Origin of the sequence: Marinobacterium mangrovicola (assembly GCF_004339595.1) — a bacterium.
GTDB lineage: Bacteria > Pseudomonadota > Gammaproteobacteria > Pseudomonadales > Balneatricaceae > Marinobacterium_D > Marinobacterium_D mangrovicola.
The window spans coordinates 57,672-115,342 of record NZ_SMFU01000001.1 but is presented as its reverse complement, the minus strand read 5'-3'; the positions used below and the strand labels follow the sequence as shown (position 1 = coordinate 115,342).

At 58.8% G+C, this 57,671-nt stretch carries 54 protein-coding genes (2 of these 54 cut by a window edge); 31 read left to right on the top strand and 23 right to left on the bottom strand.

The annotated features are described in order from the left end of the window. Window positions 1–30: the 3' end of an ATP-dependent RNA helicase DbpA gene (gene dbpA / locus CLV83_RS00520; protein ID WP_132285969.1), read on the top strand. 1,350 nt of this gene lie to the left of the window's left edge; only the last 30 of its 1,380 coding nucleotides appear in the window; its start codon lies off the left edge, out of view; it ends in the stop codon at window positions 28–30. A gap of 174 nt (window positions 31–204) precedes the next feature. Next, window positions 205–867, top strand: coding sequence for an SDR family oxidoreductase (locus CLV83_RS00515; protein ID WP_132285966.1), 663 nt, complete (start codon window positions 205–207; stop codon window positions 865–867). Window positions 868–876: 9 nt separating this feature from the next. Here the strand turns inward: CLV83_RS00515 and CLV83_RS00510 are convergent, their stop codons facing one another. After that, complete coding sequence (locus CLV83_RS00510; RefSeq protein WP_132285963.1) at window positions 877–1,869, bottom strand: serine/threonine protein kinase; 993 nt, start codon at window positions 1,867–1,869, stop codon at window positions 877–879. 319 nt (window positions 1,870–2,188) lie between these two features. On the opposite strand from CLV83_RS00510, the gene CLV83_RS00505 reads away from it, so the two are divergent. From CLV83_RS00505 to CLV83_RS00490, 4 genes are all read left to right on the top strand, one after another. Then, window positions 2,189–3,163, top strand: a complete 975-nt coding sequence (locus CLV83_RS00505; protein ID WP_132285960.1) for a TRAP transporter substrate-binding protein — start codon at window positions 2,189–2,191, stop codon at window positions 3,161–3,163. Window positions 3,164–3,197: 34 nt separating this feature from the next. Continuing rightward, complete coding sequence (locus tag CLV83_RS00500) at window positions 3,198–3,683, top strand: TRAP transporter small permease (protein WP_243642239.1); 486 nt, start codon at window positions 3,198–3,200, stop codon at window positions 3,681–3,683. Continuing rightward, the gene (locus CLV83_RS00495; protein WP_132285954.1) at window positions 3,683–4,984 is read left to right on the top strand and encodes a TRAP transporter large permease; all 1,302 of its coding nucleotides are present in this window, start codon (window positions 3,683–3,685) and stop codon (window positions 4,982–4,984) included. Before CLV83_RS00500 ends, CLV83_RS00495 begins: the two co-directional genes overlap by 1 nt. Window positions 4,985–5,379: 395 nt before the next feature. Continuing rightward, window positions 5,380–6,285 carry a GlxA family transcriptional regulator gene (locus tag CLV83_RS00490; protein WP_165900200.1) on the top strand — a complete coding sequence of 302 codons (906 nt, stop codon included), beginning with the start codon at window positions 5,380–5,382 and terminating at the stop codon, window positions 6,283–6,285. A gap of 79 nt (window positions 6,286–6,364) precedes the next feature. Here CLV83_RS00490 and CLV83_RS00485 read toward each other — a convergent pair whose 3' ends face one another. From CLV83_RS00485 to gcvA, 8 genes are all read right to left on the bottom strand, one after another. Beyond that, entirely contained in the window at window positions 6,365–7,654 is a 1,290-nt protein-coding gene (locus CLV83_RS00485) for a TRAP transporter large permease (RefSeq protein ID WP_132285948.1), read from the bottom strand. Then, window positions 7,651–8,160 (bottom strand): TRAP transporter small permease, encoded by a 510-nt coding sequence (locus CLV83_RS00480; protein WP_243642238.1) that lies wholly within the window; start codon window positions 8,158–8,160, stop codon window positions 7,651–7,653. Before CLV83_RS00480 ends, CLV83_RS00485 begins: the two co-directional genes overlap by 4 nt. Window positions 8,161–8,203: 43 nt before the next feature. Beyond that, entirely contained in the window at window positions 8,204–9,178 is a 975-nt protein-coding gene (locus CLV83_RS00475) for a TRAP transporter substrate-binding protein (RefSeq protein ID WP_243642237.1), read from the bottom strand. Window positions 9,179–9,421: 243 nt separating this feature from the next. After that, window positions 9,422–10,522, bottom strand: coding sequence for a mechanosensitive ion channel family protein (locus tag CLV83_RS00470; protein WP_243642236.1), 1,101 nt, complete (start codon window positions 10,520–10,522; stop codon window positions 9,422–9,424). An 85-nt stretch (window positions 10,523–10,607) separates the two neighbouring features. After that, window positions 10,608–12,056, bottom strand: a complete 1,449-nt coding sequence (locus CLV83_RS00465) for a TrkH family potassium uptake protein (protein ID WP_132285939.1) — start codon at window positions 12,054–12,056, stop codon at window positions 10,608–10,610. A 178-nt stretch (window positions 12,057–12,234) separates the two neighbouring features. Next, the gene (locus tag CLV83_RS00460) at window positions 12,235–12,810 is read right to left on the bottom strand and encodes a DNA-J related domain-containing protein (RefSeq protein WP_132285936.1); all 576 of its coding nucleotides are present in this window, start codon (window positions 12,808–12,810) and stop codon (window positions 12,235–12,237) included. 20 nt (window positions 12,811–12,830) lie between these two features. Continuing rightward, complete coding sequence (locus CLV83_RS00455) at window positions 12,831–15,707, bottom strand: HD domain-containing phosphohydrolase (protein ID WP_207894638.1); 2,877 nt, start codon at window positions 15,705–15,707, stop codon at window positions 12,831–12,833. A gap of 167 nt (window positions 15,708–15,874) precedes the next feature. Further along, window positions 15,875–16,795: a transcriptional regulator GcvA gene (gcvA, locus tag CLV83_RS00450; RefSeq protein ID WP_279387512.1), complete on the bottom strand. Its 921-nt coding sequence runs from the start codon at window positions 16,793–16,795 to the stop codon at window positions 15,875–15,877. Between the two features lie 141 nt (window positions 16,796–16,936). Here gcvA and CLV83_RS00445 point away from each other — a divergent pair, with 141 nt between their 5' ends. Together CLV83_RS00445 and CLV83_RS00440 are read left to right on the top strand one after the other, a co-directional pair. Next, entirely contained in the window at window positions 16,937–17,134 is a 198-nt protein-coding gene (locus CLV83_RS00445) for an RSP_7527 family protein (protein ID WP_132285927.1), read from the top strand. A gap of 462 nt (window positions 17,135–17,596) precedes the next feature. Next, window positions 17,597–20,377, top strand: coding sequence for a bifunctional diguanylate cyclase/phosphodiesterase (locus tag CLV83_RS00440; RefSeq protein ID WP_132285924.1), 2,781 nt, complete (start codon window positions 17,597–17,599; stop codon window positions 20,375–20,377). A gap of 28 nt (window positions 20,378–20,405) precedes the next feature. On the opposite strand, the gene CLV83_RS00435 is transcribed toward CLV83_RS00440, so the two are convergent. From CLV83_RS00435 to tkt, 5 genes are all read right to left on the bottom strand, one after another. Then, window positions 20,406–21,278 (bottom strand): carboxylate/amino acid/amine transporter, encoded by an 873-nt coding sequence (locus CLV83_RS00435; protein ID WP_132285905.1) that lies wholly within the window; start codon window positions 21,276–21,278, stop codon window positions 20,406–20,408. A gap of 82 nt (window positions 21,279–21,360) precedes the next feature. Further along, window positions 21,361–22,425: a class II fructose-bisphosphate aldolase gene (fba, locus tag CLV83_RS00430; protein WP_132285902.1), complete on the bottom strand. Its 1,065-nt coding sequence runs from the start codon at window positions 22,423–22,425 to the stop codon at window positions 21,361–21,363. Window positions 22,426–22,503: 78 nt separating this feature from the next. Then, complete coding sequence (locus CLV83_RS00425; RefSeq protein WP_132285899.1) at window positions 22,504–23,670, bottom strand: phosphoglycerate kinase; 1,167 nt, start codon at window positions 23,668–23,670, stop codon at window positions 22,504–22,506. Between the two features lie 80 nt (window positions 23,671–23,750). Further along, window positions 23,751–24,770 (bottom strand): type I glyceraldehyde-3-phosphate dehydrogenase, encoded by a 1,020-nt coding sequence (locus CLV83_RS00420; RefSeq protein WP_132285896.1) that lies wholly within the window; start codon window positions 24,768–24,770, stop codon window positions 23,751–23,753. An 82-nt stretch (window positions 24,771–24,852) separates the two neighbouring features. Continuing rightward, window positions 24,853–26,847, bottom strand: coding sequence for a transketolase (gene tkt, locus CLV83_RS00415; protein ID WP_132285893.1), 1,995 nt, complete (start codon window positions 26,845–26,847; stop codon window positions 24,853–24,855). A 291-nt stretch (window positions 26,848–27,138) separates the two neighbouring features. On the opposite strand from tkt, the gene metK reads away from it, so the two are divergent. From metK to CLV83_RS00365, 10 genes are all read left to right on the top strand, one after another. After that, window positions 27,139–28,329 (top strand): methionine adenosyltransferase, encoded by a 1,191-nt coding sequence (gene metK, locus CLV83_RS00410; protein WP_104005156.1) that lies wholly within the window; start codon window positions 27,139–27,141, stop codon window positions 28,327–28,329. A 132-nt stretch (window positions 28,330–28,461) separates the two neighbouring features. After that, window positions 28,462–30,624, top strand: a complete 2,163-nt coding sequence (locus CLV83_RS00405; protein ID WP_132285890.1) for a putative bifunctional diguanylate cyclase/phosphodiesterase — start codon at window positions 28,462–28,464, stop codon at window positions 30,622–30,624. A gap of 81 nt (window positions 30,625–30,705) precedes the next feature. After that, a complete protein-coding gene (locus CLV83_RS00400) occupies window positions 30,706–31,434 on the top strand; it encodes a 16S rRNA (uracil(1498)-N(3))-methyltransferase (protein WP_132285887.1) in 729 nt (242 codons plus the stop codon). A gap of 40 nt (window positions 31,435–31,474) precedes the next feature. Further along, window positions 31,475–32,428, top strand: a complete 954-nt coding sequence (gshB, locus tag CLV83_RS00395; protein ID WP_132285884.1) for a glutathione synthase — start codon at window positions 31,475–31,477, stop codon at window positions 32,426–32,428. 4 nt (window positions 32,429–32,432) lie between these two features. Next, entirely contained in the window at window positions 32,433–33,395 is a 963-nt protein-coding gene (locus CLV83_RS00390; RefSeq protein ID WP_132285880.1) for an energy transducer TonB, read from the top strand. A gap of 131 nt (window positions 33,396–33,526) precedes the next feature. Then, a complete protein-coding gene (locus CLV83_RS00385) occupies window positions 33,527–34,093 on the top strand; it encodes a YqgE/AlgH family protein (RefSeq protein ID WP_132285877.1) in 567 nt (188 codons plus the stop codon). A gap of 16 nt (window positions 34,094–34,109) precedes the next feature. After that, window positions 34,110–34,586 (top strand): Holliday junction resolvase RuvX, encoded by a 477-nt coding sequence (gene ruvX / locus CLV83_RS00380; RefSeq protein ID WP_132285874.1) that lies wholly within the window; start codon window positions 34,110–34,112, stop codon window positions 34,584–34,586. Beyond that, window positions 34,567–35,076, top strand: coding sequence for a bifunctional pyr operon transcriptional regulator/uracil phosphoribosyltransferase PyrR (gene pyrR, locus CLV83_RS00375; protein WP_132285871.1), 510 nt, complete (start codon window positions 34,567–34,569; stop codon window positions 35,074–35,076). The genes ruvX and pyrR overlap by 20 nt, the downstream gene beginning before the upstream one ends. 20 nt (window positions 35,077–35,096) lie before the next feature. Next, a complete protein-coding gene (locus CLV83_RS00370) occupies window positions 35,097–36,113 on the top strand; it encodes an aspartate carbamoyltransferase catalytic subunit (RefSeq protein ID WP_132285869.1) in 1,017 nt (338 codons plus the stop codon). Between the two features lie 14 nt (window positions 36,114–36,127). Next, a complete protein-coding gene (locus CLV83_RS00365; RefSeq protein ID WP_132285866.1) occupies window positions 36,128–37,402 on the top strand; it encodes a dihydroorotase in 1,275 nt (424 codons plus the stop codon). A gap of 79 nt (window positions 37,403–37,481) precedes the next feature. Here CLV83_RS00365 and CLV83_RS00360 read toward each other — a convergent pair whose 3' ends face one another. Together CLV83_RS00360 and CLV83_RS00355 are read right to left on the bottom strand one after the other, a co-directional pair. Then, window positions 37,482–38,645 carry a PilT/PilU family type 4a pilus ATPase gene (locus tag CLV83_RS00360; protein ID WP_132285863.1) on the bottom strand — a complete coding sequence of 388 codons (1,164 nt, stop codon included), beginning with the start codon at window positions 38,643–38,645 and terminating at the stop codon, window positions 37,482–37,484. Window positions 38,646–38,666: 21 nt separating this feature from the next. Beyond that, window positions 38,667–39,701, bottom strand: a complete 1,035-nt coding sequence (locus tag CLV83_RS00355) for a type IV pilus twitching motility protein PilT (protein WP_132285860.1) — start codon at window positions 39,699–39,701, stop codon at window positions 38,667–38,669. Window positions 39,702–39,782: 81 nt separating this feature from the next. Between CLV83_RS00355 and CLV83_RS00350 the strand changes: the two genes are divergently transcribed. The 11 genes from CLV83_RS00350 (at window position 39,783) to CLV83_RS00300 (ending at window position 50,542) form a co-directional block, all read left to right on the top strand. Further along, a complete protein-coding gene (locus CLV83_RS00350; RefSeq protein WP_132285857.1) occupies window positions 39,783–40,493 on the top strand; it encodes a YggS family pyridoxal phosphate-dependent enzyme in 711 nt (236 codons plus the stop codon). Window positions 40,494–40,509: 16 nt separating this feature from the next. After that, window positions 40,510–41,337: a pyrroline-5-carboxylate reductase gene (proC, locus tag CLV83_RS00345; protein ID WP_132285854.1), complete on the top strand. Its 828-nt coding sequence runs from the start codon at window positions 40,510–40,512 to the stop codon at window positions 41,335–41,337. A gap of 106 nt (window positions 41,338–41,443) precedes the next feature. Then, the gene (locus CLV83_RS00340; protein ID WP_132285851.1) at window positions 41,444–41,986 is read left to right on the top strand and encodes a YggT family protein; all 543 of its coding nucleotides are present in this window, start codon (window positions 41,444–41,446) and stop codon (window positions 41,984–41,986) included. Window positions 41,987–41,990: 4 nt separating this feature from the next. Beyond that, a complete protein-coding gene (locus tag CLV83_RS00335) occupies window positions 41,991–42,290 on the top strand; it encodes a DUF167 family protein (RefSeq protein ID WP_104005171.1) in 300 nt (99 codons plus the stop codon). A 115-nt stretch (window positions 42,291–42,405) separates the two neighbouring features. Then, entirely contained in the window at window positions 42,406–43,587 is a 1,182-nt protein-coding gene (metX, locus tag CLV83_RS00330; RefSeq protein WP_132285848.1) for a homoserine O-succinyltransferase MetX, read from the top strand. Next, window positions 43,577–44,167, top strand: coding sequence for a methionine biosynthesis protein MetW (gene metW, locus CLV83_RS00325; protein WP_132285845.1), 591 nt, complete (start codon window positions 43,577–43,579; stop codon window positions 44,165–44,167). The genes metX and metW overlap by 11 nt, the downstream gene beginning before the upstream one ends. A gap of 35 nt (window positions 44,168–44,202) precedes the next feature. Then, on the top strand, window positions 44,203–44,655 hold the full coding sequence (locus CLV83_RS00320; RefSeq protein WP_132285842.1) for a DUF4426 domain-containing protein: 453 nt from the start codon (window positions 44,203–44,205) through the stop codon (window positions 44,653–44,655). 6 nt (window positions 44,656–44,661) lie between these two features. Further along, complete coding sequence (rdgB, locus tag CLV83_RS00315; RefSeq protein ID WP_132285839.1) at window positions 44,662–45,270, top strand: RdgB/HAM1 family non-canonical purine NTP pyrophosphatase; 609 nt, start codon at window positions 44,662–44,664, stop codon at window positions 45,268–45,270. An 8-nt stretch (window positions 45,271–45,278) separates the two neighbouring features. Continuing rightward, window positions 45,279–46,421 carry a radical SAM family heme chaperone HemW gene (gene hemW, locus CLV83_RS00310; protein WP_132285836.1) on the top strand — a complete coding sequence of 381 codons (1,143 nt, stop codon included), beginning with the start codon at window positions 45,279–45,281 and terminating at the stop codon, window positions 46,419–46,421. Between the two features lie 65 nt (window positions 46,422–46,486). After that, window positions 46,487–48,352 carry a methyl-accepting chemotaxis protein gene (locus CLV83_RS00305; protein WP_132285833.1) on the top strand — a complete coding sequence of 622 codons (1,866 nt, stop codon included), beginning with the start codon at window positions 46,487–46,489 and terminating at the stop codon, window positions 48,350–48,352. A gap of 324 nt (window positions 48,353–48,676) precedes the next feature. Next, window positions 48,677–50,542 carry a methyl-accepting chemotaxis protein gene (locus tag CLV83_RS00300; protein ID WP_132285830.1) on the top strand — a complete coding sequence of 622 codons (1,866 nt, stop codon included), beginning with the start codon at window positions 48,677–48,679 and terminating at the stop codon, window positions 50,540–50,542. A 336-nt stretch (window positions 50,543–50,878) separates the two neighbouring features. On the opposite strand, the gene CLV83_RS00295 is transcribed toward CLV83_RS00300, so the two are convergent. The 6 genes from CLV83_RS00295 to lptM are packed head-to-tail and all read right to left on the bottom strand — an operon-like array spanning window position 50,879 to window position 55,476. Further along, entirely contained in the window at window positions 50,879–51,613 is a 735-nt protein-coding gene (locus tag CLV83_RS00295; protein WP_132285827.1) for an HAD family hydrolase, read from the bottom strand. Between the two features lie 30 nt (window positions 51,614–51,643). Then, complete coding sequence (gene xerC / locus CLV83_RS00290; protein ID WP_132285824.1) at window positions 51,644–52,552, bottom strand: tyrosine recombinase XerC; 909 nt, start codon at window positions 52,550–52,552, stop codon at window positions 51,644–51,646. A gap of 1 nt (window position 52,553) precedes the next feature. Continuing rightward, window positions 52,554–53,261, bottom strand: coding sequence for a DUF484 family protein (locus CLV83_RS00285; protein ID WP_132285821.1), 708 nt, complete (start codon window positions 53,259–53,261; stop codon window positions 52,554–52,556). After that, a complete protein-coding gene (dapF, locus tag CLV83_RS00280) occupies window positions 53,258–54,088 on the bottom strand; it encodes a diaminopimelate epimerase (RefSeq protein ID WP_132285818.1) in 831 nt (276 codons plus the stop codon). Before dapF ends, CLV83_RS00285 begins: the two co-directional genes overlap by 4 nt. Window positions 54,089–54,090: 2 nt before the next feature. Further along, entirely contained in the window at window positions 54,091–55,347 is a 1,257-nt protein-coding gene (gene lysA, locus CLV83_RS00275; RefSeq protein WP_132285815.1) for a diaminopimelate decarboxylase, read from the bottom strand. Between the two features lie 12 nt (window positions 55,348–55,359). Next, window positions 55,360–55,476 carry an LPS translocon maturation chaperone LptM gene (gene lptM / locus CLV83_RS00270; RefSeq protein ID WP_132285812.1) on the bottom strand — a complete coding sequence of 39 codons (117 nt, stop codon included), beginning with the start codon at window positions 55,474–55,476 and terminating at the stop codon, window positions 55,360–55,362. A gap of 187 nt (window positions 55,477–55,663) precedes the next feature. Between lptM and cyaY the strand changes: the two genes are divergently transcribed. Continuing rightward, entirely contained in the window at window positions 55,664–55,990 is a 327-nt protein-coding gene (gene cyaY, locus CLV83_RS00265) for an iron donor protein CyaY (RefSeq protein WP_132285809.1), read from the top strand. 16 nt (window positions 55,991–56,006) lie between these two features. On the opposite strand, the gene waaA is transcribed toward cyaY, so the two are convergent. Next, window positions 56,007–57,275, bottom strand: coding sequence for a lipid IV(A) 3-deoxy-D-manno-octulosonic acid transferase (waaA, locus tag CLV83_RS00260; protein ID WP_132285806.1), 1,269 nt, complete (start codon window positions 57,273–57,275; stop codon window positions 56,007–56,009). A 123-nt stretch (window positions 57,276–57,398) separates the two neighbouring features. Between waaA and CLV83_RS00255 the strand changes: the two genes are divergently transcribed. Further along, window positions 57,399–57,671, top strand: the 5' end (the start) of a protein-coding gene (locus CLV83_RS00255; protein WP_132285804.1) for a glycosyltransferase family 2 protein. It continues 747 nt past the right edge of the window; 273 of the gene's 1,020 nt are visible here — the first part of the coding sequence; it begins with the start codon at window positions 57,399–57,401; the stop codon falls past the right edge of the window.

Below are 57,671 nucleotides of genomic sequence, written 5' to 3'. Positions count from 1 at the left end.
GGCAAGTCGTTCCGCGTGCGTAAACTCTGAGATCCATATTCCGGCTGAACCTGCGCCGAGAACCGGCGTCTGACATAGCAGAAACACCCAAAAGGTCTGTTTTATCAGGCCTTTTTCGTTAGTGCACCGCGGTTATTAGACAACGTCAGCCCAGCTGACGTAATTGGAGCAACGTAGTTATAGAAACGTAAGCAGGGAGGATCCATGTCTACGATCTTTATTATTGGCGCCACCGGCGGTGTCGGTCACCGTCTCACCCCCATACTGATCAAGGCGGGCTATAAAGTGATCGGCTTGCATCGCAAGCCCGAGCAGGCCGAGGTGCTGCGCGAAGCCGGCGTCACACCGGTCGAAGGCGATTTTATCGATATGAGCGCCGACGACCTGGCCAAGGCGATGGCCGGTGCCGATATCGTCGTGTTTTCGGCAGGAGCCGCCGGCAGCGGCATGGACCGTGCCACCGCCATCGACGGTGAGGGACCGGCCAAGGTGATGCAGGCGATGAAGCAGCAGGATATCCGCCGCTTCTATCTGGTCAGCGCCTTCCCCGAAGCCGGGCGCGGCAAGGAGCCCAAGCCGGGCTTTGAGCACTATATGAAGATGAAAAAACAGGCGGACACCGATGTGGTCGCCTCAGACCTGGACTGGGTGATCCTGCGACCAGGAACCCTGCTGCATGAAGAGAGTGACGGCCAGGTCAATGCGGGTCTGGCGATCCCCTACGGCACGGTTAAACGCGGCAATGTAGCGGCTTTTCTGGCCGAACTGATCGAAGCGCCGGCGATCAATCGCGAGATCATCGAACTGACCGACGGTGAGACCGGCATCGTTGACGCCGTAGCCGGGCTGGTCCGCCGCCCGGCCTGAACGGGCGGGTTAGAGCAGCTCCAGCGGCGCCTCGCGCAGCTTGGCGAACTGCTCTCGTAGCTGCAGCAGATGCTCGCCCCAATAACGCTCGGTATTGAACCAGGAGAAGTTATGGGGAAAGGCCGGGTCGTCCCAGCGACGGCCCAGCCAGGCGCTGTAGTGCAGCATCCGCAGCGTGCGCAGCGCTTCCACCAGATGCAGCTCGCGGGGATCGAAGTCGGCGAATTCGTTATACCCCTCAACCACTTCGTTTAGCTGCAACTGCAGCTCGTTACGGTCATCCCCGGTGAGCAGCATCCACAGATCCTGAATCGCCGGCGCCATACGGGCATCGTCGAAATCGACAAAGTTGGGCGTATCGTCACGCCAGAGGATATTGCCGCCGTGGCAGTCGCCATGGGCCCGGATCAGCTTTACCTGCCCTGCCCGGTCGAAGGCAGACTCCACCTCGTTCAACAGGTCCCGCGTCAGGCTGGTGTAAGCCTCCTTCAGCGTTGCCGGGATAAAAGATTCTCCAATCAGCTCAACACTGTCGTAGCCGTAGCTTTTAATCGTCAGCGCCGGCCGATGCTGAAAATCCCGAGCGGCGCCCACCAGGTGGATGCGCCCCAGTGTCTGTCCCAGGCGATAGAGATGATCAGGGTCCGACAGTTCAGGCGCGCGCCCGCCGCGACGGGGATAGAGCGAAAACCGATAATCGCCGAAGCGAAACAGGCTCTCGCCATTTTCATCGCGTAGCGGCGCCACCACCGGCAGTTCCTGCCCCACCATCTCGAAGCAGAACTCATGTTCCTCGCGGATCTGTTCATCGCTCCAGCGCGCCGGGCGATAGAACTTGGCGATCAGCGGCTCCGCCTCATCGATACCCACCTGGTACACCCGGTTCTCATAACTATTCAACGCGAGGATACGGCCATCGCTGAGATAACCGCGCGACTCCACCGCATCGATCACCGTGTCCGGCATTAGCTGGTAAAAGGGCTGGCTGAGATTGTCTGTCATAGGGCACCGCTATCTGGTTTCAGCGAGCATTGTAGCGCTTGGCATCCCAGGGTAGCGAGAGATACCCGTATTAGCAGCCACGCTGGATAAGAGAGCGCACGGCGGGCAGCGCAAGCCATGCCAACTCGCGGCTTGGCGCCGAGGCTTTTAACCAACTGGACCATTTTTTGCTTCATATCCAAAACCGATCTGCTTGGCGCAAATAGGCAGGTTATAACCGGAGACAGACAGATGTAGCGCGGGTAAATAGTTTTTCCTATACGTATATTCGAAGTTCCAACTAACTTCCATGCTCCGATAACCTGATCAGGAGATCCACATGTCGAACACCTACAAAATTCTGGCTGCCGCTTCACTGGGCGTTTCTATGCTCGGTAACGCTGCAACTCTGGACTTTTCCAACGAGTACAACGACAAATCGATCCATGCTCAGGGTGATGCCTACTTCATCGAGCAGGTCGAAGAGCTGACCGGCGGCAGCGTAGATATTGCGCTGCATACCAGCGGTTCCCTGGGATTCAAGTCCGCCGACCACTTCTACGCGGTGGCTGACAACGCGGTACAGATCGCCGATACACTGGCCGGCACCATCGGCGGCATCGACCCGATCTTCCTGCTCTCGTCACTGCCTTTTGTCGCCGACAGCGTCGATGAAGCACAGAAGCTGTATGAGATCGCGCGACCGCAATATGCGAAGGTGTTTGAAGATAACGACCAGATTCTTCTCTACGCCTCTCCCTGGCCGGCCAGCGGTATCTGGTCCGAAGAGATGGTGAACTCCACCGATGCGCTGACCAACCTGAAGATCCGTACCTACGACAAGAACGGCACCATCGCCTTCAAGGAAGCGGGCGCCGCACCGGTACTGCTCTCTTGGGCGGATGTGGTACCGCAGCTCTCCACCGGCGGCATCTCCGCGGTACTGACCTCGGCCGAATCCGGCGCCAACGGCAGCTTCTGGGAACACCTGAACCACTACACCGAGATCCGCTACGCGGTGCCTCTGAACATGGTGCATATGAACCGCGATGCCTTTGAGGACCTTTCCGACGAGGAACAGGCGGCGATCCTGGAAGCGGCCAAACGTACCGATGCTCACAACTGGGAAACCGTGCGCTCACGCCTGGCTGAAAACTATGCCGAACTGAAAAGCCACGACGTCAACATCTACACCGATGTGGACCCGGGTATGGCCGCCACACTGAAAGCCGCTGCAGAGCCGGCGGTGCAGGAGTGGTTGGAAAATACCGGCAGCACCGGCCAGGAGATTCTCGACGCACTGAAGGCGGAATAAGCCGATGCTCTTCGCCCGTGGATATATTGGGTTAGTGAAACGACTGAATCAGGGGGCCGGCATTCTCTGCGGCACCCTGATCGTCTATATGGCGGCCCATATTCTGCTCGAGATCGTGTTGCGCCTGTTCAACACCTCTACCTACGTTCTCAACGAGTTCATCGGCTACGCCGTGGCTACGATGACGTTCATGGGTTTGGGCTTTGCGCTGGAGCGAGGCGGCCTGATCCGTGTAGGTATGGTTATCAACCGGCTCAGTCCGAATGCGGCGATGATTCTGGACCTGGTGATATCCAGTGTCATGTGCGCAATGTTCGGCTGGCTCAGCTGGTACTGGGGCATCAACGTCAGTCGTAGCTACTCACGCGGCATCACCAGCGAATCCCTGGCCGATACACCGCTGTGGATACCTGAAGGCGCGGTGCTGCTGGGCCTGATTCTGCTTTGCCTGACTCTTTCCTCTCGGGTTTTGAGTCTTATCGTTTTTCGTAAAACCCCGATCGATCTGGAGCCGCGCTGATGGAGATTCTGTTCACCACCCTCGGCGTCATCGCGATGGTGTTTATCGTGCTGGGGCTTGGCACCTGGGTGTTTGCCGGCCTGGTGACCGTATCCGTACTGTCTCTGCTGCTGATGGCGGATTTCAGCCTGCACCGCGTCGGCGTGACCCTGAGTCGCATCCTGTTTCGCGCCGGCAGCTCCTGGGAGCTTTCGGCGATACCGATGTTTATCTTGATGGGGGAGATGATCTTCCGTTCGGATATCTCGGAACGGCTGTTCCGTGGCCTGGAGCCGATCACCGCGCGTATTCCCGGTGGCATCCTGCACACCAATATCTTCGGCTGTACGCTGTTCGCAGCGGTCAGCGGCTCCAGCTCCGCCACCACCGCGACCGTGGGTAAGATTACCACCCGTGAGCTGGAGATCCGTGGCTATGACCGTCGCCTGTCGATCGGCTCCCTGGCCGGTGCCGGCAGTCTTGGCCTGCTGATTCCGCCTTCGATCGTCATGATCGTCTATGGCGTGCAGGCCGAGGTCTCGATCAGCAAGCTGTTCATGGCCGGCGTGCTGCCCGGCCTGTTGATCGCCTGCCTCTATTCCGGCTACCTGTTTTACCAGGCGCTGCGCTTTCCGCAGAAGGCGCCGCGGGAGGTTAACTCCAAGGTAAGCATGAGAGAGAGCGCCGCTCTGCTCGCGCCGGTACTGACGCTGATCTTTATCGTTATCGGCTCGATCTACAGCGGTATCGCCACGCCTTCTGAAGCTGCGGCCGTGGGCGTTGGCGCCGTGGTGCTGATGCTGCTGTTTGAGCGCCAGCTGAGCTGGAAACTGTTTACCGATGCGGTGCAGGCAACCATTCTCAGTAGCGTCATGGTGTGCTCGATCCTGGTCTGTGCAGCGCTGCTTTCCACAGCGGTGGGCTACCTGCATATTCCGCGAGATCTGGCGACCTTCATCGGGTCCCTGGAGCTTTCCGCGCCGGTGCTGCTGCTGATCCTGGCGCTGTTCTACGTGATTCTCGGGCTGTTCCTCGACGGCATCTCCATTACCGTCATGAGCCTGCCGATCACCCTGCCGCTCGTGGTTCAGGCTGGCTTCGATCCACTCTGGTTCGGTGTCTTCCTGGTGATCATGGTAGAGCTTGGCCAGATCACCCCGCCGGTGGGCTTTAACCTGTTTGTCCTGCAGGGGCTGACCGGCGAGAAACTGGGCGCCATTGCGCTGGCGGCTTTCCCATTCTTTATCCTGATGTGTGTCGCAGCACTGCTGATCTCGATTTTCCCGCAGATCGTGCTGGTACTACCCAACCTGGGCGGCTGATTCCCGGCCGCCCGGCCTTTCCAGAGCTCTAAAACCGGGCAACACACGCACCGATTAGGCGCATCATTCTGGGCTCAGATTTTGACATCAGCCCTAAACTCCCATATTAATCAGGTACTAAAAGATGCATAAAAAATATAACTAAAACAAAAAAGGGCCGGATTTCGCCGATTTTCGTGGCATGAATACTGCTTTGTGATCACAAACAATCAGTCGATGCCTCTATCGCGGGATTCAGCGTACCGCCTATGAAAAACATACTCTCCACCAGCCCTGCCTCCGCATTTTCGCCCCACTTTCAAAATGTAAACCGCGCTTTTTTGCAGCAGCAGCCCTCAGCCAGGCTTGAACAGCCACCCAGAAAGGTGGTGTTTCTGCTGCTTGAGCATTTTTCCATGTCGACATTTTCCGTCGCCCTGGACGCCTGTGTGACGGCTAACCTGATCTATTCACGCAAGCTGTATCAGATGCAGACCTGCGGTATCGATCAACCTAAAGCATTGTCAGATCTCGGTATCGCCATACCTACGGACGGTATCCTCGATGATCTGCAGTTGGATGCAGACTCGGTGCTGGTGGTCTGCGGCGGCTATCGCAACGAACTGGGACCGCTGCCGAAACTGACCGCCAAACTCTGTGAGGCCGCCCAACGCGGGGTAACGCTCTGCGGTATCTGGAACGGCAGTTACTATCTAAGCGCCGCCGGCACCGTGGATGAGATGCCGATCGCGATTCACCAGGATAATCGCGCCCTGATGCGTGAGTGCTTTCCCGAACAGGAACTCTCATACGCCGCGTATAGCGCCGGGCCCGGGCGCTATACCTGCGCAGGGCCCAACAGTGTGCTCGATATGATGCTGGACATGATCAGCGATCAGCAGGGTGGGGCCTGCGCGCAATCCATCGAGGAAGTAATAGGACGGGACAGAACCAGCGCTGAGGGCGAGTGTCCCAGCTCGCTGATGCTGTCTGACCCCCAGGCCCCCCAAGCGCTGAAAGACTCGATCATGCTAATGGAAAAGAACATCGATGAGCCTCTGCCGGTGAACGAGATTGCCAAGCTGGTCGGCATCTCCCGACGTCAGATCGAGCGTCTGTTCAACCGCCATGTGGGTTCGTCACCGGCACGCTACTACCTGGAGTGTCGCCTGACCCAGGCCCGCCAGCTACTGCTGCAGTCCAACCTGAGTATCACCGACGTATCGGTGGCCTGTGGCTTCGTCAGCTCCACCCATTTCAGCCGCAGCTACAGACGACTGTTCGGCCACCCGCCCACCGATGTCCGTCGCGGGCGCGAATAAAAGCCCGCCAGCCCACACAGAAGAAACAAAAACGCCCCGGAAGATTACTCGACCGGGGCGTTTCTTTTCTGTTTCAGGTTCAGGAAAACACGTCAGGGAGCCAGAGCGCGATCTGCGGAAACAGGGTCAACAAGCCGACAGATAACAACAGGATGACCCAGTAAGGCATGGCCGCATAGGCTGCGCTGGGCACGCCCACCTCACCCTTGGTGATCGAGCTGAGCACGAATAGATTCAACCCCACCGGCGGCGTAATCATGCCGACCTCCATCAGCAGCGTCACGATGATACCGAACCAGACCGGATCGAAACCCAGACTCACCACCATCGGGAAAGTGATCGGCAGGGTCATCAGCAGCAGTGAGATGCCGTCGAAGAAGCAACCCAGCACCAGGTAGACCAGCACCACCATCAGCAGTACGCCGTAACGTCCCAAGCCTAGGTCAGCGATCATATCCACCGCACCGCGCGGCAGACCCAACAGGCTCACCGCCTGCGCCAGGATCACCGTGCCGACCAGAATCATCGCAATACAGCTGAACATGATGGAGGAGCGCTTGAACGCATTCCACAGCTCACGCCAGGTCAGATCGCCCCAGAGGAAACCGATGATGATCGATACGCCGACACCCATGGCCGCCGCCTCGGTGGGCGTGGCGATCCCCATATAGATGGTACCGAGCACGAAGAAGATCAGAATCGGCAGCGGCCAGATCTGCAGCAGGCCCGCGCCGGTGTCGCGCCAGCTGAAGCCTTCACCGTGCTCGGGGGCGATATGGGAGCCAAAGCGGGAGCGCAGATAGATCCACAACAGGAAGCCGGCAGAGATCATCAGGCCGGGCAACAGACCCGCCAGGAACAGCCGACCAATGGAGACATCCTGGGTCGCGCCGTAGATCAGCAGCGACAGGCTTGGCGGAATCAACAGCCCCAGGGTGCCACCGGCCGCCAGAGAGCCGACCACGGCGGCTGGGTCATAACCGCGTTTCTTCAGCTCCGGATAGCTTACCGAGCCGATAGCAGCCGCGGTGGAGGTGCTCGATCCGCTGACGGCGCCAAACAGTGTGCATACGGCAATATTGGTATGCAGCAGCTGGCCCGGCATGCAGCGGAACAGCGGCGTGAGACCGTTATACACCCGCGTAGATACACCACTGGCGAGGAGAATATCGCCAAGCATAATGAACAGCGGCACCGCGCTCAGGGTGAACTCGGTCAACAGGTTCCAGGCGGAGTTGATCGCCAAAGCCGTGGCGCCATTAGCCTGGAAATGCAGCAGTATAAAGCCGGTCAGGCCCAGCGCCGCGCCCAGCAGCGCTCCGGTGCCCAGTAATACGATGAGCGAACCGCTCAGAATCAGCCAGCTCATTGCTCACCTCCCATCAATCCAGCCCAGTCGCCACGCAGGCCACGGAACAGGCTACGCAGCTCAATCAGCAGACACATCGCCAGCGAAGCCGGCATCAGCGCCATCCAGGGCCAGAGCAACAGACCGCTGACATCGGTACGTGAGTTAATCTGCCGCGAAAAGTCGGTAAAGTTCCAGGACTCGTAGATAAATACCACGGCAAAGGTGATGAAGATGATGCCGGCCGCAAAGCGGCAAACGCGCTGAAGCGCCGGACCAAAGCGGTCGGTCAGCACCGACAACTTGATATGTTCGGATCTCAGCATCACTTCAGGAAACGTGGTGAACGCCAGGGTTACAAACAGCAACCCTGCCAGTTCATCTGAAAATGAGAGGGGTGCCCCGGCCAGGTACCGCAGCAACGCACTGCCCAAAATCATCAACGCCATAAGAATACCGGCGCAGACACCCATCAAGAACAGTGCATGCGTAACCCGATCCAAGGTTTTAGATAGCAGCGAGGCCATCATCCCCTCCTAAGTTGCAGACGGCAGAATCACCGTCGATGGTTTACTTCTGCTGTTCGCGAGCCAGCGCGGAAACGGTTTCGTAGTAGCCCACGCCCTCTTCACCGGCGCCTTCAGCCATCTCTTTCCAGGCGGCCATGGCAGCATCAACGAAGGTGTTCACATCTTCTTCGCTGAACGGATCCAGCACGGTAATGCCCAGCTCTTTGCGCTCTTCACGTGCGGCTGCTTCACGGGCAGGGTCGACCGCCAGTTCGCGGGTTTCTGCCCAGGTCTCTTCACCCGCTTCGGCCAGCGCGGCCTGCTGCTCTTCGCTCAGGGAATCCCAGGTCTTGTCGCTGACACCGAACATCCAGGGAGAGGCTGCCCAGGGGTGCAGGTAGGCTTCGTAATCGGTCACTTCCTGCAGTGACACGGTCTTGGCAACGGTGGACAGGTAGTAAGCGCAGTCGACCACACCGGTCTGCAGCGCCAGGTACATGTCGTTCTGGCCGATGACCTGGGCGGAAATATCCAGCTTCTTGAAGGTATCAACCAGGTGGCCGGACCATACACGGACCTTCTTGTCTTTCAGATCTTCCAGGGTGTTAACCGGCTCTTTGCAGTGCAGGCCCACATCGAATACCGGCGCAACGACGCCACCGATGGTGTGGATATCCCAGTTGGCATAGGCGTCTTTGTAGATGCTGCGCAGGGTCGGCAACAGCTCCAGGTGCTGGGAGGACTCGGTGATGGCGCCCTGGGCGTAAACGGAAGCCAGTGCCGGTGCGTCGCGCTTGTAGTACTCACCGTACATCAGCGCCATATCCACCATGCCGCCCTTGAGAATACGCAGCATGTCAGCCTCTTTCAGGCCCAGAGAACCGGCGTGATAGACGTCAACCTGAAGGGAACCGCCGCTCTTTTCTTTAACTCGCTCGGCGAATTTTTCGATGTGTGCGGCTTCAGGACGGGACTGTGCCAGGCCACTGTGAAACTTGAGCACGCGGACATCGTCAGCCAGGACGCTGCCAGCCATGAATGCACCTGCCATAACGACAGCGCTTGAAATCATTGTCTTGCGAAAATTCATAATATTGTCGCTCCTAGCCAAACAAGGAAGTCCGGGCCATAACGTTAGACGTACGGACGGTCGATCCATCATAGGAAGCGGCAAAAACCGATGACCGACTGCTCGCGACATTAAGTTGTCGCAATCCGTCTGCCGGGCTCGGCGGTATGAGACTGGGACGGCCCCGCTGGGGCACCGTCCATCGTCAGGTCAGCTATCGGTTGTCCCCATAACGGCTGCGGCTAACACCGCACCCTCCTGGGAAGTGTTAAGCGCGCGGATCGGATAGGGAATGGTGATCCCCTCTTCCCGGTAACGGGCGTGTAGTGCCTTGATAAACAGATGCTTGATCTGAAAGCTGTCCGTGAACTGATGACCACGCAGGATCACGGTGAAATTGATACTGGAGCTATCGAAAGAGTGGTAAACCATAAAGGTGCCGAAGTCGGAAACACCGTATTCACTCTCCCTGAGTACCTGCTTTGCCACTTCGGTAGTGACCTTTTCCACCTGCTCAAGATCGGAATCGTAGTGCACGCCCACCTCGACCAGTACCGACAGCTCTTTCTGCGGATAGTCATAGTTGATCAGTTTGGAGGACGAAATGCGGCTGTTGGGCATGATCACCGTATTGTTGGGCAGCATCTTTATCCAGGTGGAGCGCCAGCCGATCTTTTCCACAAAGCCCTGCTCGCCGGATTCCAGCTCGATGTAATTCCCCACCTGGATCGGCTTGTCGATAAGAATCTGGACGCCGGAAAAGAAGTTCTCCAGCGTCGGCTGCAGCGCCAACGCCACCGCCAGGGAGGTGATACCGAGAGAGGCGATCAACGGCGTGATCGAGATTCCCAGCGTACCCAGCAAAATCAGCACCCCGATCCCCAGCACCAGCGCCCGGGTCAGGATCATGGTGATACCGCGACTGTTACGCAGCACCGGCAAGGTGCGTGAATAATGATCGATGCACCCTTTGGCGATACCGTCGAACAGCAGCACCAGGGCAAGAATCAGCAGGATGCGAGCACCGTTATCGGTCAGAGACTCCAGCATCTCTGGCGCGATGTCGTAGTAGCGCAGCAGGCGCTCAAGAAAGATCAGGTTCAGCGCCAGAATCAGCACGGCGATCGGTAGCCGCAGGGCAGAGATCATCAGGCCATCGAAGAAAAATGAGGTACGCCCGGCAAGCCGGCTCAGATGCCCCAGCACCAACCGGGAAACCACCCACATCAGCATCATCGACAGCAGCGGCAGGCCCGTCGCGATCATCCAGTCGGGCAGCAGCAGGCCGCTCAGTTCATCGAGATTCTCCATTCCCTTCCCCTTGGCTTCTGATCATGCCCAGAATCGAAGCAACTTCCATTCCGCTTGGGGGTGGCAATAATCTCGCGGAGCCGATCTAGCCGCGCCAGAAAACCGGGGATAACAGCACCATCACCGTGAGCAGTTCAAGCCGGCCAAGGATCATCGCCAGGCTGAGGAGCCATTTCGCGGTGTCGGGCAGGGTATGGAAATTACCCGCAGGGCCGATGGTGTCACCCAGACCCGGCCCCACATTGGTCAGCGCCGTGATGGCACCGGTGAAGGCGGTGATAAATTCCACACCAAGTGCGGTAAGAATCAGGGTTGTAGCGGCCAGCACGATAAAGAACAGGAAGGAGAAGGCCACCGCCGAAGCGACGATATCGTCGGGGATCGGCTTGCCGTTATAGCGTATCGAGGTGATGCTGCGCGGGTGCACGAGCTTATGCATCTGGTCCGCCAGGAATTGGTAGGAAAGCTGGAAGCGAAACACCTTCATACCGCCACTGGTAGAGCCGGAGCAGCCGCCGATAAAGGTGGCGATAAAGAAAAGGCCGATGCTGAACTCACCCCAGAGGGTGTAATCCGCCGAGGCGTAACCGGTGGTGGTAATGATCGACACGATATTAAACGCCGCCTGGGTCAGCGTCCGCATCAGCGGCTCACCATCCAGAACCACCTGTTCCAGCGTCAGTATCGCGATCAGAAACGCCACGATGGCGATAAACCCCTTGGCCTGCTGATCGGCAAACACCGACCAGTTGCGCTGCGACAAAAAGCGGATATAGAGCATAAACGGCATGCCGCCGATCATCATGAACACCACGGCTATCCAGAGGATAGTGTCGTTGAAACGCCCCATGGAGGCATCATCGGTGGCGTAACCGCCGGTAGAGACGGTGGTCATGGCGTGGTTCACCGCGTCAAACGGGGTCATCCCGGCAACCCAGTAACAGAGACCACAGGCCAGCGTAATCATGAGATAGATAAACAGCAGACGGTGGGCCATCTCGTGGAATCGCGGCAGGGATTTTTCCGACCAGTCCGATGACTCGGTCTGAAACAGGCGCATACCACCGACGCGCAGAAATGGCAGTATGGTCACCGCCATGCCAATGACACCCAATCCGCCAACCCATTGCAGCAGCGAGCGCCAGAGCAGAATCGACGGCGGCAGCGTATTGATACCGGAGATCACCGTGGAGCCCGTAGTAGTAATGCCGGAGACCGCCTCGAACACCGCCTCGGACAGCGTCAGCGGGTGACCGGTCAGCATCAGCGGCAGTGCGCCGACGAAAGAGAGCTGCAACCAGCTCATGCTGGTGAGCAGGTAGAGCTGGCGCGAGGTCAGCCGGAAGCGCCGCTCCCGGCCCCAGAAAATCAGCAGGGCACCGAACAGCAGCGAAATGATTGCCGACTTCAGAAACGCCAGATATTCAGGATCCCCGACCAGGTAGCCGTAGATCATCGGGGCCAGCAGCAGGCCGGTCATGATCAGCGCAAGCACGCCACAAACGAAGAAAATCGGTCGAAATAGCCTCAGCATGGGCCGGCGTTCCTATCTCCCTGATCGCGAGCTCGATGCAGAAATCAGGGCCGCGTCACTTTCCATACCTAAAAGCAGATATCTAAAAGCAGATATCTAAAAGCAGATAGCTAATAACAGATATCCAAAACAGATGCCGAAACGGGCTTCCGGCGTTAAAACTGGACTCTGCGCAGCGTTACACCATCAGCAGCTCGTAGGCCTCGCGCACTCGCCGAAACTGATCGGCGTCGCCTCCCCTATCCGGATGATGGCGCGCCGCCAGGCGCCGGTAGGCGATACGGATCTGTTCGGTGCTGGCACGCTCTTGCAACCCAAGCACCGCCAACGCTTCACCCCGCTGGTCAGAACTCATATAGCGCTGCCAAAAGCCATCAAGCAGGGCGCGTACATAGTCGCTACTGCTTTTTTCAAACTCGCTCCAGTCCAGATAATAGTCCCGTAGCGGCTGATCGTCGGGGATGATAGCGGTTTCGGTGGAGTGATGGAAAGAATCCAGCGGATGCAGCTGGATATGCAACGCTGAGATGCTGATCTCGAACCCCTCTTCCGCCAACACGGGTCGCAGACGGTAGAGCGCGTTCATGATCAGGAAATGCTTACGAAACAGCAGCAGTTCAGGCGAGGCATCGGCATCCTGATCCAGGTGCAGACCATCAAACTCCAGCTGTTTCATCAGCGCATACTCGCTGAGCCCCTCGGGGTGTGCGTGCAGCAGCCTGGCGATCGGCGCCAGCAGCGGGTTATCCGGCATCCCTCTCTCCCGTCGGTGGATCAGGCCAGCCCCGCCAGTGTCAGCAGCTGCCGCCTGTCTACCTTGTCGATCTGTTGCGGTTTCAGGAACCTCTCAGCGTAACGGAGATAGATGCCTGACTCCAGGAAGAGCCGGAACAGGTCACCATCCAGGTGTTTGTCTTTCACCATGAAGGCGAGGATACGCAGGGACTCGGAGAGCGTCTTGGCATCCTTGTAGGGCCGGTCCGCCGCGGTCAGCGCCTCGAACACATCGGCTACCGCCATGATCCGCTCTTCGATACTGAGCTTACTGGCGTCAAGCTTGCGCGGATAACCGGTGCCGTCGATCTTCTCATGGTGATTACCGGCGATATCGGGAATCCGTTTCAGATCCTTCGGCAGCGGCAGCGACGTCAGCATACGAATGGTCTGCACGATATGGTCATTGATGATGAAACGCTCTTCATCGGTCAGCGTACCCTTCTGAATCGACAGGTTATACAGCTCACCGTGATTCGCTGCGTACTCTGGCAGGTCCATATTGAACCCCCAGGTATTATTGGGATCGCCGCGCTCCACGGCGGGCCGCCTTTCACCCCAGGGAATCAGGTGCTCGGGCCGATCAGAGAGCAGATACTCGATGACCGGCAGCTCCTCGGTCTCTTCCGGCAGTCTCTCAAACTCTTCGCGGGAGAGCCCCAGACGTCGATCAAAGTGCCGTTTCCAGCGACGTTTTCCGATCTGGTGCAGCTTTTCAATATCCTCATCCGGCATGAACTCCCCACCGGCATTGGACTTGGCAACCAGCGCGAACTCCTGCTGCAGGCTCTTCCTCAGCTGGTCACGCCTGGCCCGCAGATCCGCTTCGACACCGCCTTTGACGATACCGCGCAGATAGGCGATATCTGCATCGCGCCAGAGCACCTCAAAGCGGGTGCGGACTTCATGGATACGGTCGTACTGGGTCTCCAGCTTTGTCGCCTTGTCGACCACATATTCGGGACTGGTAACCTTGCCACAGTCATGCAGCCAGGCCGCAATACGAAACTCACGCCGCTGCCGGTCGTTCATACTGAACGCTGCGAACGCTTTATCCTTCGATGCCTGGGCCGCATCGACGAGCATTTCGGCCAGCTGCGGCACGCGGTCGCAGTGGCCACTGGTGTAGGCCGACTTGGCATCGATCGCATCGGCGAGCAGGCGGATGATCGATTCTATCAACGCATTCTGAGCTGCTACCTGGCGCTGGGTTTCGATTGCGGTAGCGGCGGAGCCGGACACCTCTGCCACGAATTTGCTGTAGCTGGACTCGTACGCCGCGATCTCAGGGGGCAGCACCAAGGCCAGAATACCCAGCAGGTCGCTGTCACGATCACGCAGCTGCGTAGTCATAACCGCTTCACCCTGCCGGCCCAGCTGCTCTCGCAACTGAGCACAGAGCTCATCGGCACTGCTACCAGATACCGCAAACTGCTCCGGCGCACTGCGCAGTCCACTATTGGTGGCGCGCCGGAGGATCTGTTCCTCTTCATCGTAAAGATAGATGGCGCCCGAGGCAGCAGAGGTGATCCTGACCAGCTCCGCCGTGACTCGATGCAGCATTTTATCCAGATCACGCTCATGGGCCAGCAGGTGGGAAATTGTCTGGAAACCGGTGATCGCACTGGACATCTGCCGGATCAATTCAGACAACCGGCGCACTTCATCCACCCGGGACTTTCGCGGTACTTCCTTACTGAAATCGAACTGCACCAGGGCACTGACCTGCTCGGACAGACGCCGCAAAGGTTTGGAAACCATTCGCCCGGCCCAGGAACCGACCAGCAGCAGCACCAGCATGACCAGAACCGACCAGAGAATCAGCCGAAGACTTTGCTGTTTTGCATCCGCTAACAGGGCATCCGATGGAATGGCAAACAGCAGACGGGTGGTGCCTCGTCCCCCCGCCTGCATCTCTTCTACAAAGCCGATCCAGTTGCGACCCTCAATATCCAGCCGCTGCATTCCTGAGCCTATACCGTAGTCGGACAGACGCGTCAGCACCGGCACACTCAGTTCGTCGATATAGGCCAGCCTCAGCCCCTCATCGGCGTCTTCTTTCACCACCCGGGTGATATCGGAATAGGCCACCACATGATCGCTGGGCGTCACTATGGCGATCTCCGCCTTACTCTCGCCACGGAGCAGGCCGATCACCGAGGAAAAGTCATTGACCGAGGCATCCACACCGATTACAGCGCCTCCGCCCGCGCTACGCTGTGCCAGGGTCACGCCGATTTCGGCGGTGGTGAAAAAGATATAAGGGCTGGTCAGAACCGTATCGGTCGTGTCAGACGCACTGTCATACCAGGGCCGGCGGCGAGGGTCGTAGTTATAGTCAGGCTTGGCGCGGGCTTCCACCAGGTTCAGATCGGCGTCGTAGAACTCCCAGAGAGAGCGGAAGCTTTCATTCCCTGCACTGCCATCCCCTGCGCTGCGTTCGATACTCTGCAGCAGATACGCGGCATCCCTGGGGGCCGCTACCGACTCCTTGACCGAGGTATAGCGCAGACGCCGCAGCAATACGAAACTGCCGTCATCGTAGCCTACATAGACCGAGCTGAGCAGCGAACTGGTGCCAAGGGCAGTCACCAGTACCGGGAGGCGTGCCTTACGCGCTGCCAGATCCTGCGCCTCAGCGATGGGATCCCGGGAGAGCATCTGTACCGTGCTTTTCACCGGACTCAGCAGAGCGTCTATATGCGTATCCAGGCTCTCAGCCAGCTGCTCGGCACGGGCACTAGACTCGTTGATCAGCGTCTCGCGCTGCCCATAATACGAACCACCGATCAGAACCAGTGCCAGCACCAGCATGCTGACTACGATCGTTCCACTGACAAGCACCTGAAGCGGAAAGTGCAGCCGTCGTCCATCCATGCGCATTACTCGGTACGTTTATTGAACGTTAACTATCAAGCACTGCCCGGCGCAAAGATCAGAGAGAGGCCTCCCCTTTCAAGAGGAACAGATCCAGTTACCGGCAATGAAAAATATCAGCGATCCTTTCCGAAAGCGATGCACGCCCGAGCCATCACTGACTCAGGTCAGTCTGTGCCTTCCTGAGCCTTGGCCATGTTCCGGTCTGCAATATCGTTCTGCATCTCTTCCATGATCCAATCACGAAACGCGCGCATTCCGTAAGTCAGCGCCCGCTTCTCTTTATAGACCAGATAGAAGGCGTTTTGGGTATCGAAAGCCAGCTCAAAAGGCGCAGCCAGCTTGCCGGTTTCGATCTCTCGTTCGACCAGCACCCGGTCCGCCAACGCGATACCTATGCCTTCTATTGCTGCGGATACCGCCAGCGAGGTACTGGAGAAGGACATGGTGCGCGTCGCGGCTGACAGACTGACCCCGATCTCACGCAGGGCCCGGTTCCATTCATGACGCCGACCTGAAATATAGATCAGGGTGTGGTTGACCATATCTTCCGGCGTCTGGATCGCATTATCGCCCTCCAGAAAAGAGGGGGCGAATACCGGCGTTTGTACGATATTACGCAGCAGGTGCGATTCCACCCCTTCCCAGTTGCCGCGGCCGTAGTAGACCGCCATATCGGTATCGGAGTGCTCGAAGTCGATATAGCCCATGGTAGAGCTGAAGCGCAGCTCCACATCGGGGAAACGCTGCTGAAAACGGGTGATACGCGGCACCAGCCAGCGAGTCAGGAAGAAGGGCGCCACGCTGATATTCACAGCAGAGGTATTGGTAGCAGTCATCAGCCGTCGGGTGGCGCTTTCCACCTCGTCCAGCGCCAGCTGTACCGAGCCAAGGTAACGCTCACCGGCACCGGTCAGGTAAACCTGGCGTTTTTCCCTGCGAAACAGCTTTTGTCCTAAAAATTCCTCAAGCGATTTGAGCTGGTGACTCACCGCAGAGGGCGTGACGCACAGCTCTTCGGCAGCCTTGTTAAAGCTACCGTGCCTGGCGGCCGCTTCAAAAACGCGCAGGGCATTGAGTGGGGGCAGACGTCTGATAACCAGCTCCTTACGATGAATTAGTTTTTCTCAACTATAGACTGAAAAAGGGTCGTTTGCCCATAGCAGGCTTCGACTTTAGTATGGTGATTGAAAATTGATCAACACCTTATAGCAAACCCGGAGTCACAGATGAGCAATTCAAACCCTGAATTCGAACTGAAATACAACGAACTCGACATGATCGACGTGGATTACTACATCGAACGCGCCCGCGCTGAACGTGCTACTTATGTCGCCAACCTGTTCCGCAAGGCTTTCTTCAAAACCTCTGAAAAAAGCGGCAAAGCACGCGTTTCCTACAACCTCCAGCAATCACCGGCTCATTAAGCCAGTGATTGCGAGGCTGGTTCACTGACCAGCGACTCGCACCCTCTCGCAACACCTCTTTCCGGCAGGTCCTCTGCCAAACGTAAAAATCGGCGAAAATTTCATAACAACTCTGGGTAACCCAGACGCCTTTCTACGTGCGTGAACAAGCCCCCCCACAACAATTCGCAGACTACGACAACCAAGGCTCAGCTGTATGAGTCTAAGCAACTCGCTTAGTTTCAGCGATCACGCGACGGCACAACCTGATCCAGGACTTCGAAAAAAGTCTAAAATCGTCGCTATTAGGCATACAGTTTCTAATGTTTTAGCCGATAAATAGATTGGCCTTAATTGCGTACATGTATCTAATCGCATATAAGTAAATAATCTTCGACTGCAGAGCAAGAGTCTATAATTGACTGATTTACTTGGACTCTTCCGACCCTTTCTGCATAGACGCCCCCTGCATGGAAGCACTCAATGATTCTGCTGAATCACATCTACACCGATATTCGTTCGCTGACCGCTTATGTAGAGCAGCACAAGCTGTACGAATGCTGCGGCCTCATACAGCTTTTCTTCAGCACCATGCAGCGAGAAAGACTGCAGCCGGTCCTGAGCCTGCTCAGAAAACTCGATGGTTTCAAAGTGATCGGCTCCTCCTCCGCCGGCGCCATCAGCGACGGTGACATTCAGGACGACGTGCTGCTGATCTCTTTTTCCAGCTTTGAACGGACACGGGTCGACGTTCGCTACCTGCCCGATATCACCCAGGAACAGGGGCGACTGCTCGGCGAAGAGCTGAACGACAGCGATGCAAAACTGATTATCGCTTTCGGTAACGCTATCAATGACAGCCCTGAGCCGTTTCTTCGCGGCATCGGTGAAGCCGCCGCCGCGCTGCCGATCACCGGCGGGAACGCAGCTGACAACCAGCAATATGAAGAGACCCTTGTCGTTTGCGATAATCGCATCTATGACCGAGGCATGGTGATCGCCATACTGCGCGGCAATAGTTTACGAGTCACACCGCGGCAGCTGCTGAACTGGACGCCAATCGGTGTAGAGATGGAAGTGACCTATAGCGTCGGTAATAAGGTCTATGCCCTCGATGGCCGGCCGGTGCTCGATACCTACCGCCACTACCTCGGAGAAGAGGTTGCCGCCTCACTGCCTGGCAGCGTCACCGTCTTCCCGCTGATCACCCGCGAAAACGGCATTAATATTGCTCGGACCCCGGTACGCCTGGACGATGATGGCGGCCTGGTGTTCGCCGGCGAATTTAACTTTTCCTGCCCGGTGCGCTTTGGCGTCGCCCTTGTCGACCAGATCCTGCAAAGCGCTCACAACACTCTGCGTGAGCTGAGTTGCGACGTGCCCCTTGAGGCACTGTATATCTACTCCTGTCATAGCCGGCGCCTGATGTCCGAAGCAAACAGCTGCGCTGAGACGGCGATACTTTCCCACGCAGGTCCCTCTGCTGGATTTGTGACTCAGGGCGAGTATTTTCATGCCCCTGGCATCAACAGGCTGCAGAACTCCACCACCACACTGGTCGCCCTGTCAGAAAGTGATGAAGTCGGGGTGAATGCCTCTCCGCTGGAAGAGCCGCCTGCACAGGAAGTCTCGACACTGCGCTCGCTGTCTCACCTGGCCAACGCCACCGCGAATGCGCTGCGTCTGTCGATAGAACAACTGGAGCAGTACAAGAGCGCCCTGGATCAGACAGCTATCGTGTCGAAGACCGACAAGAGCGGCAGAATCACTTATATAAATAATCTGTTTGAGGAGATCAGCGGCTACTCCGCCGACGAAGTGTTGGGGCAGACCCATGCAGTGTTGCGCCACCCCGATATGCCGGACTCCCTGTTTCAGGATCTCTGGCGCACTATCAGCTCAAAAAAGATCTGGAACGGCGTCATCAAAAACCGCAAGAAAAACGGTGAAAGCTACTACGTCCAGAGCACGCTGGTACCGATTCTCGATGACGCCGGGGAGATCGCTGAATATATCAGCATCCGTAACGATATCACCCAGGTGATGCAGAACGAGGCACTGATCGCGCAGCAGCGTACCGATAAGCTGACCGGGCTTCCGAGTCGCGCCAAACTGCTGGAAGATATCGAGAACGACCAACCAGAGCAGTTGGCGCTGACCGACCTGCGCAACTTCAAGTCAATTAACGACTATTACGGCATCGGTAATGGCGACAGAGTGATCGCCGAGATTGCCCAGCGATTCATGCAGATGCTAGCCCCGCAAAAGGTCCGCTGTTACCGTCTTTACGGTGCAAGTTTCGCCTTTTTGCCTGCGCCGAAGATGTCACTGGAAGCGTTTGAAGCCCTGCTGCTCGAAGCGCGCCGGGCGATTCAAACAACGGGGTTTAGCGCCAACGGCGAAGAGATTGATATCGAATTCAGCCTCGGTATGGCAAGAGGCTCCAGCCACCTGCTGGCACTGGCAGAAACCGCTATTCAGAAAGCCAAGCAGGAGAAAAACAGCGACCAGATTCTCACCCTCAGCGACCAGGAACAGGAGCACCTCAACCGCCTGTACTGGATCAATGAAGTAAAAGATGCACTGGAGGATGATCGGATCACCGCTTATTTCCAGCCTATAGTATCAAGTACAGACAGCAGCGATATCCGCTACGAGGCTCTGCTGAGGATGCTGGATCGCCAGGGTGCTCCGATATCTCCCTTCCACTTTCTCGATACCATCAAGCAGACCCGACACTACCCCGCCATCACCCGGCGGATGCTGGATATCGTGCTCAGCACGGCGCGTCGTCATCAGCACCGTATTTCTGTGAACCTGTCGGCGGAAGATATAGAGAACGATGGCACCCGACAGTACATTATCGAGCGCCTGGCCGAAAATGATGGGCCGCCCATCGCGCTGGAGATCACCGAAAGCGAGTCGCTATCGGATTTCGCCGAGGTGAGGGATTTCATCCGCCAGGTACGCCGGTACGACACCCGCATCGCCATCGATGACTTTGGCAGCGGTTACTCCAACTTTTCCTACCTGGTTGAACTGCAACCGGACTTTATCAAGATCGACGGATCGATCATCTCCGGCATACTGGAGGACGAAAAAAATATGGTCGTAACCCAGAGCATCATCGATCTGGCGCATAAAACCGGTGCCAAGGTCGTGGCCGAATTTGTCTCCAGCGATGAGCTTGCCAACTGTCTGCGGGGCCTGGGTGTTGATTACCTGCAGGGGTTCGCGCTGGGAAAACCGGCGCCCATGGATTGATCGGGCGCCATTTTTCAGATCCGTGCCGTCAGGCGATTCCAGGCGCTGGCAACCGGCGCTTCCAATAACGATTCACCCAGAGCGACAGCAGGATCACAGCACCTCCGAGCGCCAGGCGCAAAAGGTCAGCATCCCGGTTCCAGATAATTAAATTCACCAGCAGACCGGCCGGAATCAACGCATTGTTCATAATCCCCAGCGTACCGCCGTCGACGAGGGTTGCCCCCTTATTCCAGAGATAGAAACCAAGCCCTGAAGCCAGCAGCCCCAGCCAGGCCAGAACCCCCCACTGCAGTGATGTCTGCGGCAGTTTCTCTGGATTACCCAGCAACAGAAACGCTGGTAATACAACAATCAGCGCGCCGATAAAGAAGAGACCAAAACTGCGGTACAGCGGCCCCTCCACCGCATAGCGCTTCACCAGGTGCGCATAGCCCACCTGCCCCGCGGCAAACGCCAGGTTGGCCAACTGCAGAATCAGGAAGCCGGTGAGAAATTCACTGGAGATATTGTCGTAACGGATAATCGCCGCGCCCACTACCGCCATGGCTGTGGAGATCAAAGGACCTGCCGTAAACCGACCTTTCAGCCCCTCGTCGATGAGCGCCACATAAAGCGGCGTGGTAATGGTAAACAGCAGCACCTCAGGCACACTCAGGTATTCGAACGACTGGTAAAGGCAGACGTAGGTGACGCCAAACTGCAGCGCACCACAGACCGCGATCCCGGCGATCAATCCATTGGGAAGCCCTTTGAGACGCAGTAGCGGTAGAAACAACGCGCCCGCCAGCAGTATGCGCGTCAGCACCGCAAAATAGCTGTCCACCCGCCCGGCGAGATATTCGCCAATCAGGCTGAATGAGAATGCCCAGAGCAGAGTCACAAACACCAGGTAACGCACAGCTGCTTCCTTTAAGAGTTGAAATAAGGGGACGAAAAAGGGCGGCCTGAGGCCGCCCTTGAGATCATGCGTCGATCAACGATCAGTTGATTTTGGCGTCCAGTTTGCCAGCATCATACTGCTCGGCCATGGTCTCCAGAGAGATCGCCTTGATCTTGTCGGCGTGACCAGCGGTTCCGAAGGCTTCATAACGGGCGATACAGATATCGCGCATGGCGCCGATGGTTTCCTTAAGGTATTTGCGCGGGTCAAACTCGGACGGGTTCTGCGCCATAAAGCGACGCACTGCGCCGGTGGAGGCCAGACGCAGGTCGGTGTCGATGTTTACCTTACGTACACCGTGCTTGATACCTTCAACGATCTGCTCGACCGGCACACCGTAGGTTTCCGGAATCTCACCGCCGTATTCATTGATGATCTGAAGCCACTCCTGGGGAACAGACGAGGAGCCGTGCATCACCAGGTGGGTGTTCGGAATACGGGCATGGATCTCTTTGATACGACCAATGGACAGCGTATCGCCGGTGGGCGGCTTGGTGAACTTATAAGCACCGTGGGAGGTACCACAGGCGATCGCCAGGGCGTCCACGTTAGTGGCCTTAACGAACTCAGCGGCTTCATCCGGATCGGTCAGCATCTGGTCGTGGGACAGCACGCCCTCGGCACCGATACCGTCTTCTTCACCGGCCATACCGGTTTCCAGGGAGCCCAGGCAGCCCAGCTCACCCTCAACGGAAACGCCACAGGCGTGCGCCATCTCAACGGTACGACGGGTCACGTCCACGTTGTACTCGTAAGAGGTCGGGGTTTTACCGTCTGTGCCCAGGGAACCATCCATCATAACGGAGGAGAAGCCCAGGGCGATGGAGCGCTGGCAGACAGCCGGGCTGGTACCGTGGTCCTGGTGCATACAGACCGGCACATCGGGAAACTCTTCGATAGCCGCCAGGATCATGTGCTTGAGGAAGTTGGAACCGGCGTACTTACGCGCACCGGCAGATGCCTGCACGATCACCGGAGAGTTGGTCTTGGATGCGGCTTCCATGATGGCACGCATCTGTTCCAGGTTGTTGACGTTAAACGCCGGAATGCCATAACCGTACTCGGCGGCATGGTCCAGCAGTTGACGCATTGAGATCAGTGCCATGTTATTTCACCCTTAATCTTTGAAAAACGTGTAATCCGTTTGTGGGCCGCCTGGGCGGCCCTTAATCCTTGATGTGCTTTACTGCGCCGCACGCTGCTCAAGCATGGCTACCGCCGGCAGCACCTTACCCTCTACAAATTCGAGGAACGCACCGCCCCCGGTAGAGATGTAGGAAACCTGCTCGGCGATGCCGTATTTATCCACTGCTGCCAGTGTATCGCCACCGCCGGCGATGGAGAAACCGGCACTGTCGGCAATCGCCAGCGACAGGGTTTTGGTGCCTTCGCCAAACTGATCAAACTCGAACACACCCACAGGGCCGTTCCAGATGATGGTGCCCGCTTCTTTCAACAGCTCCGCCAGGTTTGCGGCAGACTGAGGACCGATGTCGAGGATCATATCGTCCTCGGCCACGTCATCAACAGCCTTGATAGTCGCCGTGGCGGTTTCAGCAAACTCGGTTGCCACAACCACATCCACCGGCAGCGGGATGCTCACCTTTTCCATCAACGCCTTGGCGGTACCGACCAGGTCGTGTTCGCACAGTGACTTGCCCACCGGCTTGCCAGCAGCGGCCAGGAAGGTGTTGGCGATACCACCGCCGACGATCAGCTGATCGCATTTCTCGGACAGTGCGTTGAGCACTTCCAGCTTGGTGGATACCTTGGAACCACCGACGATGGCCGCCATCGGGCGTGCCGGCTTATCCAGCGCCTTGCCCAGCGCATCCAGCTCGTTAGCCAGCAGCGGACCTGCGCAGGCCACGGGAGCGAACTTGCCGACACCGTGGGTAGAAGCCTGGGCGCGGTGAGCGGTACCAAAGGCGTCCATCACGTAGATATCGCACAGCGCTGCCATCTTCTGGCTCAGAGCTTCATCGTCTTTCTTTTCACCATTGTTAAAACGGACATTTTCCAGCAGTACCAGTTCACCCTCTTCCAGATCGAAACCGCCATCAAGCCAATCTTTGACCAGCGGCACTTCACGACCCAGCAGTTTGCCGATATGGCCGGCAACCGGTGCCAGGGAGTACTGCTCTTCGTACTGACCTTCGGTGGGACGCCCCAGATGAGACATCACCATGACCTTGGCGCCCGCCTTCATTGCCATTTCAATGGTTGGCAGCGAGGCGCGGATGCGCGCGTCCGAGGTTACCTGTCCATCCTTGACCGGTACGTTGAGATCTTCACGGATCAGCACGCGTTTGCCTGCCAGATCCAGATCCGCCATTTTCAGTACGCTCATTCCAGATTCCTGTAATTAAGTCAGTTAAATCTTATTTATGGTGTTCTATTTTTTATCGATCGCCTGAGCCGCCAAGCAACTCAACGCAGATCCATCCAGTGTTGCGCCACGTCGAGCATGCGGTTGGCAAAAGCCCACTCATTGTCGAACCAGCATAGCAGCTTCAGCATCCGCCCTCCGGCCAGGCTGGTCTGGGTACTATCGACCACTCCCGAGCGCGGATCGCGATTGAAATCCACCGAGGCGTGCGGCTCGTCCGTGTAGCCCAGTATCCCTGCCAGCGGCCCTTCCCGGGTGGCGCTGCGCAGCATGTTATTAACCTCATCCACCGTGGTATCGCGCTTCAGGTTGATCGACATGTCCATCAGCGAAACATTGATCGTCGGCACCCGCACATGGCGACAGCTGAAACGCCCCGCCAGATGCGGCAGCAGACGGTCAATCCCCCGGTCCAGACCGGTATCCACGGGTATGATCGACTGCAACGCACTGCGCGTCAGGCGCAGATCGGTACGATGGTAGGCATCGATTACCGGCTGGTCGTTCATAGCCGAGTGGATCGTCGTGGTCAGACCGTGCTCGATACCGAAGTGGCGATCCAGCAGGTCCAGCACCGGAATCACGCAGTTGGTGGTGCAGGATGCGGCCGAGATGATGCGGTGCTCCGCCTTCAGCGTGTTCTGGTTAACCCCGAACACCACGGTGGCATCCACCTCCGGCAGTGCCGGCTGGGAAAACAGCAGCCGGCCGGCGCCGGCCGACAGATGCTGTTCCGCCACTTCGCGGCTTTTAAATGAACCTGAGCACTCCAGAATCAGATCGATGCCGAGTTCATCCCAGGGCAGCTCGCGGGGATCCTCATAACTGAGCACGCGAATGCGATCTTCACCGATCAGCAGATAATCGCCATCCCTGTCCACGGGCAGCGGAAAGCGTCCGTGGGTGGTGTCATAGCGGGTCAGATAAGCCAGAGTTTCGATATCGGACAGCTCGTTAAGCGCAACCACCTCAAACCGGTCGGTCATACCGCGCTCATAGAGGGCGCGCAGCACACATTGCCCGATTCGACCATAGCCATTAATCGCTACTCGATACGCCATCGATACCTTTACCGAATGATAGAAGACAGAACGTAAAACGGGGCGGCCCATCCATTCAGGGAAGGACTACCCCGCCTACCGATCAGATCAGAGCCTTAGCCTTGGCAATCACCTTCTCAACGGTGAAGCCGAAGTGCTTGAACAGCTCACCGGCGGGCGCCGACTCACCGAAGCTGCGCATCGCGATGATGGCGCCATCCAGGCCCACGTACTTGTACCAGAAGTCGGCATGAGCCGCTTCGATAGCCACACGGGCGGTAACGGACGGCGGCAGCACGCTGTCGCGGTAGCTCTTGTCCTGAGCGTCGAAACGCTCGGTGCACGGCATGGAAACCACGCGTACACGACGTTTCTCGGCGCGCAGGGCTTCAGCGGAATCCATCGCCAGACCCACTTCAGAACCGGTAGCGATCAGGATCACTTCCGGCTCGCCTTCGCAGTCGCTGAGCACGTAACCACCACGCAGGACGTCGTCGAACTGCTCTTCGCTGCGCGGCTGTGCCGGCAGTCCCTGACGGGAGAAGATCAGCGCACTCGGACCATCTTCACGCATCAGCGCGGATTTCCAGGCGATGGCGGATTCCACTGCATCGCAGGGGCGCCAGGTGTTCATGTTCGGGGTAGAACGCAGGTTGGCGATCTGTTCGATCGGCTGGTGAGTCGGACCATCTTCTCCCAGACCGATGGAGTCGTGGGTGTAAACGAAGATAGAACGCTGCTTCATCAGCGCCGCCATGCGCACCGCGTTACGGGCGTATTCCATGAACACCAGGAAGGTCGCACCGTAAGGGATAAAGCCGCCGTGCAGGGCGATACCGTTCATGATGGCGCTCATACCGAATTCGCGCACACCGTAGAACAGGTAGTTGCCGCTGGCATCTTCGCGGGTCACGCCCTTGGCGCCGGACCAGAGAGTCAGGTTTGAACCGGCCAGGTCAGCAGAGCCGCCCAGCAGTTCCGGCAACATCGGGCCGAATGCGTTCAGTGAGTTCTGGGACGCCTTACGGGAAGCGATGTTCTCACCCTTGTCGGCCACTTCCTTGATCCAGGCATCGGCCTTCTGAACAAAGTCGTGCGGCAGATCGCCAGAGAGACGGCGCAGCAGTTCGTCAGCCAGCTCAGGGAAGGCTGAACGGTAAGCTGCCAGGCGCTCGTTCCACTCGTTTTCATCCTGGGAGCCTGTTTCTTTGGCGCTCCACTCGGCATAGATCTCTTCCGGCACTTCGAACGCCGGGTAGTCCCAGTTCAGTTCTTTGCGTGCCAGTACAATCTCATCGTCACCCAACGGCGCACCGTGGCAATCTTCCTTGCCCTGCTTGTTCGGAGAACCGAAGCCGATGATGGTCTTGCAGCAGATCAGGGTCGGCTTATCGCTCTCTTCGCGGGCCTGTTCGATGGCATCACGGATCTGATCCGGGTTGTGACCGTCGATACCGCGGATCACCTGCCAGCCGTAAGCTTCAAAGCGGGCCGGGGTGTCGTCAGTGAACCAGCCTTCGACTTCGCCGTCGATGGAGATGCCGTTGTCATCCCAGAAGGCGATAAGCTTGCCAAGACCCAGAGTGCCTGCCAGAGAGCACGCCTCGTGGGAGATACCTTCCATCAGGCAGCCATCACCCATGAACGCGTAGGTGTGGTGATCGATGATCTCATGACCTTCGCGGTTGAACTGGCCTGCCAGAACCTTCTCGGCAATCGCCATACCTACCGCGTTGGTGATGCCCTGACCCAGCGGGCCGGTGGTGGTCTCAACGCCCGGGCAGTAACCCAGCTCCGGATGGCCGGCAGTTTTGCTGTCGAGCTGACGGAAGTTTTTGATATCGTCGATGGAGACGTCGTAGCCGCTCAGGTGCAGCAGGGAGTAGAGCAGCATCGAGCCGTGACCGTTGGACAGTACGAAGCGGTCGCGGTCGAACCAGTGCGGATTACTCGGATTGTGCTTGAGAAAGTCGTTCCACAGCACTTCGGCGATATCCGCCATGCCCATCGGGGCGCCGGGGTGACCGGACTTGGCTTTCTGAACGGCATCCATGCTCAACGCACGAATCGCGTTGGCAAGTTCTCGACGAGAGGACATTCACTCTACTCCTGGGTCTGGCCCAATTTGCGGATTAGCGGCTAAGAAGCTCGAATTTTGGAAGCGCAATTTTCGCGCAGATGACTCCGAGCTTCAAATCCAATTGCCACAATTTGAGCCAAATTCATGCCGATACAGCAAAATTTTCACGCCCGGCTCACCGAGAGCCCATGCAATAACGCTGTCAGACCGCTAAAATGTCCGTTTTCGGGTGGCCCAACAAAACCCGGGCGCCCCGCCTCCAGTTAATTGTTTTATCCGTTTCACTGCCTTGAAGGATTGCGCGTACCGATGAGCGAATACAGCCTGTTTACCTCCGAGTCCGTCTCCGAGGGCCACCCGGACAAAATCGCCGACCAGATTTCAGACGCCGTCCTCGATGCGATCATCGCCGAGGACAAACTGGCCCGCGTAGCCTGCGAAACCATGGTCAAAACCGGCGTCGCCATCGTCTCCGGCGAGATCAGCACCAGCGCCTGGATCGACCTGGAAAAACTGGTGCGCGATGTGATCTGCGACATCGGCTACACCTCTTCCAACGTCGGTTACGACGGCGAAACCTGTGGCGTCATCAACATCATCGGCAAGCAGTCGGTGGATATCGCCCAGGGCGTTGATCGCAGCAGACCCGAAGATCAGGGCGCCGGCGACCAGGGCCTGATGTTCGGCTACGCTTCCAACGAGACCGAAGTGCTGATGCCGGCACCGATCACCTTCTCTCACCGTCTGGTTGAGCGTCAGGCGGAAGCGCGCCGCTCAGGCCTGCTGCCCTGGCTGCGCCCGGATGCCAAGTCCCAGGTGACCTGCCGCTACGAAAACGGCAAGCCGGTGGCGATTGATGCCGTGGTACTGTCCACCCAGCACAACCCGGACGTATCCCAGGCGGACCTGCACGAAGCGGTTCAGGAGCTGATCATCAAGCATGTGCTGCCAGCAGAACTGCTGCACAAGGACACCCAGTACCACATCAACCCCACCGGTACCTTCGTTATCGGCGGCCCGGTGGGCGACTGCGGTCTGACCGGCCGTAAGATCATCGTTGATACCTACGGCGGCATGGCCCGTCACGGTGGCGGCGCATTCTCAGGCAAAGACCCCTCCAAGGTGGACCGCTCCGCCGCCTACGCCGGTCGCTACGTAGCCAAGAACATCGTCGCGGCAGGCCTCGCCGATCGTTGTGAGATCCAGGTTTCCTACGCCATCGGTGTTGCCGAGCCGACCTCCGTGTCGATCAACACCTTCGGTACCGGCAAGATCGCCGAGCATAAGATCATTGAACTGGTGCGCGATAATTTCGATCTGCGCCCCTATGCGATTACTCGCATGCTCGACCTGCTGCACCCGATGTACAAACAGACCGCCGCCTATGGCCATTTCGGTCGCCAGCCCTATGAAATGACGGTCGGTGACGACACTTTCACCGCCTTCCCCTGGGAAAAAACCGACAAGGCCGACGCATTGCGCGAAGCCGCTGGTCTCTGATCTCAATTAGATCTAGACTGCGAAATGAAGCCCGGCCAAAAGCCGGGCTTTTTCATCTGAGAACAACAAGATAGCTGCCCATAACGGGCAATATGGAGAGCCACTCCAAAAGGGACCAGGATCCAGCAGAACATGCAGCCAAAGGAGCCAACCTCAACACTGAGCAACCTCAGCATCCGCCGCAAATTGCTGTTGATGGTCACGCTCTCGCTTTTCTGCATTCTTGCCACCGCCCTGCTCGCTGCTTTCCTGCATCATAACGACCTGATCGATGCCCGCAAGCGCGAGGTGCGCAGTATTGTCGAAGTGGTCGGCGGCCAGCTTAACGAGCTCTATGCCCAGCATCAGAACGGCAATATCGACCAAACCCAGCTGCTTGAGCGCGCCCACCAGCTGCTCGATCCAGCCCGCTATCGCCATAACAACTACCTTTTCCTGCTCACCGACGAAGGCAGGATGCTGATCAACGTAGGTCGCCCTACGCTGGAGGGCCAGAGCTTCTCCGACCTGCGTGACGGCGATGGCAACCCGGTCATACCGGGACTGCTACAGGCGATCGCCGAAAACGATCAAACCTTCTGGCGTTATCGCTGGGCCCAGCTCGATCAGTCCGGCAACCTCACGCCCGCGACCGACAAGCTCAGCTATTTCATGCGCATCAGTGACAGCAACTGGCTGCTCGGATCCGGCGTTCACCTGGACGATATCCAGTCTCAGCTGTTCTCACGCCTGCTCAGCCTGGCCATTATGACCCTGGCCCTGCTACTGGCCACGCTGCTGGTAGCGCTGACCATTAGCCGCAATATCGCCAACCCGCTACGACGTTTGGCCCAAGCCACGCTGGAAATCACCAATTCCCGTCTCGGCATCGAGGTGGAAGATAGCCGCCGCCAGGACGAGATCGGCGCTCTTGCCCGCGCTATTCAACAGCTGCGCGACCACGCCCAGGAAAACCGGCGTCTGCGAAATCTCAGCGAACACGCCCGCTTCCTGGAAGAGTTCGACCCCGTGACCCGGCTTTACAATCGTCAGTCGCTGGGCGAGGCGCTGGAGCGTGAGATCACCCGTCAGCAGCGACAGCACAACCGCCTCGCAGTGCTGGTGATTCGCCTGGTGCTGCTGCGCGACATTACTACCCGCTGGGGGCCGGAATGCGGCAACCAGGTACTGCGCACTATCGTCGACCGGCTGCGCAAACACCTGCGCGTCGATGATATTCTCGGTCGCCACGGCGAAGATACTCTCACCCTGGTGCGCCCCGAGGCCGGCGATAATGACGCCATCCGTAAACTGATGCGCGAGCTGCTGGAGGTCATCTCCGCACCGATCACCATCGATGACCAGCCGTTCAACCTGCAGGGTCGCATCGGTGTCAGCCTCTACCCCGAGGATGGCGAGCAGGAATTCCAGCTTGTCGGCCGCGCCGAAGAAGCGCTGCGCGCCGCACGCCGAGCAGAGCGCGACTGGTACTGGTTCAATAATCTGGCCAGCGCGCCGGTGGATCAACGCCTGGGACTCTGGCAGGAGATCCAGGTGGCCATGGCTGAAAACCAGTTCTACCTGGTCTTTCAGCCGGTGTTCGATCTCGCCAGCAACCAACCCAACTCAGCCGAAGTGCTGCTGCGCTGGCGACATCCCGAGAAAGGACAGATATCGCCGGCGGTCTTCATCCCCTTTGCGGAACAGACCGGGCTGGTTAAACGGATCGACGAGTGGGTACTCCAGGCTGTGGCGAAGCAGCTGCGCAGCTGGAACGACCAGGGGCTGGCGATGCCGCTGCTGGCGATCAACCTGTCCGGCATCAGCTTCCTGCGTGCCGATCTTGAACAGCATCTTCGCAACACCTTCAGCGGCGATACCCACCTGCTTTCACACCTGGTGCTGGAGCTGACCGAAGGCGTTCTGATCGAGGATATGGACCGCATTCAACTGCAGGTCGAACAGGTACGCCAGTTGGGCCTCAAGGTGGCCATCGATGACTTCGGCACCGGCTACTCCTCCTTGAGCCGGATCCGCAACCTGCCGATCGACCACATCAAGATCGACCAGAGCTTTATCGAGGATATCGTCTCCAATCCGCAGTGCACCAAGATCGTCGAGGCGATCATGCTGATGGCCCACGGCCTGCGTCTGCAGGTGATCGCCGAGGGTGTAGAGCATGAGGACCAACTGCATCTGCTGCGCCAGCTGGGCTGTGACCTGGTACAGGGTTACCTGCTCAGCCATCCGCTGGAGCAGGCAGCATTCGAGGCGATGCTGCAGCAGGATCTGGAGATAGATCTGGAGATAGACTGACAGCACAGAGCTTATTTCAGGGGCTCTGCAACGGCTCCGTCTATGGCATAATCCCCACTATTTGCAGGTAACGAACTGACTATGCGAGTCCCCCGCGTCTATCTCGATCTGCCACTGAGCGAAGGCGCCCGTATCGAGCTGGATGAGAATGCCTTCAACCACTGCGTCAAGGTGCTGCGCCTGGCCGAGGGTGCGCCGCTGGTACTGTTCAACGGTGATGGCCTCGAATATCCCGCCGAACTCTGTGACGTGGCGAAAAAAAGAGCCTCTGCTCAGATCGGTGCGCCGCTGGATCCGGGCCGTGAGTCACCACTGACGATTCAGGTCGGCCAGGCGATCTCCCGTGGTGAGCGCATGGACTACGCGATTCAGAAGAGCAGTGAGCTCGGCATTTCACGTATCCAGCCGCTGTTTACCGAACGCTGCGAGGTCCGCCTCAACAATCAACGCCAGGAAAAGCGCCAGCGCCACTGGCAGCAGGTAGCGATCAGCGCCTGTGAACAAAGCCAGCGCGGCCGGGTCCCCGTTATAGAGGAGCCCTGCGCCCTCGGCGAGTGGATCGGCCAGGTCGATGCGGAACTCAAGCTGGTGATGCACCATCATACCGCTCAACCCCTGGCCTCTATCGAGCCACCAAAATCCGTGGCCCTGTTGATCGGACCTGAGGGCGGCCTCACAGAGGAAGAGGTGGAGCAGGCGATCGCTGCCGGTTTCCAGCCCGTGGCCTTCGGCCCCAGGGTAATGCGTACGGAAACCGCCCCCGTTGCCGCCGCCGCCATATTGCAGTATCTATGGGGCGACCTCGGCTAACCGGCCCAGTCGCTCCGTTCAGGACAGACAGGAATTTCAGATGACCATAAAAGTCGGCATCGTGATGGACCCCATTGAGTCGATCACCTTCAAGAAAGACACCTCACTGGGGCTGCTGCATGCCGCGCAGCGAAAGGGCTGGGAACTGCACTACATGGAGCAGAGCCACCTGTTCAGCCGCGATGGTGTCGCCCAAGCGAAAATGGCACCACTCAAGGTCGCTATGGATCCGGATAACTGGTTTGAACGCGGCGAGTACGCCATCCGCCCGCTGGCCGACCTGGACGTGATCCTGATGCGCCAGGACCCGCCCTTCACCAACGAGTTTCTTTACACCACTCACCTGCTCGCCATGGCCGAGCGCGAAGGTGTGCTGGTGGTCAACCGCACCCAGTCGGTGCGTGACTGCAACGAAAAACTGTTCGCTACCCAGTTCCCGCAGTGCTGCCCGCCGGTGCTGGTGACCCGCGATGCCCAGCTGCTGCGAGACTTCCATGCCGAACACCAGGACGTCATTTTCAAGCCGCTGGATGGCATGGGCGGCTCATCGATCTTCCGCATCAAAGAAGATGGCGTGAACCTGGGCGTGATCATCGAGACCCTGACCGAGCACGGCCAGCAGACCATCATGGCGCAGAAGTATCTGCCGGAGATCAAGGATGGCGACAAGCGTATTCTGATGATCAACGGCGAACCGGTGCCTTATGCCCTGGCCCGCATCCCCTCTGCCGGTGAAACCCGTGGTAACCTGGCGGCCGGTGGCCGCGGCGAAGGCCGCCCGCTGAGTGACCGCGACCGCTGGATCTGTGAACAGGTAGGACCCACGCTGAAAGAGAAAGGATTGTTCTTCGTCGGTCTCGACGTGATCGGCGACTATCTCACCGAGATCAATGTCACCAGCCCGACCTGCCTGCGAGAACTGGATAATCAGTTCGGCCTGGATATCGGCATGCAGCTGATGGACTGTATCGAACAAACGCTGGGCCAGAACTAACGGCATGAAACTGCGGCAGGTATTGCAAGACGATAACGACTGGCGCCATCTCAGTAAGGAGCGCTTCGGCCTCCTGCTGTTCCTGGCAGCAGCCTGTCACGGCATTTTGCTGTTGATGCTCAGCTTCGACTTTCCTGACCCTCCGCCGCCGCCCCAGACTCTGGATATCACGCTGGCGCAGTATGAGCAGGAGGAAGCACCTGAAGACGCTGACTTCATCGCCCAGTCCAACCAGCAGGGCAGCGGCAGCAGCGAAGAGAAGGCGGTACCCTCCTCTCCTGACGAAGCCAGCTTCACCAGCGAGACTCCCAGACCGCAGTCGGCCCAGGCTGCGCCCACGCCGCCTTCGCCCGACCCTGAGCCAGTGAAACCAACCCCGCCAACGCCGGAACCACCGGCACAGCAAGCCCGGCCACAATCGCAAAGCGGCGAAACTGAGGTGGTTACCACCCAGGCCGAGACTCAGCCGCAGGCGGCAGACACTCAGGAACAGACCGCGGCGTCGAAACCTCAGCCGACACGCGGTACATCGACCTCACTGCTGGCTCGCAGCCTGGAGATCGCCAGCCTGCAGGCGCAGCTTGAGAACGAGCGCAAAGCCTATGCCAAGCGCCCCCGGGTTCTGCGCCTGACCGCCGCATCCACCATGTCCCACGAGGACGCCCGCTATCTGGATAACTGGCGCCGCAAAATCGAGAACGTGGGCAACCTGAACTATCCGGAGCAAGCCCGACGTAACAAGATCTACGGCATCTTAAGGGTGTTGGTGGAGATCCTGCCGGATGGCAGCGTCGACCGCATTCAGATCCTGGAATCCTCCGGCCACGCCATTCTCGACGATGCCGCTGTGCGTATCGTGCAGCTCGCCGCTCCCTTCCAGCCCTTCCCGGTGGAGATGCGCAAACGCGCTGACAAACTGGCTGTCATCCGTACCTGGAAATTTGAGAAACAGGCCCAGGTGTACTAATTTTTTATAGGTACTACGCTCAGGTTTGGGCCTTCCGGCCCCGCCCGCTCTATGTGCGTAGCGGCTTTGAAGATTTAAAAAGTTTCTTTAGGTTTGCGGTACCCCATTCAACCCAACCGGCAGCCCAGTTTATGGCCGTACCCACCCGTCTACGAAACCAGTTTCTGCTGTCCATGCCACACCTGGACGATCCCAACTTTGCCCAAACGCTGACCTACATCTGCGAGCACGGCGACTACGGCGCCTTGGGACTGGTGATCAATCGCTGCAGCGGTTTGCAGCTGCCAGACCTGCTCAACCATCTCGGCCTGCCCACCGGACCCGCTGCGCTGGCACAGCACCCGGTTTACGATGGCGGCCCGGTGCACCAGGATCGGGGCTTTGTCCTGCACCCGCACAGTGCCGGTACCTGGTTAAACACCCAGGAGATCACCGACGAAATCAGCGTTACCAGCTCCCTCGATATCCTCGAAGCGATCGCCGCCAACCAGGGCCCGGACGAATTTATTGTCACTCTGGGTTACGCCGGCTGGGGTCCAGGTCAACTGGAGGAGGAATTGAGCAACAACCTCTGGTTAAGCTGCCCCTTCAATTTCGATATAATATTTCGGATGCCAGCCGAGGAGCGGCTCAACGCTGCGGCATCCATGCTCGGAATCAATCTGAATCTACTGACGGCTCACGCCGGTCATGCCTGAACACATATAAGCATTCATGAGCACAGACAATCAGCAGGTGATGGGCTTCGACTTTGGCAGCGGCCGCATCGGCGTGGCCATCGGCCAGACAATCACCGCCACAGCTTCGCCACTGGACCCCCTGACCGCCCGCGACGGTAAACCCGACTGGCAGGCACTGGATAACCTGATCGCCGACTGGCAACCCAGTACTCTAGTGGTTGGTCTGCCGCTGAATATGGACGGCAGTATCAGCGATATGGCCCGCCGCGCGCGCAAGTTCGCCAACCGCATCCAGGACCGTTACCAACTCCCCTGCTTTCTGATCGACGAGCGTCTCACCACCGCCGAAGCCAAACGCATACATCTCGAGGCCGGCGGCGGCACCAATTTCAAACAGGAGTCCGTGGACGGCATCGCCGCCCGCCTGCTGCTGGAAGACTGGTTCGCCAGTGATACCCGTATACCGAGTCATACCCGACTGGAGGACCTCTATGTTATCGGGAACCCTTAGCGTTGAAGCCCTGCTGGAGAAGATCAGCGGCGAAACGCGTGCTCAGATTATTCAACGTGAAATCAAAGACCCGCTGATGATCGGCATCCGCACCGGTGGTGCCTGGATCGCCGAGCGGCTGCACCAGGATCTCGACATCGAAACGCCGCTGGGCGTGCTGGATATCTCCTTCTACCGCGATGACTTCACTCAGGTCGGCCTGAACCCCAAGGTTCAGCCTTCCCAGCTTCCCTGCCCGGTGGAAGGCCGCCATATTCTGCTGGTTGACGACGTCGTCATGACTGGCCGCACGATTCGCGCCGCCCTGAATGAGCTGTTCGACTACGGCCGCCCCGCCTCGGTAATGCTGATTACGCTGCTGGATCTGCAGCGCCGCGAACTGCCGATCCAGGCCGATGTGGTCGGCGGCACCCTGGCCCTTGGGCCAGACCAGTCGATCAAACTGAGCGGCCCCGATCCCCTTACCCTGACCATTCGCCAGCGCGACTGACTTTAAGCCGGGAAAAGACCATGTCCGAACCGATCAACCGATGCCCGATCCAGCTGACCGAAAACGGCCAGTTACGCCATTTTCTGACCACCGAAGGGCTGCCGAAAGAGCTGCTGACCGAGATCCTCGATACCGCCGACTCCTTCGTCGACATGAGCGCCCAGCAGGTTAAAAAGGTACCGCTGCTGCGCGGTAAAACCGTGGTGAACCTGTTTTTCGAGGCCAGCACCCGAACCCTGTCCACGTTCGAGCTGGCCGCCAAGCGCCTCTCCGCCGACGTGCTCAACCTGAACATCAGCACCTCATCCACCAAGAAGGGTGAAACCCTGAAGGATACGCTGATGACCATGCGCGCCATGCATTCGGACATGTTCGTGGTGCGTCATTCCGACTCTGGAGCTGCGCACTTTATCGCCGAACAGGTCACGCCTGATGTGGCGGTGATCAACGCTGGCGATGGCCGTCATGCGCACCCGACCCAGGCGATGCTGGATATGCTCACCATTCGCCGCCACAAGGGCCAGTTCGAAGGACTCAAGGTTGCCATCGTCGGTGACATTCTGCACTCCCGGGTAGCGCGCTCGCAGATCCACGCGCTGCGTATCCTCGGTGCCGAAGAGATCCGCGTTATTGCGCCGCAGACACTGCTGCCGCGTCATATCGAATCCCTTGGCGCCAGGGTCTACACCGATATGAACTCCGGCCTGCGCGACGTGGATGTGGTGATGATGTTGCGTCTGCAGAAAGAGCGTATGGACAGCGCCTTGCTGCCGAGCGAGTCCGAGTTCTACAAGCTGTACGGCCTCACCCGCGACAAACTGGCCTTCGCCAAGCCGGATGCCATCGTCATGCATCCGGGCCCGATCAACCGTGGCGTGGAGATCGAATCCGCCGTGGCGGACGGAGAGCGTTCGGTGATTCTGGACCAGGTCACCAACGGCATCGCCGTGCGCATGGCGGTGATGTCCATGGCGATGAGTGGCCAGCTCGCCGAGAAAAACCGTGCCCAGCCGGATATCGACAACCTCAACCTTTAAGGACCGAACAGCGCATGAACATTCTTATTCGGGGTGGCCGGCTGATCGATCCGGCCCAGCAACTGGACCAGATAGGTAACCTCTATATTCGCGGCGAAGAGATTCTCGCCATCGACGAAGTACCGGAGGGCTTTGAAGCCGAGGAAGTGATCGAGGCCGAAGGCCTGGTGGTTTGCCCCGGCTTTATTGACCTTTGCGCCCACGTCCGCGAACCGGGTTATACCCAGAAAGGCAATATCGCCAGCGAAACTGCCGCAGCGGCGGCCGGCGGCATCACCACGCTCGTGACTCCGCCCACCACCAAACCGGTGGTCGACACCCCTGCCGTAGCCGAGCTGATTCAGGATCGCGCCGCCGAACAAGGCCTTGCCCGCGTGCTGCCAATGGGCGCTCTGACCCAGGGGCTGGCCGGCGAGCAGCTGGCACCGATGCATGCCCTGGCCAGCTCTGGCTGTATCGCCTTTACCAATACCCGCAAACCGGTAGCCAGTACGCTAGTGCTATTGCGCGCGCTGGAATATGCCGCGACCCATGATCTGCTGGTGATCTTCCAGGCACAGGATCAGTCGTTGAGCGTTAACGGCTGCATGCATGAAGGCGCCACCAGCACGCGCCTGGGCCTGAACGGTATCTCCGAAGCGGCCGAGACCATCGAAGTCTCCCGCTGTCTGATGCTGGTGGAACAGACCGGCGTGCGCGCGCATTTCGGCCAGCTCTCCTGCGAGCGCTCGGTACGCCTGATCGAAGCAGCCCGCGAACGCGGCCTCAACGTCACCGCCGACGTATCGATCCAGAACCTGCTGCTGATCGACGAATCGGTCAGCGGCTTCGACGCCGACTACCACCTGCTGCCACCGCTACGCGGCCAGCTGGACCGTGCCGGCCTGCGTCAGGGCCTGGTCACCGATACGCTGCAGGCGATCTGCTCCGATCATCAGCCCCACGAAGCGATCGCCAAGCAGGCGCCCTTCGCCGCTACAGAGCCGGGCATGAGCAATCTGGAGACCCTGCTTTCCCTGTCGCTACAGCTGGTTGAGGAACAACTGCTGGAGCTTCCCCAGGTGGTTGAAAAGCTGACGTTGGGGCCGGCCAGAATCCTCGGCCTGGATGACGGCACTCTGGAGGTGGGTACTCAGGCGGATATCTGTATCTTCGACCCCAATGAAGAGTGGCGGCTTGAGCCCGCGCAGATGCGCTCGGGCGGACGCAACACACCTTTCGCCGGTAAAACGCTGAAAGGCCGTGTGCAGATTACCCTGCTCGGCGGCGAGATCGTCTTCCGCCGCTAGGACCCTGACGCGCAGGACATAAAGAAAAAGGCCGCTGAAGTTCAGCGGCCTTTTCGTTGGCACTCTCGCAGGGGATTGCTTACATCCCTCTCACATCCGCATCGCCCTGGTAGTTCATGTTGTCTTCCTCATCCTGGAGCGTAAACGACGGCATATCGTCGGTTTCCAGATCCGGGTTGGTATCGGAATTCAGCTTGATCATCAGGCGCAGATCGTTGGCAGAGTCTGCGTGACTGAGAGCGGTCTCGTAAGTGATGATGCCATCCTTGTAGAGGATGTAGAGCGCCTGGTCGAAGGTCTGCATCCCCAGGTTGGTGGACTTCTTCACCACATCCTTGATCTCGTGAACCTCCGCCTTGCGGATCAGATCCTGGATCAGCGGGGTGTTGATCAGCACTTCGATGGCAGCACGGCGGCCCTTGCCATCCACGGTGGGCAGCAGCTGCTGGGCGATGATCGCTTTCAGGTTCAGCGACATATCCATCCAGATCTGATCGTGATGCTCAGGCCCAAAGAAGGAGATGATGCGGTCCAGCGCCTGGTTGGCGTTGTTGGCGTGCAGCGTGGCCAGACAGAGGTGGCCAGTCTCGGCGAACTGCAGTGCATACTTCATGGTATCCGCAGAGCGAATTTCACCCATCAGGATGACGTCAGGCGCCTGACGCAGGGTGTTTTTCAACGCCACTTCAAAGGATTCCGTATCAATACCCACTTCACGCTGGGTGATGATGCTCTTCTTATGCTTGTGGATATATTCGATCGGGTCCTCAATGGTGATGATATGACCCGCATGATGCACGTTGCGGTAGTCGATCATCGACGCCAGCGAGGTGGACTTACCGGTGGAGGTACCACCGACAAACAGGATCAGACCGCGCTTGGTCATCGCCAGATCCTTCAGCACCGGCGGCAGGTTCAGCTCTTCCAGTGACGGGATATAGTCGTTGATCGCACGCAGCACCATTGCCGGTGAGTTGCGCTGCATATACGCGCTGACACGGTAGCGGCCGATACCCGGCGCGCTGATCGCAAAGTTACACTCGCTGGTACCTTCAAACTCGGCCAGCTGTTTATCGTTCATGGTGCTGTAAACCAGCGCCCGCGCCTGTGCCGGTTTAAGGGTTTCGCGGGTCAGAGGCTTGATGGTGCCATCGACCTTGATCGACGGCGCAGCGCCGGCGGTCACGAACAGATCCGATGCCCCGCGCTCCGACATCACTTTCAGCAGTTGCGTAAAATCCACTCTTTATTCTCCTTCAGCGCATCAGAACGAGCTGGGGTTCTTCGCCTTTTCACGCGCGGTTTCGCGCGAAATCAGGCCTTTCTGTGACAGCTCGAGCAGCGACTGATCCAGGGTTTTCATGCCGTAGGCGGCGCCGGTCTGTATCGCTGAGTACATCTGCGCAACCTTGTCCTCACGGATCAGGTTACGGATCGCGGGGGTGCCGATCATAATCTCGTGGGCAGCCACTCGTCCGCCCTTGGGCTTTTTCAGCAGCGTCTGGGAGATAACGCCCTGCAATGATTCCGACAGCATGGAGCGAACCATGTCTTTCTCTTCGGCCGGAAATACGTCGATGATACGGTCGATGGTTTTCGCCGCTGAGGTGGTGTGCAGGGTGCCGAACACCAGGTGACCGGTTTCCGCCGCGGTCAGTGCCAGGCGGATGGTTTCCAGGTCTCGCATCTCACCCACCAGGATCACATCCGGGTCTTCACGCAGCGCCGAACGCAGAGCGTTGGAGAAGCTGTGAGTATCACGGTGCACCTCACGCTGGTTGATCAGGCACTTCTTGCTCTCGTGAACAAATTCGATCGGGTCTTCGATGGTCAGGATGTGGTCGGTACGGGTGTCGTTGACATAGTCCATCATCGCTGCCAGTGTCGTACTCTTACCGGAACCGGTCGGACCGGTCACGAGCACCAGACCACGGGGCTGATCCGACAGGTCACGAAACACCTTGCCCATGCCGAGATCGTCCAGCGTCAGCACCTTGTTGGGTACGGTACGGAACACCGCCGCCGCACCACGGTGCTGGTTGAATGCGTTGACACGGAAACGTGACAGTTTGGGTACTTCGAACGAGAAGTCGGTCTCGTAGTTTTCCTCGTATTCCTTACGCTGCTTGTCGTTCATAATATCGTAGACAAGCGTGTGTACCTGCTTGTGATCCATCGCCGGCAGCTTGATGCGGCGCACGTCACCATCGACACGAATCAACGGCGGCATGCCGGCGGTCAGGTGAAGGTCGGAAGCGCCTTGCTGTACGGCGAAGGCGAGAAGTTCGGTAATATCCATAATGCGGCCCGGGGCTTGTATCTTTAGAGTCCTGTTCTAGCAGAATAGCCCCCACATGCCAATTAGATTGGTCAAAGGCAGATGAATAGTCATATTTCTGATCGAATTCTAACCGTAAACCAGCAGATCGAGAGCGCCTGCAAGCACGCCGGACGCACTCGGGACAGTGTTCAGCTACTGGCGGTTAGCAAAACCCGCTCCGCTGACGAGGTCCGCAGCGCCGTCGCGCAGGGACTCACCCACTTCGGCGAAAACTATCTGCAGGAAGCGCTGGATAAAATCGAGGCACTTTCCGACCTCGAGCTTGAATGGCACTTCATCGGCCCCATCCAATCCAATAAGACACGCCCCATCGCCGAGCATTTCGACTGGGTACACAGCGTCGACCGGCTGAAGATCGGCCAGCGTCTGTCAGAGCAGCGTCCCGAAGGGATGGAACCGCTGAACATCTGCCTGCAGGTGAATATATCCCGGGAGGAGAGCAAGTCCGGCTGCGATCCGAACGAGGCTCCGGCGCTGGCCAAAACATTGAGCGAACTGCCCGGCGTGCGTCTGCGTGGTCTGATGGCCATTCCGGCGGCCACCGATGATCCGGCTGAACAACATCGCGCCTTTGCGGACCTGCGCCAGTTACTGGAGCAGATCTGCAGCGAGCTGCCAGATCTGGACACCCTGTCGATGGGCATGTCCGGCGATCTTATTCCGGCCATCGAAGAGGGCGCCACTATCGTCCGTATCGGCACGGCACTGTTCGGCCCAAGAGCCCCAAAGCCGGCCACAACAACCGACTGACAACCAGGATTTTACCGTGACACAGACTGCAAAAATCGCATTTATCGGCGCCGGCAACATGGCCAGCGCCATTTTCGAAGGCCTGATCGCCAACGGCTACCCGGTCGACCAGATCTGGGTGACGGATCGTAGCGAAGAGAAACTGGCGCCCTACGCCGCCCGTGGCCTCAAAGCCACCACCGACAACGACGAAGCCCTGGCTGCCTGCGATATCGCGGTGCTGGCGGTAAAACCTCAGGTGATGAAAACCGTCGTTGAGGCACACCGCGACGCGATTCAGCAGTACAAACCGCTGCTGGTATCGGTGGCTGCCGGTATCGATGCCGAATCCCTGTCCAACTGGGCCGGTGACGATGTCGCCATCGTACGCTGCATGCCCAATACTCCGGCACTGGTACAGACCGGCGCCAGCGGTCTTTACGCCAACGCCCTGGTCAGTGAGCAGCAGCGCCAGCAGACCGAAGAGATTCTTGCCGCCGTGGGCATCACCCTCTGGGTCGAAAATGAAGCGCAGATTGACGCAGTCACAGCGGTATCGGGCTCAGGACCTGCGTACTATTTCCTGTTTATGGAAGCGATGGCCAAGGCCGGCGAACAGCTGGGTCTGGATGCGGAAACCGCGCTGAAACTCACCCTTCAGACTGCCCTGGGCGCCGCCCGTATGTCTACCCAAAGCGACCTGGCACCGGCCGAGCTGCGCCGCAACGTGACCTCGCCCAAGGGCACCACCGAGCAGGCGATCCTGAGTTTCCAGCAGCAGGGTATCGACGAGATGGTTCTGAAGGCGATGACCGCCTGCCGCGATCGTGCCGAGGCGCTCACCGAAGAGCTCTGCAAGGACTAAGCGTAGAGCGCGCCTCTACAAAGGCTGAGCCGCGGTTCAACCGCCTCTTTGAAACCTCTATACTGACCGCCGCTCGCTTACTACAACCAGTGCAACAGGATACGACATGGGACAGGACCCGATCCTTCTGATTATTCACACTATCGGCCAGATCTACGCTTTCATCCTTACGCTGCGCTTTCTGTTGCAGGTTGCCGGCGCCGATTACTACAACCCGATATCCCAGGCCGTGGTGCGCCTGACCCGCGTGCCCCTGGCACCGATTCAGAAAGTGCTGCCACGAGCCGGCCGCTTCGATGTATCACCGCTAATTCTGGCGCTGATCGTTAACTTTCTGACCCTGCTGGCGATCGTCGCCTATCAGGGCGCCAGCGCCCCGATCCCGATGATGCTGTTGCTCGCCGCCGGCACCCTGATCGATGGCATCCTGCTGATCTATTTCTGGGCCACCATCGGCGCCGTGATCATCAGCTGGATTGCACCGGACAGCTACCACCCGGCGCCGCAGCTGATCCTGCAGATCACCGAGCCGCTGTTCGGACTGGCACGCAAGGTGATTCCATCACTGGGCGGCCTGGACCTGTCGCCGATCCTGATCTTCCTGATCATTCAGATCGTGCGCTCTCAGCTGGCTCCGTTTACCTTCTGAGGCGATGACAGAAAACACGTTTTACCGCTGGGACGGTGACCGGCTGATACTCAGCTGCCATCTCCAGCCCAAGGCATCGAAAGATGAGATTTCGGGTCTGCACGGCGAGAGTGTTAAGATCCGCATCACCGCACCACCCATCGAGGGCCGCGCCAATGCGCAGCTGGTCAAATTCCTGGCAAAAACCTTCGGTGTGTCCAAAACTGCGGTAACCATAATCAGCGGCGAACTGGGTCGCCAGAAGCGGGTCGCCATCGACCGGCCGACCCGATTACCGGACAGCGTTCCGATTGAGAGAGACTAAGGTGTATACGAGCAAGTTCCTGATCCATTGTCGCGGGCTTTATTACGAGATGTGATGCTCCCGTTCATCCACATCCTGACTGTTTTTGCCCGACAACCTGATCGAGAGCCGTTCAATGCCCAGTGATATTCCTGCCGATTCCATCGGCCTGGTGACCCCCGAGACCCTGCATTTCGACACCCCGCTGGCACTCAGCTGTGGCCGCGTGCTGGAAAGCTACGACCTGGTCATCGAAACCTACGGCAAGCTGAATGCCGATGCCTCCAACGCCGTACTGATCTGCCATGCGCTGTCCGGCCACCACCATGCCGCCGGCTACCACAGCATGGAAGACCGCAAACCCGGCTGGTGGGATTCCGCCATCGGCCCCGGCAAGCCGATCGACACCAACCGCTTCTTTGTCGTCGCCCTGAACAACCTGGGCGGCTGCCACGGCTCCACCGGCCCGAAAAGCATCAACCCGGAAACCGGCAAGCCCTATGGCCCCGATTTCCCGATCTTCACCGTCAAGGACTGGGTTAACTCCCAGGTACGCCTGGCGGATCGCCTCGGCGTTTCCCAGTGGGCCGCGGTCATCGGCGGCAGCCTGGGTGGCATGCAGGCGATGCAGTGGGCGATCGACTACCCGGACCGTCTGCGTAACTGTCTGATGATCGCTGCGGCGCCCAAGCTGTCGGCGCAGAACATCGCCTTCAACGAAGTTGCCCGCCAGGCGATCAGCAAGGACCCGATGTTCCACAGCGGTCACTACTACGAACACGGCGTGGTACCCAAAACTGGCCTGGCCCTGGCGCGGATGGTCGGTCACATCACCTACCTGTCCGACGACGGCATGCGTGAGAAATTTGGTCGCGAACTGCGCGCCGGCAAGCTCAGCTTCGACTTCAACAACCCTCAGTTCGAGGTGGAGTCTTACCTGCAGTACCAGGGCGAGCGCTTCTCCACCAGCTTCGATGCCAACACCTATCTGCTGATGACCAAGGCGCTGGACTATTTCGATCCCGCGGCAGATTACGGCCATGATCTGGTGGCAGCGCTGAGTCACGCCACCTGTCGCTTCCTGGTGGTCTCGTTCACCACCGACTGGCGCTTCTCGCCGGAGCGCTCACGGGAGACCGTAGACGCCCTGGTGGCGGCACAGAAAGAGGTCAGCTATGCGGAGATCGAATCGGCCCACGGCCATGATGCTTTCCTGATCCCCAACCCGCGCTACATGGCGATCTTCGCCGCCTATATGAACCGGGTTGATGCCGAGAGCAAAGCGCTAGCGAACAAGGAGAGCAATCATGCGAGCTGATCTGGAAATTATTCAGGAGTGGATCCGCCCCGGCTCCCAGGTGCTTGACCTTGGCTGCGGCGATGGCGAACTGCTGGCCAATCTCAAGAGTGAGAAAAACGTCGGTGGCTACGGTCTGGAGATCGACCAGGACAACATCACCACCTGCATCGAAAAGGGTGTCAGCGTGGTCGAGCAGGATATCGACCGTGGCCTGGCCTCGATCCGTGACAGCAGTTTCGACACCGTGGTGATGACCCAGGCGCTGCAGACCATGCATCGCCCCGACCAGACCGTCGAAGAAATGCTGCGTATCGGCAAGGAGTGCATCGTCACCTTCCCGAACTTCGCCCACTGGCGCGCCCGCTTCTACCTGGCGTTCAGAGGCAGAATGCCGGTCTCCAAGTTCCTGCCCTATACTTGGTACAACACACCCAATATTCACTTTTGTACGTTCGACGATTTCGAGCGTCTGTGCGTGGAGCACAACATCCGGATCCTCGACCGTACTGTGGTCGACCACAAGCTGCGCGACCGCTGGTGGATCAGGCTCTGGCCCAACATGCTTGGCGAAATCGCCATCTATCGCATCACACGCTAACCTGGGCACCATTCAAGCAAATAAGGAGCATAGCCATGGCCCCGTTTCGTAATCTTTTCCGTCTGCTCGGCGTGCTGACGCTGGTGCTCACCGCTGGCATCGCCCAGGCTGAGCAGAAGATCTCCGACGGCAAGTACGAGATCCACTACAACGCCTTCAACTCCAGCTTTATCACCCCTGAAGTCGCTCAGCAGTATGACCTGACCCGCAGTCAGTACCGCGCTCTGGTCAACGTAGCTGTACTGCGGCTGGAAGAGGATGGCAGCAAGACTCCGGTGCGGGCACAAATCCGCGGCGAAGCCGCCAACCTGCTGCAGCAGGCGCAACAGCTGGAGTTCAAGCTGATCGACGAAGGCAATGCCCTGTACTACCTGGGCAGCTTCCGCTTTACCGAGGATGAAAAGCTCAGCATCAACCTCCAGGTTCAGCCGGACGCCAATGCCGATCCGTACAACATCGAATTCGAACAGACTTTCTACGTAGACTGAGGCCCCATGAGCAACCGCATCGTCCTCGCCAGCGGCAACCGCGGCAAACTGGAAGAGTTTAACCAGATTCTCGCGCCGCTGAATTTCAGTGCCGTTCCCCAGCACGACTTCTCGGTGCGGGATGTGGAGGAAACCGGCCTCAGCTTCGTCGAGAACGCGATTCTTAAAGCCCGCAACGCTTGCCGCGCCACCGGGCTGCCATCGCTGGCCGACGACTCCGGCCTTGAGGTGGATGCCCTGCGCGGCGCACCGGGCATCTACTCCGCCCGCTACGCCGGCGAAGGCGCCAGCGACGAAGAGAACAATCGCAAACTGCTGGCCGCGCTGGCTGACGTACCGGACAGCGAGCGTACCGCCCGCTTCCAGTGCGTGCTCGTTTTCATGCGCCACGCTGAAGACCCCACGCCGCTGATCTGCCAGGGCACCTGGGAAGGCTCCATCCTGCGTGAACCCCAGGGGCAGAACGGTTTCGGGTACGATCCCCTGTTCCTGGTACCGGAACTCGGCTGCGCCAGCGCTGAGCTAACACCGGAGCAGAAACATGAACGCAGCCACCGCGGCAAAGCGGTGCGCCAGCTGATCGCTTCCATCGCCCCCTACCTGGCGCAAGTGTAAAGCGATCTATGTCACTGCCGCCTCTTAGCCTTTACGTACACATCCCCTGGTGTGTACGTAAATGCCCCTATTGCGATTTTAACTCACACGCCCAGCGCGACGAACTGCCGGAAACGGAGTATGTCGATGCCCTGCTGGTAGATCTGGATGCCGAGCTGGACGAAGTTCAGGGACGCCCGCTGCAATCGATCTTTATCGGCGGTGGCACGCCCAGCCTGTTCAGCCCCGAAGCGATCGCTCGCCTGCTGCATGAGATAGAGCAGCGTATTCCCTTTGTGGACGCTATCGAGATCACCATGGAGGCTAACCCCGGCACCTTCGAGCAGGCGCGTTTTCGCGGTTACCGCGAAGCCGGGGTCAACCGCCTGTCGATCGGGGTACAGAGCTTTAATACCGATTCGCTGAAAGCCCTGGGGCGCATCCACAACGGCGATGAAGCGATCACCGCTGCCCGCTACGCGCGTGATCTTTTCCCAAGACTCAATCTGGACCTGATGCACGGTCTGCCGGGGCAGAGCCCGGAGCAGGCGCTGGCCGATCTGCAGCAGGCGATCGACCTGAGGCCGGATCACCTCTCCTGGTACCAGCTCACCATCGAGCCCAACACGGAGTTCCACGCCCGTCCGCCGCAACTGCCTGTGGACGAAGCGCTGTGGGAGATTCAGGAGCGCGGCCAGCAGCTTCTGGAGCGGTCCGGTTATCACCAGTATGAGATCTCGGCCTACGCTCAGCAGGGCTGCCAGGCACGCCACAACATCAACTACTGGCAGTTTGGGGATTACATCGGGATCGGCGCCGGTGCACACGGCAAGCTGACTCGCATGAAAGATGGCGAAATCCAGATCCTGCGCCGCCACAAAATCCGCCAGCCCGCCGCCTACATGGACCCAATCCGCCGCCTGGGTGGAGAAAACCGGGTGGAGCAGGAGGACCTCGGCTTCGAGTTTATGCTTAACGCCATGCGCCTCACCGACGGCGTCGATGCGAATCTACTTATTGAACGTACGGGTATTGACTTGGTTAAATTTTCGCCAATAATACGCGAAGCTAAACACAAGGGATTGTTGGAAGATTACGACACTAAGATTGTTCCTACCCCCCAGGGACGTCTTTTCCTGAACGACCTGCTCACACTCTTCCTGCCAGGGTAAGGTTAACCCGCACTTAGCGCTGAACAACTAATATTAATAAACCTAGTTTGTCTGAGTGCTCTTACATGACCATCAAATCCAAACTGATCCTCCTCGTGGGACTGCTCGTTGTGTCACTGGCCGTGATGACGGCGATCCAATATGTATCGACTCAGCTGCACGATGAGCTCGCCGAGGTGCGCGAAGACGTGGACCACATCACCATCGATAAGCTGAAGCTGCTGAATACGGAAAAGGACTTTGTCAGCCGTGGCAAGCTGGAGCTGGTGGATGATTTTAAGGCACTGCAGGCAACTCTGTTTGAAGATCTCACGCTCCTGCATCAGCATATGGAGCACGCCGGTATCGATACCGGCCACCTGACAGCCCTGGTCTCCGGCCTTGAGAGCTATATCGCTCACTTCGAGCAGATCATCGCACTCAAGCAGCAGATAGGCCTTTCCGACGAGACGGGACTGCGCGGAGAACTACGCGCGGCCATCCACAGGGTCGAGGAACGTCTTACCGCCCTTTCCGAAGACGAGCTGCGTATCGGTATGCTGGAAGTGCGCCGCCACGAAAAAGATTTCCTGCTGCGCCGGGATACCCAATACCTGCAGCTCTGGGATGAGCAGCACTCGCGCCTGCTCGCGGATGTAACCGGCGCAGCGATTCCGCTCTCCGCCAAAACAGCCTTGCGTCAGGACCTGGAACAGTACAAAACCGCGTTTGCTGCACTGGCGGAAGCAGAGCAGAAACTGGGGCTGGATTCGTCCCTGGGTATTCTCGGTGCCATGCAGGCTGAACTGGATTCAGCGGATCGAATTCTGCACGACATGCTCTCCCAGCTCGACGCCGACTTTGACGCCACAGAACAGCAGATCAAAACGGTCACCGCCATCAGCATCCTGACCATACTAGTACTGATTATCAGCCCCACGGTTCTGATCGGGCGCAGCATTATCAAACCGATCTCGGCTCTGGGTGCACTGATGCGCCGCTCACGGGATGAGAAAGATCTGACGCTGCGTTATCAGCAGCAGTCAAAGGATGAAATCGGTGAGATGGCACGTGACTACAACGAGATGATGAGCGCCTTCCAAAGCCTGATCAATCATGTCATCGCGACCTCCGGCCAGCTGGCCAGCGCCGCTGAGGAGCTCTCCGCCAACACCGAAGAGACCGCCACAGGCCTGGCGCATCAACGCTCGGAAGTGATCCAGGTATCGGCCGCCATCCAGCAGATGGAAGCGGCAATGCAGGAGATCGCCAGCAACACCGAACAGACCGCCGGCGCAGCCATCGTCGCGGAAGAAGGCGCCCGGGACAGCCGTACCCGCGTGGGCGCCAGCATTGAATCGTTGAACCAGATGGCCAGCAAAGCCCGGGAAACAGCGGACTCGGTGGCTCACCTGCGCGCCGATAGCGACGAGATCGGTACCATGCTCGATGTGATCAAGGATATCTCCGAGCAGACCAACCTGCTCGCACTCAACGCCTCGATCGAAGCAGCAAGAGCCGGCGAGCACGGCCGCGGCTTTTCCGTCGTCGCCGATGAGGTGCGCGCCCTGGCTTCACGTTCACGCCAGTCAGCGGCCAGAATCGAAGAGCTGGTCACCAAGCTGCATTCGCGCACCCGCAATGTCGGTGCCCTGATGGACGAAACCATGACCGAGAGCGAAGCCGGCGCCAGCCGCGCCGGTGAAACCGTCGCCGCGCTGGAAAGCGTCACCGGCAGCGCCCAGAGCATCGTCGACATGACATCCCAGGTCGCATCCGCCACCGAGGAGCAGGCATCGGTGGCCGCTGAAATTACGCGGAACGTAGAATCGATCAGCATGATCATCGAAGAGGCGAGCTCCCAGGTAGACCAGAACGCCGAGGCCAGCCTGATGGTCTCGGAACAGGCACAGGCCCTGCAGATGGCGGTTTCCCAGTTCAAGGCAGCCTGACTCTGAAACCGGTCTGGGGCAGCGGGAGATCAGCTCCCGTTGCCGCTCTGTAACCCAGGCCGGTTTATCCGCCTTAGCGGTCACCAGCGCAGGCTGCGAATCCCCTGCTACTCCTTTTTAAACCGCTTCGCACGCGCTGCTCTCAGGCTGAAGTTTTCTCCAGCTCGGCCGATAGCAATAAATAAGACAAAAACACCCCGCAAGGATCCGCAGCCTTCACTACATTGAAAGTGGCAAACAGCGATCAGAGCAATCAGCTCTTTTAGTTCATGGATAGAACGGCATACCAATAACTATATCCATCCGTGAAGGAGTGTCCGCAACATGCTAACCATCAAATCCAAGCTAGCCATGCTGGGAGCGATCATCCTGGCCGGCATCCTCGGCTTTGTCGGTTTTCAATATTACTCGATAGGCCAACTGGATCAGTTACGGCAAACGGAGAACTCCCTCACTCGCCTCGATGGCAAAAAGCAGCAGATACGCGGCTACGCCAAGGACTTCGTGCTCTACAGCAAGCCGGAGTCGGTTGCCCAGTTCAATCAGGCGTTTGCGGAAGGCGGGGAGTCGGCTAAAACGCTTTTAGGCCAGCTGGAAAGCCTGGATATTGATGCCACCTCACTGAAGAATCTCGTCGCTCATATGGAGAGATACAGGGAGCTGTTTCTTGAATCAGTGGAGTTACGCAAAGAGATCGGCCTGACACCCACCGACGGCCTGCGCGGTTCCCTGCGCGCCTCGATCCATGCATTTGAAGAAGCGATCGACCGCTACAGCAGCCAGCAGCTGATCGATATGCTGCAGCTGCGCCGCGCCGAGAAAGACTTCTTCCTTCGCATGGACCTGAGCTACCGGGACAAATGGCTCGCCCAATACGATGAAACGCTGGCTAACCTGGGGGCCTCCATGACGCTGACACCCCAGCAGCGCAGCAATCTGGAAGCCAGGCTCGAAGCCTACCGCAAGGACTTCCTGGCGGTAACCGAAGCTTACGAGCTGCTGGGCCTGGCGCCCGACCAGGGGATCACCAAGGAGATCATCGCATCGGTGCTGGCCACCGACACTAACTTCGCCGAGATGGACCGCCTGATCAAACAGGCGCTGCAGCAGCGCACCGCGACGCTCAATACGATCATGGTGATCGCCGCGATCCTGTTCATCCTGGTGGCACTGGTGCCAACCTTCCTGATCGGACGCAGCATCGTGGTGCCGATCAAGGCGCTGGCTAAAACCATGCAGCAGGCGCAGGAGAATCGCGACCTGACCCTGCGCTACAGCCACGAACGCAAGGATGAGGTCGGCCAGATGGCCACCGACTTCAACCAGATGATGGACGCCTTCCAGAGCGTTATCGACCGTGTCGCCGGCACTTCCACCCAACTTGCGGCCGCAGCTGAAGAGCTATCGGCCACCACCAAGGACACCACCAGGGGTCTAAACACCCAGCAGGCTGAAGTGATGCAGGTGGCCGCCGCAATCCAGGAGATGGAGAGCGCCATGCAGGAGATCGCCGGTAATACCGAGCGTACCGCCGCCACGGCACAGGACTCACTGGACGGTGCGGTAGATAGCAGCCACCGTGTCAGCCTGAATATGGAAGGCCTGCACAAGATGGCGCAGAAGGCACGGGATACCGCTAATGTCGTGTCCCAGTTGCGCTCCGACAGCGACGAGATCGGCACCATGCTCGACGTGATCAAGGATATCGCCGAGCAGACCAACCTGCTGGCACTGAATGCCTCCATCGAGGCCGCCCGCGCCGGCGAGCAGGGCCGCGGTTTCTCAGTGGTGGCTGACGAGGTGCGTAACCTGGCGTCACGCTCGCAGCAGTCCGCCGAACAGATCGCCAAGCTGGTGATTCAGCTGCAGACCCGTACCCGGGATGTGGAAGTGCTGATGCAGGAAAGCGTCGAGGAGAGCGAACAGGGTGCTGCCAGCGCCAACGAAACCATCGATGCGCTGACCACCATCACCGAGGGTGCCCGCAGCATCGTCGACATGACCACCCAGGTGGCCTCGGCCACCGAAGAGCAGGCCTCAGTAGCGGCGGAAGTAACCCGCAATGTGGAGGTGATCAGCTCGATCATCGAGCAGGCGGTGCATCAGACCGAGCAGAACGCCGATGCAAGCCACTCGGTGTCTCAGCAGGCGCATGGGCTTGAGGATCTGATGTCGAGGTTTAAGCACTGAGGTCGTAAAGCAGGAGCAATTCAGGCGCGAAGGTAGGCGTCATTTGCATCTTCCTTCCTTTCTACGCCGGTTTCGCCTGCTGGCGAATTAGGGGCCTTGGACGGCCAAGGCCCCTAATAACCCCAAACCGCCCCTACGGCTTGGTCGGCTTCGCCGACTTCCCTGCGCTTCTCGTCTGAAAGAGCGGGAAGGGAAACTCGCAGCCTTGCTGCTCAAACAGCCCTTCCCTTGTTTCTCTTTCAGCCTGTGATGCTCGGCTGCGCCGAAGGGGAATTGCTGCACTAAGACGGATTAGTGGCAATCGAACTCCGTTTTAGTCCTGTTTGCTTGAGAAAGTCAAAGCGTAGCGCGGTGCATTGCCTTCTCTGCAATCCGCTTTACGGCTGCGGGGATCTGGTCCAGTGAGGTCACTTTCTCGTCCGCCTGCGCCTCTTCCGGCCACTCCTGGCCCGGCAGGTTCACCCAGATGGTCCAGCAGCCCACGTCGCGGGCGGCCTTCACGTCGTTGATCGGGTGATCGCCGATATGCACCACCTGTTCCGGACGCAGCTTGGTATGTTCCAGGGCGCGCTCGAACATCAGTGGGTGTGGCTTGGCGGTGCCCACCTTGTCGGCGTTGTACTGGAAGTCGAACAGTTCGCTGGCACCTGTCAGGCTCACGTCGGCGTTGCCGTTGCTGAGAGCGCCGATGGTCAGTCCCTCGCTGCGCAGCGCCTTCAGCATCTCCAGCGCGTGCTCGAAAAATTCCACTTCATGGCGGGCGCGCATAAACACCTCGAACGCCTTCACCGCCAGCGCTTCGGCTTCCTGTGCGCTGAAACCGCAGCGCTCCAGCCCTTTCTCCAGCAGCCGCAGACGCACCAGTGACATGCTGTGGGCGATCTCCGGTTGCTCCGCCAGCAGTTCGTCGCGCAGTTTGGAGCCTTCGACCAGGTCCGCGGGCTGATGTAACCGGGTAAAGCTGCCGGCGTTATCTTCGAGCCACTGCCAGAGCGTTTGGTTGGCCAGACGGATGACCGGGTCAACTTCCCAGAGGGTATCGTCGAGATCGAAAGTGGCGCACTTCAGCATGTCCGGCTCCTGTTCATTGATTACAGAGGTTTACTGCTCTTTTTTGCGTTTGGCCCGGGGGTGGGAATGTTCATACACCTCCATCAGATGCTGGAAGTCCAGATGAGTATAGATCTGGGTGGTGGCGATATCCGCGTGCCCAAGCAGCTCCTGCACCGCGCGCAGATCGGCACTGGACTCCAGCATATGGCTGGCGAAACTGTGTCTCAACCGGTGCGGATAGACCCGTCCACTGACACCGACGTGCTCCCCCTGGCGTTTCAGCCGCTGTTCGATGGCGCGCACGCCAAGGCGACGCCCCTGTTTGCCAACAAACAGGGCGCTCTCATCCAGCAGCGCGATGGCGTTACGCTCTTTAATCCATCGCTCCAGCGCCTCGATAGCCTTGCGGCCGATCGGCACTTCACGGGTTTTGTTGCCCTTACCGGTAACCCTCAGGCTGCCATCGCGCAGATCCGGATCGATCAGATCCAGCGACGCCAGCTCGGAAACACGCAGACCCGAGGAGTAAAGCAGCTCCATCATCGCCAGATCGCGGATCTCCAGAGGATCATCGGTACGCTGATCCAGCAGAGTGCCCAGCTGGTCCACATCCAGCGTCTGCGGCAAGCGACGCGATGCCTTGGGGGCCTGCACCGCCAGCGCCGGGTTCTGGGTCACCTCACCCTCACGGCTGAGATAACGGTAGAAACTGCGCACTGCGGAGAGCAGCCGCGCCAGCGAGCGGCCGGATAGACCGTTGCCGTGCAACTGGGCCACGGCGCGACGCAGGCGGCGCTCATCAAGTGCGCGCCAGCCAGCCTGACCCAGCTCCTGGAGCTGCTCGTCGAGGCGTTCGAGATCGCGCTGGTAGTTTTTCAGGGTATGCGCGGAGAGCTGACGCTCCCCTTCGAGGTAGCGCAGGAATGCCGCCAGCAGGCGCTCATCCCCCGCTTGCATCTCAGAGCTGGCCTTGCTGACGCAGGATGCGGGCCACGACGCGGCTCAGAACCTCGCCAACGTAGCTCAGGAACAGTGTGCCCTGGCTGCTCTGGAAGTAGTTGGCGTCATGGCTGCCGATCGCCAGCAGCCCCAGGGTCTCGCCCTTGACCAACGGCACCACGGCTGAGGACTGCACGCGAACCGATGCATCCTGGAACAGGAAGCGGTTCATCGCCTCGGACAGTTGGCCGCAGCTGGGCAGGTTGGTATCGATCAGCGGCTGCACGATGCTGCACTCACCGCGGGAGAGCACGCGCAGGTCGTTGGTATCCAGCGGGCTTTCGCTGAACAACAGCAGGACGGTTTCATCGCCGTAGAAGTCACGGCAGAGACTCTCTTCCACCGCCACGGCGACCTCATCGAGAGTTTCCGCTTCCAGCAGGCCGAGCACCATACGCTTGGTTTTCTCGAACTGGCCGTCGTTGAAACGCGCCGCATCGATCAGTTCGGACAGACGCCCATGCAGCTGCTCGTTGCGCGAGCGCAGCAGCGAAGTCTGGCGCTCCACCAGTGAAACCGCGGTGCCGCGCTGATGCGGCACATAGAGCTTTTCCAGCAGAAGGGTGTGCTCGGTGAAAAAGTCCGGGTGCTGCTTCAGGTACTCGGCCACCTGCTCTGCACTGACGGCCTCGACTTCGTTGCTGACCGGCTGTTCCGTTTCGCTCATAGGTAGATCTGCCCTTCAAAAACTGTGGTCGCGGGCCCGGTCATCATCACCGGCTTACCCTCGCCCGCCCAGCTGATTTTCAGATCGCCGCCGGGCAGATGCACCAGCACCTGCTCATCCAGCAGACCACGCAAACGCCCGGCGACCACCGCCGCGCAGGCGCCGGTACCGCAGGCCTGGGTTTCGCCGGCGCCACGTTCGAACACGCGCAGACGGATCTCGTTGCGTGACACCACTTCCATAAAGCCGATATTGGCTTTCCGTGGAAAACGCGGATGCGCCTCCAGCGCAGGCCCCAGCGTTTCCACCGGCGCGCTGTCGACCGAATCGACCACCAGAACACCGTGGGGGTTACCCATGGAAATGGCGCTCAGCTCAACGCTGTCACCGTTCACGTCAACGCTGTAGGTGGCACTTTTTTCCGCCGCATCGAACGGAATTTCCGCCGGAATCAGCTCCGGCGCGCCCATATCGACCTCGACCTGCTTGTCTTCATGGATCTGCAGAATCGCCTCACCACGCGCAGTTTGCACGGTGATACGATCACGCATGATCAGACGCTTGTCGCGAACAAAGCGGGCGAAGCAGCGCGCACCATTGCCGCAGTGCTCAACCTCGGAACCATCCGCGTTGTAGATACGGTAGCGGAAGTCCATCTCGGGCCGCGTCGGCGGCTCCACCAGCAACAGCTGGTCGAAGCCGATACCGAAATTACGGTCGGCCAGGCTACGCACCTGTTCACTGCTCAGGCGGATACGCTGGGAGATCGCATCGATGACCATGAAGTCATTGCCGAGCCCGTGCATTTTGGTGAATCGCACCAGCATGATCAGGCGTCCTTAGGCAGCAGGTGCTCGCCCCGCATCAGATCACTGACGCGCTCACGCTCGCGCACCACAACAAACTTGTTGTCATCGACAATCACCTCGGCCGGGCGGCCACGGGTGTTGTAGTTGGACGCCATAACAAAACCGTAGGCGCCGGCGGAGCAGACCGCCAGCAGATCATTTGCCTGCAGGTTCAGTTCACGATCCTTGCCGAGGAAGTCGCCGGTTTCGCAAACAGGACCAACGAGATCCCAGGTCTTGGTCTCGCCCTCTTCACGCAGCTCTACCGGCACGATCTCCTGATACGCGCCGTAGAGTGACGGGCGGATCAGGTCGTTCATGGCGCCATCGATAATGGCGAAGTTCTTCTCACCGGTCTGCTTGAGAAACTCCACGCGGGTCAGCATGACACCAGCATTGGCGGCGATGGAGCGGCCCGGCTCAAACACCAAACCCAGCTCGCGATCGCCAAGGCGCTCGCTGATCGCTTCGATATATTCGGCCGGCGTCGGCGGGACTTCGTCGGTGTAGCAGACACCCAGGCCACCGCCCAGGTCGAGATGCTTCAGCTTGATGCCCTCGTCGGCGAGCTGATCGATCAACACCAGCAGGCGATCCAGTGCATCGAGGAAGGGACTAAGCTCGGTAAGCTGGCTGCCGATATGGCAGTCGATACCCACCACTTCCACGTTTTCCAGCGCCGCAGCGCGACGGTAAACGTCCAGCGCGGAGTCGATATCGATACCGAACTTGTTCTCTTTCAGACCGGTGGAGATGTACGGGTGGGTCTTGGCATCCACATCCGGATTAACGCGGAAGGAGATGCGCGCTGTCTGGCCCATTTCAGCGGCCACGGCGTTAACACGATCCAGCTCGGCATCGGATTCCAGGTTGAAGCAGTGAATACCCACTTCCAATGCACGCTTGATCTCATCGGCTTTCTTCGCGACACCGGAGAAAACCACCTTGGCGGGATCGCCGCCGGCGCGCAGCACACGCTCCAGCTCGCCGAGGGAAACGATATCGAAGCCGGCACCCAGGCGCGCCAGGATGTTCAGCACACCGATATTGGAGTTGGCCTTAACCGCATAGCAAACCAGCGCATCACGCCCTTTCAGCGCTTCGGCATAGGCCAGGTAAGCGCGCTCGAGCGCATCACGGGAGTAAACGTAGGTCGGCGTACCCACTTCATTGGCGATGCGGCTTAACGGCACCTCTTCACAGTTCAGGCTGCCGTTCAGGTATTCAAAGTTGTCCATCATCTCTCTCGTTTACTGTTGCGCAGTCTCGGCTTCATCGCTCGGCGGTGGTAGGGTCAGCGGCCCTTTCTGACCGCAGCCGACCAGCAGCAGCGTTCCCAGCAACAATATTGGCCAGCAGCGTTTCATGACGACCTATCCTCACGCAGAACCGGCACAGCCGGTAAAATTCAAACCCCGGAGTATACCCCGAGACAGGGGCCATTGAGTACCTCGCGACCAGTCCGGAGGCATGAAAATACGCGGGATTTTCGGGGTGTTTCAAGGCCGCCGAAGGCATATACTGCGCAGAAAACAAGCCATGGCGGAGAAACCCATGACCGAATCAGAATTTATGGTACAGGTCGACGAGACCCTGGGCAGGATTGAAGAGATCCTCGACGAGGCGGAATCCGATCTGGATTACGAGACCAACGGCGGCATGATGACCGTCAAATGCGAAAACGGCAGCCAGATCATCTTTACCCGTCAGCCACCGCTGAAGCAGCTCTGGCTGGCACTGCCCGGCGGCGGTTTCCATTTCGATTACGACCAGAACGCCGGTCAGTGGCAACTCGACAGCGACGGCACCAGCCTGAATTCCATGCTGACCAAGGCCTTCGCCGAGCAGGCCGGCGAGCAGTTCGACTTCAGCGATATCTGAGCGGCCCGCCCCTACCTCAGTGACGTGTATCGAGGCGCTCGGCTATCAGCGCCTCGAGCCGGTCCAGCGCGCCCTGGTTCTGTTTCAGGAACGCCTCACCGGCACGGCCCGCGACCCTCGCCTGATCCGGCTGCTCCAGCCAGGCGCCGAGCTGAGCGGTCAGCACCTTCTCATCGACCACCTGACTCATACCACCAGCGCCCTTTAACGCCTCGCAGATCGCCGAGAAGTTGAAGGTATCCGGCCCCATAACCACGGGCAGACCAAGCGCTGCAGGCTCTAACGGGTTGTGTCCGCCGGTACCGCTGAAACTGCCGCCGACAAAGGCGATATCCGCCGCGGCGTAGAGCATCATCAGCTCGCCCATGGTATCGCCCATGTAAATAGCGGTCTCGCTATCGGGCTTCTCACCGCTGGAGCGGGTGCAAACGTTGGAACTGAAACGACGCGCCACCTCGGTCACACCGGCAAAACGCTCCGGATGCCGCGGCACCAGTACCAACATCAGCTCCGGCTGCCGCTCCTGCAACGCCTGCCAGCTGCGCAGCAGCAGCTCGTCTTCACCCTCATGAGTACTGGCAGCGATCACAACCGGCCGTTCTGCTCCCCAGAGTGTTCGCAACGCCCTGCCCGATTCACGCAACGAGAGATCCGGCGAGATATCAAACTTGATGCTGCCGGTAACGCTGACTCGCTCCGGCGGCGCTCCAAGTTCGCGGAAACGGCCTGCGTCTGCCTCATGCTGGGCGGCGATCAGGTTCAGCCGCTGCAGCATGGGTCGGGTCAGCGCCGAAAAGCGACGATAGCCCCTTGCCGAGCGCTCTGACAGGCGCGCATTAACCAGCATCACCGGTACACCTTTGCGGGTGCAGCCGGATACCAGATTGGGCCAGAGCTCGGTTTCCACCACGATGCAGATGGCAGGCTTCACGCGGCGCAGAAAGGCACTCCAGGCCAGCGGCAGGTCCCAGGGGCAGAAGCGCTGTTCGACCCGGTCGCCAAAGGCTTTCTCCACCTGGGCCGCTCCGGTGGGCGTCATATTGGTCATCAGGATGCGGTGGCTGGGATAACGCTTGAGCAGCCTTTCCACCAGTGGCACCACCGCCAGGGTCTCACCCACGGAGACCGCATGAATCCAGATCACAGGGCCGCTCAGTCTGTTTCCAAGCCCCAGCCTTTGCGTCCAGTTTTTGCGATACCCTGGAGCCTTGCGTCCACGCCACCAAAGACGCGCCAGTAGCAGCGGTATCAGCAGGTAGAAAAGAAGGGTATAGAGTAAACGCATCGGCTGGCACACCACCAAAATTTGAGGCTGAAGTGTAACATGGTCAAACAGACCGCAGGCTCTGGAATCAACGCTCCGCATCAGCCACAATGGGATCAAAAGCGTGCGTTATACGGACAGTCTATGCATCACATCGACTTTTCCGCACAGCCCCCGAGGGGCGAGCGTCCCAGCGTCACCTGTGTCCTGCCAGCCTACAATGAGGCCGGCAGTCTGCGCCATCTTATCCCCGATTTAGCCGAATACCTGAAGAAGTTCTCCGACCAGATAGAGCTGCTGATAATCGATGATGGCAGCCGGGATGACACCCTGTCTGTGGTGTCCGGTATGGTGGACCGATACCCGGTTACACTACTGCAACTTTCGCGCAATTTTGGCAAAGAGGCCGCGCTCAGC

Bases quoted from the DNA above. Each gene is read 5' to 3' on its own strand.
- CLV83_RS00515 (WP_132285966.1), top strand. From the start codon at position 205: ATGTCTACGATCTTTATTATTGGCGCCACCGGCGGTGTCGGTCACCGT.
- CLV83_RS00510 (WP_132285963.1), bottom strand. From the start codon at position 1,869: ATGACAGACAATCTCAGCCAGCCCTTTTACCAGCTAATGCCGGACACG.
- CLV83_RS00505 (WP_132285960.1), top strand. From the start codon at position 2,189: ATGTCGAACACCTACAAAATTCTGGCTGCCGCTTCACTGGGCGTTTCT.
- CLV83_RS00495 (WP_132285954.1), top strand. From the start codon at position 3,683: ATGGAGATTCTGTTCACCACCCTCGGCGTCATCGCGATGGTGTTTATC.
- CLV83_RS00490 (WP_165900200.1), top strand. From the start codon at position 5,380: ATGTCGACATTTTCCGTCGCCCTGGACGCCTGTGTGACGGCTAACCTG.
- CLV83_RS00485 (WP_132285948.1), bottom strand. From the start codon at position 7,654: ATGAGCTGGCTGATTCTGAGCGGTTCGCTCATCGTATTACTGGGCACC.
- CLV83_RS00480 (WP_243642238.1), bottom strand. From the start codon at position 8,160: ATGGCCTCGCTGCTATCTAAAACCTTGGATCGGGTTACGCATGCACTG.
- CLV83_RS00475 (WP_243642237.1), bottom strand. From the start codon at position 9,178: ATGGCTGGCAGCGTCCTGGCTGACGATGTCCGCGTGCTCAAGTTTCAC.
- CLV83_RS00470 (WP_243642236.1), bottom strand. From the start codon at position 10,522: ATGGAGAATCTCGATGAACTGAGCGGCCTGCTGCTGCCCGACTGGATG.
- CLV83_RS00465 (WP_132285939.1), bottom strand. From the start codon at position 12,056: ATGCTGAGGCTATTTCGACCGATTTTCTTCGTTTGTGGCGTGCTTGCG.
- CLV83_RS00460 (WP_132285936.1), bottom strand. From the start codon at position 12,810: ATGCCGGATAACCCGCTGCTGGCGCCGATCGCCAGGCTGCTGCACGCA.
- CLV83_RS00455 (WP_207894638.1), bottom strand. From the start codon at position 15,707: ATGGATGGACGACGGCTGCACTTTCCGCTTCAGGTGCTTGTCAGTGGA.
- CLV83_RS00445 (WP_132285927.1), top strand. From the start codon at position 16,937: ATGAGCAATTCAAACCCTGAATTCGAACTGAAATACAACGAACTCGAC.
- CLV83_RS00440 (WP_132285924.1), top strand. From the start codon at position 17,597: ATGATTCTGCTGAATCACATCTACACCGATATTCGTTCGCTGACCGCT.
- fba (WP_132285902.1), bottom strand. From the start codon at position 22,425: ATGGCACTGATCTCAATGCGTCAACTGCTGGACCATGCCGCCGAGTAC.
- CLV83_RS00425 (WP_132285899.1), bottom strand. From the start codon at position 23,670: ATGAGCGTACTGAAAATGGCGGATCTGGATCTGGCAGGCAAACGCGTG.
- CLV83_RS00420 (WP_132285896.1), bottom strand. From the start codon at position 24,770: ATGGCGTATCGAGTAGCGATTAATGGCTATGGTCGAATCGGGCAATGT.
- tkt (WP_132285893.1), bottom strand. From the start codon at position 26,847: ATGTCCTCTCGTCGAGAACTTGCCAACGCGATTCGTGCGTTGAGCATG.
- metK (WP_104005156.1), top strand. From the start codon at position 27,139: ATGAGCGAATACAGCCTGTTTACCTCCGAGTCCGTCTCCGAGGGCCAC.
- CLV83_RS00405 (WP_132285890.1), top strand. From the start codon at position 28,462: ATGCAGCCAAAGGAGCCAACCTCAACACTGAGCAACCTCAGCATCCGC.
- CLV83_RS00400 (WP_132285887.1), top strand. From the start codon at position 30,706: ATGCGAGTCCCCCGCGTCTATCTCGATCTGCCACTGAGCGAAGGCGCC.
- gshB (WP_132285884.1), top strand. From the start codon at position 31,475: ATGACCATAAAAGTCGGCATCGTGATGGACCCCATTGAGTCGATCACC.
- CLV83_RS00390 (WP_132285880.1), top strand. From the start codon at position 32,433: ATGAAACTGCGGCAGGTATTGCAAGACGATAACGACTGGCGCCATCTC.
- CLV83_RS00385 (WP_132285877.1), top strand. From the start codon at position 33,527: ATGGCCGTACCCACCCGTCTACGAAACCAGTTTCTGCTGTCCATGCCA.
- ruvX (WP_132285874.1), top strand. From the start codon at position 34,110: ATGAGCACAGACAATCAGCAGGTGATGGGCTTCGACTTTGGCAGCGGC.
- pyrR (WP_132285871.1), top strand. From the start codon at position 34,567: ATGTTATCGGGAACCCTTAGCGTTGAAGCCCTGCTGGAGAAGATCAGC.
- CLV83_RS00370 (WP_132285869.1), top strand. From the start codon at position 35,097: ATGTCCGAACCGATCAACCGATGCCCGATCCAGCTGACCGAAAACGGC.
- CLV83_RS00365 (WP_132285866.1), top strand. From the start codon at position 36,128: ATGAACATTCTTATTCGGGGTGGCCGGCTGATCGATCCGGCCCAGCAA.
- CLV83_RS00355 (WP_132285860.1), bottom strand. From the start codon at position 39,701: ATGGATATTACCGAACTTCTCGCCTTCGCCGTACAGCAAGGCGCTTCC.
- CLV83_RS00350 (WP_132285857.1), top strand. From the start codon at position 39,783: ATGAATAGTCATATTTCTGATCGAATTCTAACCGTAAACCAGCAGATC.
- CLV83_RS00340 (WP_132285851.1), top strand. From the start codon at position 41,444: ATGGGACAGGACCCGATCCTTCTGATTATTCACACTATCGGCCAGATC.
- CLV83_RS00335 (WP_104005171.1), top strand. From the start codon at position 41,991: ATGACAGAAAACACGTTTTACCGCTGGGACGGTGACCGGCTGATACTC.
- metX (WP_132285848.1), top strand. From the start codon at position 42,406: ATGCCCAGTGATATTCCTGCCGATTCCATCGGCCTGGTGACCCCCGAG.
- metW (WP_132285845.1), top strand. From the start codon at position 43,577: ATGCGAGCTGATCTGGAAATTATTCAGGAGTGGATCCGCCCCGGCTCC.
- CLV83_RS00320 (WP_132285842.1), top strand. From the start codon at position 44,203: ATGGCCCCGTTTCGTAATCTTTTCCGTCTGCTCGGCGTGCTGACGCTG.
- rdgB (WP_132285839.1), top strand. From the start codon at position 44,662: ATGAGCAACCGCATCGTCCTCGCCAGCGGCAACCGCGGCAAACTGGAA.
- hemW (WP_132285836.1), top strand. From the start codon at position 45,279: ATGTCACTGCCGCCTCTTAGCCTTTACGTACACATCCCCTGGTGTGTA.
- CLV83_RS00305 (WP_132285833.1), top strand. From the start codon at position 46,487: ATGACCATCAAATCCAAACTGATCCTCCTCGTGGGACTGCTCGTTGTG.
- CLV83_RS00300 (WP_132285830.1), top strand. From the start codon at position 48,677: ATGCTAACCATCAAATCCAAGCTAGCCATGCTGGGAGCGATCATCCTG.
- CLV83_RS00295 (WP_132285827.1), bottom strand. From the start codon at position 51,613: ATGCTGAAGTGCGCCACTTTCGATCTCGACGATACCCTCTGGGAAGTT.
- xerC (WP_132285824.1), bottom strand. From the start codon at position 52,552: ATGCAAGCGGGGGATGAGCGCCTGCTGGCGGCATTCCTGCGCTACCTC.
- CLV83_RS00285 (WP_132285821.1), bottom strand. From the start codon at position 53,261: ATGAGCGAAACGGAACAGCCGGTCAGCAACGAAGTCGAGGCCGTCAGT.
- dapF (WP_132285818.1), bottom strand. From the start codon at position 54,088: ATGCTGGTGCGATTCACCAAAATGCACGGGCTCGGCAATGACTTCATG.
- lysA (WP_132285815.1), bottom strand. From the start codon at position 55,347: ATGGACAACTTTGAATACCTGAACGGCAGCCTGAACTGTGAAGAGGTG.
- lptM (WP_132285812.1), bottom strand. From the start codon at position 55,476: ATGAAACGCTGCTGGCCAATATTGTTGCTGGGAACGCTGCTGCTGGTC.
- cyaY (WP_132285809.1), top strand. From the start codon at position 55,664: ATGACCGAATCAGAATTTATGGTACAGGTCGACGAGACCCTGGGCAGG.
- waaA (WP_132285806.1), bottom strand. From the start codon at position 57,275: ATGCGTTTACTCTATACCCTTCTTTTCTACCTGCTGATACCGCTGCTA.